This window comes from Streptomyces sp. NBC_00572 (assembly GCF_026341815.1).
Lineage (GTDB): Bacteria > Actinomycetota > Actinomycetes > Streptomycetales > Streptomycetaceae > Streptomyces.
On record NZ_JAPENX010000001.1, the window covers coordinates 511,140 to 566,821 of the forward strand.

Genomic DNA, 55,682 nt, shown 5'->3' on the forward strand with positions numbered 1-55,682 from the left:
TATGACCACCGAAACCCTATCGGTTTCGAGCGAACAAGCACACTCTGTAGTTATGTTCTAGCTCTAGAAACCAGCAACCGTTCGTTGCTTCAGAACTAACACAGTGGACGCGAGCAACTGAGGACAAGCCCTCGGCCTATTAGTACCGGTCAGCTCCACCCATTACTGGGCTTCCACATCCGGCCTATCAACCCAGTCGTCTACTGGGAGCCTTACCCTCTCAAGGAGGTGGGAATACTCATCTCGAAGCAGGCTTCCCGCTTAGATGCTTTCAGCGGTTATCCCTCCCGAACGTAGCCAACCAGCCATGCCCTTGGCAGGACAACTGGCACACCAGAGGTTCGTCCGTCCCGGTCCTCTCGTACTAGGGACAGCCCTTCTCAATATTCCTACGCGCGCAGCGGATAGGGACCGAACTGTCTCACGACGTTCTAAACCCAGCTCGCGTACCGCTTTAATGGGCGAACAGCCCAACCCTTGGGACCGACTCCAGCCCCAGGATGCGACGAGCCGACATCGAGGTGCCAAACCATCCCGTCGATATGGACTCTTGGGGAAGATCAGCCTGTTATCCCCGGGGTACCTTTTATCCGTTGAGCGACGGCGCTTCCACAAGCCACCGCCGGATCACTAGTCCCGACTTTCGTCCCTGCTCGACCCGTCGGTCTCACAGTCAAGCTCCCTTGTGCACTTACACTCAACACCTGATTGCCAACCAGGCTGAGGGAACCTTTGGGCGCCTCCGTTACCCTTTGGGAGGCAACCGCCCCAGTTAAACTACCCATCAGACACTGTCCCTGATCCGGATCACGGACCGAGGTTAGACATCCAGCACGACCAGAGTGGTATTTCAACGGCGACTCCACCATGACTGGCGTCACGGCTTCAAAGTCTCCCACCTATCCTACACAAGCCGAACCGAACACCAATATCAAACTGTAGTAAAGGTCCCGGGGTCTTTCCGTCCTGCTGCGCGAAACGAGCATCTTTACTCGTAGTGCAATTTCACCGGGCCTATGGTTGAGACAGTCGAGAAGTCGTTACGCCATTCGTGCAGGTCGGAACTTACCCGACAAGGAATTTCGCTACCTTAGGATGGTTATAGTTACCACCGCCGTTTACTGGCGCTTAAGTTCTCAGCTTCGCCCTGTCGAAACAGAGCTAACCGGTCCCCTTAACGTTCCAGCACCGGGCAGGCGTCAGTCCGTATACATCGCCTTACGGCTTCGCACGGACCTGTGTTTTTAGTAAACAGTCGCTTCTCGCTGGTCTCTGCGGCCACCCCCAGCTCACGGAGTAAATCCGATCACCAGACGTGGCCCCCCTTCTCCCGAAGTTACGGGGGCATTTTGCCGAGTTCCTTAACCATAGTTCACCCGAACGCCTCGGTATTCTCTACCTGACCACCTGAGTCGGTTTAGGGTACGGGCCGCCATGAAACTCGCTAGAGGCTTTTCTCGACAGCATAGGATCATCCACTTCACCACAATCGGCTCGGCATCAGGTCTCAGGCTATGTGCTGTCCGGATTTACCTGGACAACGCCCTACACCCTTACCCCGGGACTACCACCGCCCGGGTTGGACTACCTTCCTGCGTCACCCCATCGCTTACCTACTACCACCTTGGGTCAGCGGCTCCACCACTTTCCTTTCCCCGAAGGGTCCGGAACGGCTTCACGGCCTTAGCATTAATGGGCTCGATATTGGGCGTTTCAAAGCGGGTACCGGAATATCAACCGGTTGTCCATCGACTACGCCTGTCGGCCTCGCCTTAGGTCCCGACTTACCCTGGGCAGATCAGCTTGACCCAGGAACCCTTAGTCAATCGGCGCACACGTTTCTCACGTGTGTATCGCTACTCATGCCTGCATTCTCACTCGTGAACCGTCCACAACTCGCTTCCGCGGCTGCTTCACCCGGCACACGACGCTCCCCTACCCATCACAGCGGGCGTTGGCCCTATTGCTGCAATGACACGACTTCGGCGGTACGCTTGAGCCCCGCTACATTGTCGGCGCGGAATCACTTGACCAGTGAGCTATTACGCACTCTTTCAAGGGTGGCTGCTTCTAAGCCAACCTCCTGGTTGTCTCTGCGACTCCACATCCTTTCCCACTTAGCGTACGCTTAGGGGCCTTAGTCGATGCTCTGGGCTGTTTCCCTCTCGACCATGGAGCTTATCCCCCACAGTCTCACTGCCGTGCTCTCACTTACCGGCATTCGGAGTTTGGCTAAGGTCAGTAACCCGGTAGGGCCCATCGCCTATCCAGTGCTCTACCTCCGGCAAGAAACACACGACGCTGCACCTAAATGCATTTCGGGGAGAACCAGCTATCACGGAGTTTGATTGGCCTTTCACCCCTAACCACAGGTCATCCCCCAGGTTTTCAACCCTGGTGGGTTCGGTCCTCCACGAAGTCTTACCTCCGCTTCAACCTGCCCATGGCTAGATCACTCCGCTTCGGGTCTTGAGCGCGCTACTGAATCGCCCTATTCGGACTCGCTTTCGCTACGGCTTCCCCACACGGGTTAACCTCGCAACGCACCGCAAACTCGCAGGCTCATTCTTCAAAAGGCACGCAGTCACGACCCATTGAGTAAACTCAATGAGCGACGCTCCCACGGCTTGTAGGCACACGGTTTCAGGTACTATTTCACTCCGCTCCCGCGGTACTTTTCACCATTCCCTCACGGTACTATCCGCTATCGGTCACCAGGGAATATTTAGGCTTAGCGGGTGGTCCCGCCAGATTCACACGGGATTTCTCGGGCCCCGTGCTACTTGGGTGTCTCTCAAACGAGCCGTTAATGTTTCAGCTACGGGGGTCTTACCCTCTACGCCGGACCTTTCGCATGTCCTTCGCCTACATCAACGGTTTCTGACTCGTCTCACAGCCGGCAGACTGTGAAAGAGAGATCCCACAACCCCGCATGCGCAACCCCTGCCGGGTATCACACGCATACGGTTTGGCCTCATCCGGTTTCGCTCGCCACTACTCCCGGAATCACGGTTGTTTTCTCTTCCTGAGGGTACTGAGATGTTTCACTTCCCCTCGTTCCCTCCACATGCCCTATGTGTTCAGGCATGGGTGACAGCCCATGACGACTGCCGGGTTTCCCCATTCGGAAACCCCCGGATCAAAGCCTGGTTGACGGCTCCCCGGGGACTATCGTGGCCTCCCACGTCCTTCATCGGTTCCTGGTGCCAAGGCATCCACCGTGCGCCCTTAAAAACTTGGCCACAGATGCTCGCGTCCACTGTGTAGTTCTCAAGCAACGACCAGCCACCCATCACCCCACCCGACAAGCAGGTGAGTTCACTGGGGCCGGCATCGCGAAGATACAAACCTTACGGCCGTACCCTCAGATACCCAACAACGTGCCAAGCACAGTCCGTTCCTCGAAGCCCGTTTTCCACGCCGAAGCAGTACTAACGATTTCTCGGAGAGAGACTGTGCCAACTAATCAACGTTCCACCCATGAGCTGACCGTGCAGAACATTTGCCTGCAATCGGTACTGTGCTCCTTAGAAAGGAGGTGATCCAGCCGCACCTTCCGGTACGGCTACCTTGTTACGACTTCGTCCCAATCGCCAGTCCCACCTTCGACAGCTCCCTCCCACAAGGGGTTGGGCCACCGGCTTCGGGTGTTACCGACTTTCGTGACGTGACGGGCGGTGTGTACAAGGCCCGGGAACGTATTCACCGCAGCAATGCTGATCTGCGATTACTAGCAACTCCGACTTCATGGGGTCGAGTTGCAGACCCCAATCCGAACTGAGACCGGCTTTTTGAGATTCGCTCCGCCTCGCGGCATCGCAGCTCTTTGTACCGGCCATTGTAGCACGTGTGCAGCCCAAGACATAAGGGGCATGATGACTTGACGTCGTCCCCACCTTCCTCCGAGTTGACCCCGGCGGTCTCCTGTGAGTCCCCATCACCCCGAAGGGCATGCTGGCAACACAGGACAAGGGTTGCGCTCGTTGCGGGACTTAACCCAACATCTCACGACACGAGCTGACGACAGCCATGCACCACCTGTATACCGACCACAAGGGGGGCACTATCTCTAATGCTTTCCGGTATATGTCAAGCCTTGGTAAGGTTCTTCGCGTTGCGTCGAATTAAGCCACATGCTCCGCTGCTTGTGCGGGCCCCCGTCAATTCCTTTGAGTTTTAGCCTTGCGGCCGTACTCCCCAGGCGGGGAACTTAATGCGTTAGCTGCGGCACCGACGACGTGGAATGTCGCCAACACCTAGTTCCCAACGTTTACGGCGTGGACTACCAGGGTATCTAATCCTGTTCGCTCCCCACGCTTTCGCTCCTCAGCGTCAGTAATGGCCCAGAGATCCGCCTTCGCCACCGGTGTTCCTCCTGATATCTGCGCATTTCACCGCTACACCAGGAATTCCGATCTCCCCTACCACACTCTAGCCTGCCCGTATCGGATGCAGACCCGGGGTTAAGCCCCGGGCTTTCACACCCGACGTGACAAGCCGCCTACGAGCTCTTTACGCCCAATAATTCCGGACAACGCTTGCGCCCTACGTATTACCGCGGCTGCTGGCACGTAGTTAGCCGGCGCTTCTTCTGCAGGTACCGTCACTTTCGCTTCTTCCCTGCTGAAAGAGGTTTACAACCCGAAGGCCGTCATCCCTCACGCGGCGTCGCTGCATCAGGCTTTCGCCCATTGTGCAATATTCCCCACTGCTGCCTCCCGTAGGAGTCTGGGCCGTGTCTCAGTCCCAGTGTGGCCGGTCGCCCTCTCAGGCCGGCTACCCGTCGTCGCCTTGGTAGGCCATTACCCCACCAACAAGCTGATAGGCCGCGGGCTCATCCTTCACCGCCGGAGCTTTCAACCAGCTCCCATGCGGAAGCCGGTGTTATCCGGTATTAGACCCCGTTTCCAGGGCTTGTCCCAGAGTGAAGGGCAGATTGCCCACGTGTTACTCACCCGTTCGCCACTAATCCACCCCGAAGGGCTTCATCGTTCGACTTGCATGTGTTAAGCACGCCGCCAGCGTTCGTCCTGAGCCAGGATCAAACTCTCCGTGAATGTTTACCCGTAATCGGGTGACACTCGCGTTGAGCGGGACAGTCAGGCCGGAATAAGGCCGACTGTCCACAGCGTCCTCGCTGTGTATGTTGCCTACCCGCCACAAGGGCCGGCAGGACTTTCAAAGGAACCTCGCCATCCGAAGATGGACGGGGTATCAACTAATCTGGCGTTGATTTTTGGCACGCTGTTGAGTTCTCAAGGAACGGACGCTTCCTTTGTACTCACCCTCTCGGGCTTTCCTCCGGGCTTCCCTTCGTGTTTCCAACCTTACCAGATCGTTTTCCGTTCCGTTTCCGGTTCGGAGTTTGTATCCAGTGGCCTGTTGGCTGCCTTTCGCCTTTCGGCGTGTTCACTACGTTAGCTGATTTCTTCGGCGACTCATAATCGAGCAATCGAATTCGAATTCCGGCATGCCGAAATAAGCCCCTGCTGGGGAGTCATCTTGAGTAGTGGATGGCAGCTGCGGGGTGCTTGAACAAGCAGGCCCGTAACCAGCTGCTCGGGCTACGTTAGGCGGTCGGACGTCTTGAGTCAAGTGTGCTCCTCCGGGGCGTATGAGCACGATACGGACTCACCGTCGGATCCTTGTCGATCCAGAAGCGCCAGGGGTGCGGGGCGCCGTCGCCGCCGACTCCCGTGCGGGGGCCGGTGCGGATGCGGTCGGGGGCGGGTGGGGTGCCGGTGAGGAGGGTGAGGGGGGCGTCCGGGCCGGCGCAGGTGTCGGTGCCGTTCAAGGGGAGGCCGATGTCCAGGGCCGTGGCCAGGCGGGCGGGGCCCTGGGCCAGCTCGCGGTCGTACCGGGCCGAGCGGCGGCGGGGACGGGCCTGCTCGGCGCCCCGCAGGATTTCGCCCGCGCGGAGCAGTACCCCGCTCGCCTCGCCCTCGGGGCCGCACACCAGGTTGAGGCAGTGCCACATGCCGTAGGTGAAGTAGACGTACGCGTGCCCGGGCGGCCCGAACATGACGGCGTTGCGTGCCGTACGGCCCCGGAAGGCGTGCGAGCCGGGGTCGATCGCGCCGGCGTACGCCTCCACCTCCGTCAGGCGTAGTTCCATCACTCCCCCGGACGAACGGCGGACAAGTGTGCGACCGAGGAGATCGGGCGCCACGTCGAGGACCGGGCGGTCGAAGAAGGTCCGTGGGAGCGGCGTACGGTCGGGGCTCTCGCTCATGGCGCCCGAGCGTAGTGGGGGTCCGGTGGGGAACCGACTACGGTCGTCGCGCGTATGTAGGGGTCAGGACTGAGAAGGAGTGAAGGTCATGGGATTCAAGAAGCTGCTCGCGAGCCTGGGTGCCGGTGGGGCCACCGTGGAGACGGTGCTCACCGAGGAGAACGTGGTTCCGGGCGGTGTCGTCCAGGGTGAGGTCCGGATCCAGGGCGGCAGTGTCGACCAGCAGATCGAGGGGCTCTCCGTCGGCCTGCAGGCGCGGGTCGAGGTCGAGGGCGGCGACCAGGAGCACAAGCAGGACATCGAGTTCGTCAAGGTCCGTCTGGGCGGTGCCTTCGAGGTGAAGGCCGGCGCTGTGCACGTGGTGCCGTTCGGTCTGGAGATCCCGTGGGAGACGCCGGTGACCTCGGTCTCCGGGCAGCAGCTGCGTGGCATGAACATCGGTGTGACCACCGAGCTGGAGATCGCCCGCGCGGTGGACTCCGGTGACCTGGACCCGGTCAACGTGCACCCGCTGCCGGCGCAGCAGGCGATCCTGGACGCCTTCCTCCAGCTGGGCTTCCGTTTCAAGAGCGCGGACATGGAGCGCGGGCACATCCGGGGGACGCGGCAGAAGCTGCCCTTCTACCAGGAGATCGAGTTCTTCGCGCCGCAGCAGTACCGGGGCCTGAACCAGGTCGAGGTCAGCTTCGTCGCGGACGACCGTGAGATGGACGTCGTCCTGGAGATGGACAAGAAGCCGGGTCTGTTCGGTGAGGGCAGCGACTCGTTCCGCGCCTTCAAGGTGGGTCTGCACGACTTCCACACCACCGACTGGGCGGCTTACCTGAACCAGTGGCTCGCCGAGGTCGGCGGCCGTCGCAACTGGCTCTAGGCTCGGGCCCGTAAAGGCTGCTGAGGCAGTACGGGCGATACGGAGGTTTCGACGTGTCCGAGGGCAAGAGGGCGCCGCTCCCCCATGACTTCCATCCGCCGGTGGCGGCGTTCACGGTGGTGAGCGGCGACATCGCGCCGGGCGGGGTCCTGAAGGACGCGCAGGTGTACGCGGCGGGGAACACCTCGCCGCAGCTGCGCTGGGAGGGGTTCCCGGCGGAGACGAAGAGCTTCGCCGTCACCTGCTTCGACCCGGACGCCCCGACGGGCAGCGGGTTCTGGCACTGGGTGCTGTTCGACATCCCTGTGTCGGTGACCGAGCTGCCCGCCGGTGCCGGGTCGGGGTCGTTCGAGGGGCTGCCGGCCGGGGCCGTGCACGTCCGGAACGACTACGGATCGAAGGACTTCGGTGGTGCCGCTCCTCCGGCGGGTGAGCAGCACCGCTACGTGTTCACGGTGTACGCGGTGGACAGCGAGAAGCTCGGTCCCGACGGCGATGTGTCGCCCGCGGTGGTCGGCTTCAACCTGCGGTTCCACACGCTGGGGCGTGCCCAGTTGATCGGTGAGTACGCAGCTCCCGCGGCGGTCTGATAGTTCGTTTGTTGTTTGCCCGCTTCTGGTCTTGGAGAGATCAGAAGCGGGCATCTTTTGTTGCGCGGGGAAATATTGCGTTGTCCGACCCCGGCCGGCCCGGCCATCGTTGATCCAGGCCCCACCGCCCCGCTCCGGGGCCGGGCCTGCACACGGGAGGTGGGCACAATGCGGGACACGCTGGTACTCAACGCGAGCTTCGAGCCGCTGTCGACGGTCTCTCTCAACCGTGCGGTGGTGCTCGTCCTGACCGACAAGGCCGTCGTCGAGCACGCCCATCCCGATCTGCGGGTGCGAGGTGCGGCCGTCGATCTTCCGGTGCCGCGGGTGATCAGGCTCTGCCGGTACGTCCGGGTGCCGTTCCGAAGACAGGCACCGTGGTCGAGGAGGGGGGTCCTCGTGCGGGACCAGCACCGGTGCGCGTACTGCGGGCGGCGGGCCACGACCGTCGACCACGTGGTGCCGCGTGCCCAGGGCGGTGGGGACAGCTGGCTGAACACGGTCGCCTCGTGCGCCGAGGACAACCACCGCAAGGCCGCCCGGACGCCGGAGCAGGCGGGGATGCCGCTGCTGTTCCAGCCGTTCGAGCCGACGCCGGCGGACGCGATGCTGCTGGCGATGAGGGCGAGCGAGCGGTCGGAGCTGCCTGAGTGGCTGGCGAAGGCGGCCGCGTAACGCTGGCTCGCCCGGCTCGTACGGAAGGGCCTGCCTCCCCCGGTGTGGGGAAGCGGGCCGTTCCGTCGTTCCGGCCGACGGGGCCTAGCGGAGCGTCAGTTGGAGGATGGCGATGACGCCCACGGCGATGATCACTCCGCGCAGGACGGTGGGCGGCAGCTTGCGGCCGACCTTGGCGCCGATCTGGCCGCCGATGGTGGAGCCGACGGCGATGAGCAGCACGGCCGTCCAGTCGAACTCGGCGACGAAGAGGAAGAAGACGGCGGCGACGCCGTTGACGAGGGCGCCGAGGATGTTCTTGACGGCGTTGATCCGCTGCAGGGTGTCGTGGAGCAACAGGCCCATCAGGGAGAGGTAGAGCACGCCCTGGGCGGCGCCGAAGTATCCGCCGTACATGCTGGCGAGGAAGAGGCCGACGAGGAGGACGGGGCCGCCGTCGGGGTGGGCCTCGGTACCGGTCTGTTCGCGGCGGCGCTTGACCGCGGCGGAGATCCGGGGCTGGAAGAGGACCAGGACGAGCGCGAGGCCGATGAGGACGGGGACGATCGCGTCGAAGGCCGCGGACGGCAGCGCCAGGAGCAGGATCGCTCCGATGAGGCCGCCGAGGAGGGCGACGGCGCCGAGGCGGAGGATGCGGCGCTTCTGGCCCTTGAGTTCGCGTCGATAGCCGATGGCTCCGCTGATGGAACCGGGGACGAGTCCCAGGGCGTTGGAGACGTTCGCGGTGATCGGGGGGAGTCCGGTCGCGAGAAGGACCGGGAACGTGATGAGCGTTCCCGATCCGACGATGGTGTTGATGGTGCCGGCGCCGATGCCGGCGGCGAAGACTGCCAGGGCTTCCCAGATGGACAACGCCATCTCCTTACATGATCAGTGAGTCGCCTCCCCGCCCTGAGGTCGTCGGGGTCGAGGGGCTCGCACTGATCATGCACGAAGATTACGTGTACGTGTCAGTCAACCGGCGGTTCGTCTCGCCTCTGGGCCCCGACGGACTTGGTGTTGAAGCCGGGGACGCTGCCGTCCTTGTTGCCGAAGGCACCCGAGAGGCCCTTGAGGGCGTCGCCGATCTCGCTGGGCACGATCCAGAGCTTGTTGGCGTCGCCCTCGGCGATCTTCGGGAGCATCTGGAGGTACTGGTACGAGAGCAGCTTCTGGTCCGGGTCGCCGGCGTGGATGGCCTCGAAGACCGTACGGACGGCTTGGGCCTCGCCCTCGGCGCGCAGGGCGGCCGCCTTGGACTCGCCCTCGGCGCGCAGGATCGCGGACTGCTTCTCGCCCTCCGCGGTGAGGATGGCGGACTGGCGGGTGCCCTCGGCGGTGAGGATCGCCGCGCGCTTGTCGCGCTCGGCGCGCATCTGCTTCTCCATCGAGTCCTGGATGGAGGTCGGCGGCTCGATCGCCTTGAGCTCGACGCGGTTGACGCGGATGCCCCACTTGCCGGTGGCCTCGTCGAGGACGCCCCGGAGCGCGGCGTTGATCTCCTCGCGGGAGGTCAGGGTCCGCTCCAGGTCCATGCCACCGATGATGTTGCGCAGGGTGGTGACGGTGAGCTGCTCGATCGCCTGGATGTAGCTGGCGACCTCGTAGGTCGCGGCCCTCGCGTCGGTCACCTGGTAGTAGATGACCGTGTCGATGTTCACGACGAGGTTGTCCTGGGTGATCACCGGCTGCGGCGGGAACGGGACGACCTGCTCGCGCAGATCGATCCGGTTGCGGATCGAGTCGATGAACGGGACGACGATGTTCAGTCCGGCGTTGAGGGTGCGGGTGTAGCGGCCGAAGCGCTCCACGATCGCCGCGCTCGCCTGCGGAATGACCTGGATCGTCTTGATCAGGGCGATGAAGACGAGCACCACCAGAATGATCAGGACGATGATGACTGATGACATCGTGTTCCCCGTGCCCTTCGCTGCCGGTTGTCTGCCGGGTGGCTTTCGATGATCGAGTTTCCCAGATGGCGGAGCGTCATGGGCGAGGTTCGGTCACATGACGACGGCGGTCGCCCCGTCGATGTCCACCACGTCGACCTGTTCGCCCGGTTCGAAGCTCTGTCCGATGTCGAGCGTGCGGGCGGACCATATCTCTCCGGCGAGCTTGATGCGGCCTCCGTTGCTGTCGACCCTTTCCAGGACGACGGCCTGACGGCCTTTCAGGGCGTCGATTCCGGTGGCGAGTTGAGGTCTGCCGTCACGGTGGCGGGCGGCGATCGGGCGCACCACCGCGACGAGCGCCACCGAGACGACGACGAAGACGAGCACCTGGGGGACGACGTCGAAGCCGAGGGCCGCGGTCACCGCACCCGCGATCGCTCCGACGGAGAACATGCCGAACTCGGGCATCGCCGTCAGGACCAGCGGAATGCCGAGCCCCACCGCGCCGATCAGCCACCACACCCATGCGTCGATGTCCACATGGTCATGGTAGGGCGGGTGGGGTGCTCCGGGACAGGGCGCGGGCGGCTGTGCGGGACGCCGGCGCTTCGTCCGCTACTTCAGGGGCAGGCCGTGGGCGGTCCAGCGGTCGCCGACGCGCTCGACGACGAGCGGCAGGCCGAAGCAGTGCGAGAGGTTGCGGGAGGTCAGTTCCATCTCCACCGGGCCGGCCGCGAGCACCTTGCCCTGACGGATCATCAGGACGTGGGTGAAGCCGGGCGCGATCTCCTCGACGTGGTGGGTGACCATGATCATGGAGGGGGCGTACGGGTCACGGGCGAGGCGGCCGAGACGGCGGACGAGGTCCTCGCGGCCGCCGAGGTCGAGGCCGGCGGCGGGCTCGTCGAGGAGGAGGAGCTCGGGGTCGGTCATCATCGCGCGGGCGATCAGGGTGCGCTTGCGCTCGCCCTCGGAGAGGGTGCCGAACTTCCGGTCCAGGTACTCGCTCATGCCGAGGCGGTCGAGGAAGGCCTTGGCGCGCTGCTCGTCGACCGGGTCGTAGTCCTCGTGCCAGGTGGCGGTCATGCCGTACGCGGCGGTGAGGACGGTCTCCAGGACGGTCTGGCGCTTGGGGAGCTTCTCCGCCATGGCGATGCCGGCCACGCCGATGCGGGGACGGAGCTCGAAGACGTCGGTGCCGACGCCGCCGAGCTGCTCGCCCAGGATGTGGGCGGTGCCCTTGGTGGGGAAGAGGTAGCTGGAGGCGATGTTCAGAAGGGTGGTCTTGCCGGCGCCGTTGGGTCCGAGGATCACCCAGCGCTCGCCCTCCTTGACCGACCAGGAGACCTCGTCCACCAGAGCCCGTCCGTCGCGGACCACGGATACGTCCACCAGCTCCAGTACATCGCTCATGAGCGCGTTGTCTCCCCTTGCGGTCGAGTCGTGTCGTCGCCTTGCGCCGATGGGCGCGGCGTCCAGGGGAAAACCTACGTTATCGACGGAGCGGGCCGGTCCCTAGGGCTTCCTTTGAGTCTCCGGTGCGCCCCCTAGTCTTGGGGGATGCTTTCGGAACCACGCTCAGGACGCCTGGCCGCTTGGGGCAACGCCCTGCTGGCCGGGGCGGTGTCGCCGGACGAGGCGGCGCTGGCCATTGTCGGGGAGGACGCGGTGCACCGCGTGGAGGGGCTGCCGGGTGAGGCGCGGCCGGTGGGGCTGACGCTCGCGCTGGGCCGGCTGCGGCGGCTCGGGGTGACCGGGTGGCGGGTGGCGCTGCCCGCGCCGGGGCATCCGCTGGGGCTGAGCGGACCACCGGACTTCAACGCTCGCGCGTTGGAGGCGGAGGAGGCGGCGGTGGGCTACGGCGCGCCGTACGGCCTCGTGCCGGAGGTCTCGGAGGCGGGGCCGGTGGGTGACGTCCATGTGGAGGTGGTCTGGCGCTGCCTCGCGGTACGACAGGCGCCGCCCGCGGACGTGCCGTCGCTCGGGGAGGCCGAGCGGGAACTGGCGGAGGCGCTGCGGGACGCGACGTCGGTACTGACCCGGCTCGACGTGGCGGGCTCGGGCCCGACGGCGGACGCGGCCCGGGAGGCCTACCGGGCGCGGGCGGAGGTGGGGCGTGAGGTCCTCGCCCCGGGATACCCGCCGCGTGCGGTGCGGGTCCTGGAGCTGGCGCAGCGGGTGGGCCTGCTGGTGGACCTGGCGTACGACCACGGGCACGGAGGCGCGGTGAGCGCGTCGGAGATGGCGGCGCGGGGCGCCGCGCTGCGCCCGGTGGAGCGGGTGGCACGGCGGGCGCAGGTCGCCGCGTACAACGCGTATGTGGAGGAGAGGGAGCGGGAGCGGGGCTTCTGAACCCCAGGCAACACCCGTCACCACCCGGCCGGCGGACGGAGTCCGGCGCAGCGGACCGAAGCCCGGGAGGCGCCCCGCGCCGAACGGTGCGAGGAACGCGTCGAGAGGGGTGCCAACGCTTATGTGGAGGAGAGGGAGCGGGAGCGGGGCTTCTGAACCCCAGGCAACACCCGTCACCACCCGGCCGGCGGACGGAGTCCGGCGCAGCGGACCGAAGCCCGGGAGGCGCCCCCGCGCCGAACGGTGCGAGGAACGCGGCCGGAAAAGGGGACCGGCCCCCGGGGGATCGTCCGGGGGCCGGTTGGTTTTCGCGGCGGTCAGCCGTTGAGGGCGTGGTTGCCGAAGGCCGGGTTGAGCAGGCCGATCACGTTGACCGTGTTGCCGGAGACGTTCACGGGGACGTGGACCGGGACCTGCACCAGGTTGCCGGACGCGACGCCCGGGGACTCGACGGCCTTGCCCGTGGCCTCGGCGCCGTGGGCGGAGGCGACACCCGCGCCGGCGGCGACGATGCCACCGGCGACCATGGTGAGGGCAGCGGCCTTCTTGAGGTTCTTCACTTGGTACATCCTCCTGGTCATCGCTGCGGCCGGTCAGCCGCAGCACGCCATGGAGAACGCCGCACCCCCCGGCAGGTTGCGCCGAACGGGGGACATACACACGACGGTATGAAGGACTGAACGGTCGTGCGCCCGGCGCGCGGGGGGGCGCGTGTCAGTTGGTGAGGCCGTGCCGGACCGCCCAGAGGGCCGCCTGGGTGCGGTCCGCCAGGTCGAGCTTCATGAGGATGTTCGAGACGTGCGTCTTGACCGTCTTCTCGGAGAGGACGAGCGCGCGGGCGATCTCCCGGTTGGACCGGCCGTCCGCGATCAGGCCGAGCACCTCGCGCTCCCGCTCCGTGAGGGTCGAGCCGCGTCCCGTACCGCCGTGGGAGTCGTCTTGGGCGAGGAGCGCGCCCGCGACCTCGGGCTGGAGCAGGACGTGCCCCGCGTGGACGGAGCGGATCGCGCCCGCGAGCGCGTCGGGGTCGATGTCCTTGTAGACGTATCCGGAGGCGCCGGCGCGGAGCGCGGGGACCACCGTCCGCTGCTCGGTGAAGCTGGTGACGACGAGGACCTTCGCGGGGTTGTCGAGCTCGCGGAGCCGCTTCAGCGCCTCGATGCCGTCCGTACCGGGCATCTTCACGTCCATGAGGACCACGTCGGGGCGGAGCTCCTCGGCCCTTGCGACGCCCTCGGCGCCGTCGGAGGCCTCCCCCACCACCTCTATGTCGTCCTGCACCTCCAGAAAGGTGCGCAGGCCTCTGCGGACGACCTGGTGGTCGTCGACCAGCAGGACACGGATCTGCTTGTCAGCCACCGGGAACCTCCATCTCGATCGTGGTGCCCTCGCCACGGGTCGAGGTCACGGTGAGCGATCCGCCGACGCCGCTCGCCCGGTCCCGCATGGAGACCAGGCCGAGGTGGCGCCCCGCCTTGCGGACCGTACGCGGGTCGAATCCCTTTCCGTCGTCGGTGACGGTGAGCCGCGCGCCCTGGCCCGCGCGGGTGAGGGAGACGCTGACGAGCTCCGCGTCCGCGTGCCGCAGGGCGTTGTGCAGGGCCTCCTGGGCGACCCGGAGCACGGCTTCCTCCTGTGCGGCGGGCAGCGCGCGCGTCCCGGGGCTCTCGAAGGTGACCCGGGCGGTGTGGGCGCGGTCCAGGACCTGGATGTGGGTACGGAGGGTGTGGACGAGGCCGTCCTCGTCGAGGGCGGCGGGCCGGAGCTCGACGACGGCGGCGCGCAGCTCGTCGGCGGCCTCGGCGGCGAGCGCGGCGACCTGCTGGAGTTCGCCCTTGGCGCGGGCGGGGTCGCGGTCGACGAGCGCGGCGGCGGCCTGGGCGGTCAGCCGGAGCGAGAAGAGCTTCTGGCTGACGGCGTCGTGCAGCTCGTGGGCGAGGCGGGAGCGCTCCTCGGCGATGGTCAGCTCGCGGCTGCGCTCGTACAGACGGGCGTTGGTGAGGGCGATGGCCGCGTGCTGGGCCAGGATCGAGAGGAGTTCCTCGTCCTCGGCGGTGAAGCCGCAGCTTCCCGTCTCCTTGGGGCAGCGCTTGTTGGCGAGGAAGAGGGCGCCCAGGATCTCGTCGCCGTCCCTGACGGGCAGGCCGAGGAAGTCGGACATCTCGGGGTGGGCGTCCGGCCAGCCGCCGAAGCGGGGGTCCTCGCGGACGTCGGCCAGCCGCTCGGGTTCGGCCTTGTGGAGCATCGCGGCGAGGATGCCGTGCTGCCGGGGCAGCGGGCCGATCGCCTTCCACTGCTCGTCGCTGACGCCGTCGACCACGAACTGGGAGAAGCCGCCGTGGTCGTCGGGGACGCCCAGGGCGGCGTACTCGGCGTCGAGCAGCTCGCGGGCGGAGGCGACGATCGTCTTGAGGACGTCGCGGACCTCCAGGCGGCGGCTCATCGCCAGGAGGGCGGTGCTCACGGCGGCGAGGCCGGAGCTCGGTCGATGGCTCATGTGTTCACCGTACCGGCGGGTCGTGACGGTCCGTATCCGTCCGAAGACCGCGAAGGAGGGGGACCGGGGACCTAGGTCGTAGTGCCCGCAGGCCCCTGTCCTCCTTCAGGAGGAAGGGACTTACCGTGCGCATTGCTCACGCAACCCATGGTCAGTTCGTTACGTGCCCGATGTGAGCCCGCGCATAGGACCCACGTCACTTACGAAGTCCCCTAGTGGACGCAGAAAGGGGGGTCAGCGTGGGGTGAGCCGGACATTAGGGCGCTTCTGTGGTCGGTGCACGGGCCCCTGATCCACTACCCGGGATCGTACGTCACACCTTTGCCACAGGATTTTGCTGCCGCTAAGAATTGCCCCCGTCGCCGCCGAAGCAGGCGCAACGCCATCCCGGCGAGCGACCCCCAGCGATTCGAAGAGGTAGTCCGTTATGTCTGCGAACACCCCTGGCCACAGTCGTGGTCTCAAGAAGACCCACAAGGCCATGATCGCCGGCGTCGCCGCTCTGGGCGCCGCTGCGCTCACCCTCTCCCTCGTCCCCGACAACGGGTCCACCGAGACGGAGCCGCAGGCTCTCTCCGGTACGCAGCAGGTGGCCTGGTCGTACAACGCCGCCAGCCCGCAGACGAAGGCCCTCGCGGCCGGCATCAGCGAGCAGCAGGCCACCATCGGCCTGAAGGCCAAGCAGGAGGCCGACGCGAAGGCGAAGGCCGCTGCCGCCGCCAAGGCGAAGGCCACGGCGAAGGCGAAGGCCACGGCGAAGGCGAAGGCCGACGCGAAGGCCAAGGCGGACGCCCAGGCCAAGGCCGCCGCCAAGGCGAAGGCCGCGGCGAAGGCGAAGGCCGACGCGAAGAAGCGCGCCGCGGCGAAGGCGGCCGCGAGCCGTTCCGTCGCCCGTACCCCGGTCTTCGCGAACAACCTCGACGGTTGGATCCGCGAGGCGCTGTTCATCATGGACAAGCACAACATTCCGGGCAGCTACAACGGCCTGCACAAGAACATCATGCGCGAGTCCAGCGGTAACCCGCGGGCCATCAACAACTGGGACATCAACGCCATCAACGGCGTCCCGTCCAAGGGTCTGCTCCAGGTCATCTACCCGACCTTCAAGACTTACCACGTGCCCGGCACCGCGTTCGACCAGTACGACCCGGTCGCCAACATCGTCGCCGCCGCCAACTACGCGGCCGACCGCTACGGCTCGATCGACAACGTCAACAGCGCGTACTGATCGCACTCGGTCCGCTGTGCCACGCCGAAGGGCGGCACCCCCCGCGCAGGGGGTGCCGCCCTTCGGCGTACCGGTGCTCCAGCTGATTACTTGCGCATGACCTCGGGCTCGTGGCGGCGCAGCAGCCGCGCCACGGCGACGCAGCAGACGGCGGCCATGAACAGCTGGATGCCGAGGTCGAGGCTCCACTGGCCGACCGTGTGCTCCCACAGCGGATCGGTGTCGGTGGGGTTCTTCGGGTCCCACGGCGGCATGAGGCGGCCGAGGTCGAGGGTGGTGCCGGCGCCGGCGATGCCCCAGCGGGAGGGCATGAGCCAGGCGAACTGCTCCAGGCCGGGCGAGCCGTACACCTGGAAGAGGATGCCGGTGAACACGACCTGGATGATCGCGAACATGACCAGGAGGGGCATGGTCTTCTCGGCGGTCTTCACGAGCGCGGAGATGACCAGGCCGAACATCATCGAGGTGAGGCCGAGGGCGATCACCTGGATGCACAGCTCGACGGCCGGCGGCATGAACAGGCCCTCGGCGGGCAGCTCGCGGGTCGAGAAGCCGATGCCGCAGATGATGACGCCCTGGAAGGCCGTGATCACGCCGAGCACGATGACCTTGGACATCAGGTACGCCGAGCGGGACAGGCCGGTGGCCCGCTCCCGTTCGTAGATGACCCGCTCCTTGATCAGCTCACGGACCGAGTTGGCCGCGCCACTGAAGCACATGCCGACCGCGAGGATCAGCATGATCGTGCCGGCGTCGCCGTTGAAGCGGGACGGCGGCTTCGGCGAGCCCAGGCCGAAGTCGGCCGGGATGACCACCGAGACCGCGCCGAGGACGGCGGGCAGGATGACCATCAGGCCGAGGAAGCCCTTGTCGGAGGCGATGACGGAGACGTAGCGGCGGATCAGGGTCCACAGCTGGGAACCCCAGCCCTGCGGCTTCGGCGGCCGGGACATCGCCTGCTGCGGCACCTGGACGGGCTGCGCGGCGACGGCGTCGATGTCCGCGGCGTACATCTGGTAGTGCTGCGAGCCCTTCCAGCGGCCCGCCCAGTCGTAGTCGCGGTAGTTCTCGAAGGCGGAGAAGACATCGGCCCAGGTGGAGTAGCCGAAGAAGTTCAGCGCCTCCTCCGGCGGGCCGAAGTACGCCACCGAGCCGCCGGGGGCCATCACGAGCAGCTTGTCGCAGAGGCCGAGCTCGGCCACCGAGTGGGTGACGACGAGGACCGTGCGGCCGTCGTCGGCGAGGCCGCGGAGCAGCTGCATGACATCGCGGTCCATGCCCGGGTCGAGGCCGGAGGTCGGCTCGTCCAGGAAGATCAGCGAGGGCTTGGTGAGGAGTTCGAGCGCGACGGAGACGCGCTTGCGCTGGCCACCGGAGAGGGAGGTGACCTTCTTCTCCTTGTGGATGTCCAGCTTGAGCTCGCGCAGCACCTCGTCGATGCGGGCCTCGCGCTCGGCCGTGGCGGTGTCGCCCGGGAAGCGGAGCTTGGCCGCGTAGCGGAGCGCCTTCTGGACGGTCAGCTCCTTGTGCAGGATGTCGTCCTGCGGGACCAGACCGATGCGCTGGCGCAGCTCGGCGAACTGCTTGTAGAGGCTTCGGTTGTCGTAGAGGACATCGCCCTCATTGGCCGGGCGGTAGCCGGTCAGCGCCTTGAGCAGCGTGGACTTTCCGGAACCGGACGGGCCGATGACACCGATCAGCGACTTCTCCGGGACGCCGAAGGAGACGTCCTTGAGGATCTGCTTGCCGCCGTCGACCGTGACCGTGAGGTGGCGGGCCGAGAAGGAGACCGAGCCGGTGTCGACGAACTCCTCGAGCTGGCCGCCGACGAGGCGGAAGGTCGAGTGACCGACACCGACGATGTCCTGCGGGCCGAGGAGGGCGGTGCCGCCCTTGGTGATCGGCTGACCGTTGACGTACGTGCCGTTGTGCGAGCCGAGGTCGCGGATCTCGAAGCGTCCGTCGGGCGTCGCGTGGAACTCGGCGTGGTGCCGCGAGACCTGGAGGTCGGAGACGACCAGCTCGTTCTCGAGGGCACGGCCGATGCGCATGACGTGGCCGAGGGCCAGCTGGTGGAACGTGGTGGGGCTGCGGTCGGCGTAGGCCGACGACGCCCCCGCGGCGGAGCCGGGCCCGTGGGGTGCCTGCTGGTGCGGGACCTGCTGGTGCGGGACCTGCTGCACGGGCGGCGGCGCCTGCTGCCAGTTCTGCTGCGGCGGCGGGGCCTGGTGGGTGACCCACTCGGCCTGGGCGGCCTGCTCCGCGGCCTGATGGACCGGCGCCTGATGGACCGGCGCCTGGTGGGCCGCCTGAGCGTGCTGCTGGGCCGGGGCGGCGGCGAGATTCAGCCGCGGGCCGTCGGTGGCGTTGCCGAGGTGGACCGCCGAGCCGGGGCCGATCTCCACCTGGTGGATCCGCTGCCCCTGCAGGAACGTGCCATTGGTGGAGCCGTGGTCCTCGATGACCCAACTCCGGCCGCCCCAGCTGATGGTGGCGTGGCGCCACGAGACCCTGGCGTCGTCGATCACCAGGTCACCCTGCGGATCACGGCCCAGGGTGTACGACCTGGACGGATCGAGCGTCCAGGTCCTGCCGTTCAATTCCAGTACGAGTTCTGGCACTCCATGCCCCACTACTTGTCCCCCGATGTACCCCCGTCGCTGGGAGTCCAGGGATGGCGAATCATCCTGGGGAACTATTTCAGGCCCGGTCCCGTATCGGAAAGTCGGGCCGTGTGAAGACCCGGCGTGCAAGCGCGCGGTCCCGCTCCGGAGGGCCGCCGGGGCCGCTCCGGGGTCAGTCGGGGGACGAGGCGCGACCACTCGGGTGTCCGCTGGGCGGGACGGGGGGTCGGGTGGCACGCGGTGCCCGATACGGTGGAAGCACCATGAGCGCATCGCAGACCTCAGACGTTCCCACCCTTCTCGTCAAGATCTTCGGGAAGGACCGTCCCGGGATCACCGCGGGACTCTTCGACACCCTCGCCGCCTACTCCGTCGACGTCGTGGACATCGAGCAGGTCGTGTCCCGCGGCCGGCTCGTCCTGTGCGCGCTCGTCACCGAGCCGACCGTCGCCTCGCAGGGCGAGCTCCGTGCGACCGTGCACAGCTGGGCCGAGTCGCTGAAGCTCCAGGCCGAGATCATCTCCGGCATCGGCGACAACCGTCCGCGAGGGGAGGGGCGCTCGCACGTCACCGTGCTGGGCAACCCGCTCACCGCGGAGCAGACGGCGGCCATAGCGGCCAGGATCGCGGAGTCCGGTGGCAACATCGACCGCGTCTTCCGGCTGGCGAAGTATCCGGTGACGGCCGTCGAGTTCGCCGTCTCCGGCTGCGAGACGGAGCCGTTGCGGACCGCCCTGGCCACCGAGGCGCACACCATCGGCGTCGATGTGGCCGTGGTCTCCGCCGGGCTGCACCGGCGGGCCCAGCGGCTCGTCGTCATGGACGTCGACTCGACGCTGATCCAGGACGAGGTGATCGAGCTCTTCGCGGCCCACGCCGGCTGCGAGGACAAGGTCGCCGAGGTGACGGCCGCGGCGATGCGCGGTGAGCTGGACTTCGAGCAGTCCCTGCACGCACGCGTGGAGCTGCTGGCCGGCCTGGACGCCTCGGTGGTCGACAAGGTCCGTTCCGAAGTGCGGATGACGCCCGGGGCCCGGACCCTGATCCGGACGCTCAAGCGGCTCGGCTACCAGGTGGGCGTCGTGTCCGGCGGGTTCACGCAGGTCACGGACGATCTGAAGGACCGGCTCGGGCTGGACTTCGCCTCCGCCAACACTCTGGAGATCGTCGACGGCAAGCTCACCGGACGGGTGACCGGCGAGATCGTGGACCGGGCGGGCAAGGCGCGGCTGCTGCGCCGGTTCGCCGCGGAGGCGGGCGTGCCGCTGGCGCAGACGGTGGCGATCGGCGACGGGGCGAACGACCTGGACATGTTGAACGCGGCCGGTCTCGGCGTGGCGTTCAACGCGAAGCCGGTGGTGCGCGAGGCCGCGCACACGGCGGTGAACGTGCCCTTCCTGGACACCGTGCTGTATCTGCTGGGGATCACCCGCGAAGAGGTCGAGGCCGCGGACGGCGGCGAGGACGACCTGCAGCACTGAGCCACCTGGGAAAGGGCCCGGCCGTCAGTCGACGGCCGGGCCCTTTCCCGTACGGATCAGTCGTGCGGGGTCCAGAAGTCGACGAGCCGTCCGGCGCCGTGCTCAAGGGACTTCCAGGAGCCGTTGAACGTGAGGACGGCGAAGGCGGAGGTCGGGAAGCCGCTTCGGGTCATCCGGGGCAGCACGTCGCCTTCGGACTCGCCCGCGAGGGCGTCGGCGAGGGCGTGCATCCCGGGGTTGTGGCCGATGACCAGGAGGTCGGACACGTCCTCCGAGGTCTCGTTGAGCAGGGCGATCAGCTCGCCGAGCGAGGCCTCGTACAGCCGGTCCTCGTACACGGTCCTGGGGCGCTCGGGCAGTGCCTGCACGGCCAGCTTCCAGGTCTCGCGGGTCCTGGTGGCGGTGGAGCAGAGGGCCAGGTCGAAGCCGATGCCGGTCTCGGCGAGCCTGCGGCCCGCGACCGGGGCGTCCGCGCGGCCTCGCTCGGCGAGGGGGCGCTCGTGGTCGGACTCCTCGTTCCAGTCCGCCTTGGCGTGTCGGAGCAGCACGATCCTGCGGGGTGTGTCGACGCTCATGGTCATCAGCTTCGCACGAAACGGCTCACGTCGACTCAGAGAGAGAGCGTTTGCTGGATCCGCTCCAGGACCCCTCCGACCCCCGGGTCACCCGCCGCCGCGTGGGCCCCACCGGGCCCGGTCATCAGCAGCAGGAGGGCGACGAAAGCGGCCGCCGGAAGGACGAGGGCCCACCACGGCAGCCGGGTGTCGACGCCGGTCGTGTCCGGTCGGACGCTGGTGTACGTACGGGCCGTCATGACCGCCTCCGTGGGTGGGTGCTCCGCTTTCCCTGTTGTCTCCAACGTAGAGATCGCGGGCTCCTCGGCCCATCCGGTGATCCACCCACTTCACCCTGACACCCGCCCCCTAGGGGATGCGGGGGTTAGCCCTACCGCGGGCCGTGGTGAGCGGACCTCACGGGGAGGCGACCGAGGCGATGACGGAGATGACGACCGTGATGCCGAGCATCGCGCCGAGCACGATGAGCAGCTTCTTCTGGCCGTTCGGGGGGTTGGGTTCGAGAACTGGCATGCCGACAGTCTCGCACCTCAGGATTCGTCCTCGACCGTCCGGTCCCTGCCCGCCAGGGTTCCGACGATCATCTGCGGCACCATGAGCCCGCCCATGAGGATGATCGGCAGTCCCCAGCCGCCGCTGTGCTGGTAGAGGACACCGACGAGGAGGGGGCCGGGGATGGAGATGAGGTAGCCGACGCTCTGCGCGAAGGCGGAGAGCCGGACGACTCCGGCGCCGGTGCGCGAGCGCATGCCGATCATCGTGAGGGCGAGCGGGAAGGAGCAGTTGGAGATGCCGAGGAGCACGGCCCAGACCCAGGCTCCGGCGGCGGGGGCGAGGAAGAGGCCGGTGTAGCCGGCGAGGCCGCACAGGCCGAGCGCGACGACGATCGGGCCCTGGTTCCTCATCCGGGTGGCGAGCCGGGGGATCACGAAGGCGAGCGGGACGCCCATGACCATGGTGACGGCGAGGAGCACGCCCGCGGTGGAGGCGGGGACGCCCGCGTCGCGGAAGATCTGCGGCATCCAGCCCATGGTGATGTAGGCGCCGGTGGCCTGGAGGCCGAAGTAGCAGCCGAGGGCCCAGGCGGTGCGGCTGCGGGTGATGCGCGGGGCGGCGGTCTCCGTGGCGGCGGTCGTGGCGCCGCGCCCGTTGCCGCCGCGGTCCTCGGAGGCGCGGTCCCGGTCGCGTATCAGCGGGATCCAGGGCAGCACGGCGAGTGCGGCGATGGCCGCCCAGACTCCGAGACCGATGCGCCAGTCGCCGCCGAGGGCCGCGGTCATCGGGACGGTCGCGGCCGCGGCGACGGAGGTGCCGAGGGCGAGCGCCATGGAGTAGAGGCCGGTCATGCTGCCGATGCGGTCCGGGAAGTACCGCTTGACGATGACCGGCATCAGGACGTTGCTGACGGCGATGCCCATGAGGGCGAGGGCGCTGGCGGCGAGGAAGCCGACGGTTCCGCCGGCGAAGGGCCGGAGGATCAGGCCGGCGAAGATCGCGGCCATGCCCGCGCAGACGACGGCGGCGGGGCCGAAGCGGCGGGCGAGGCGCGGGGCCATGATGCCGAAGATCGCGAAGCAGAGCGGGGGTACGGAGGTGAGGACGCCGGCGACGGTGCCGCTCATGTGCAGGTCCGCGCTGACCTCTTCGAGGAGGGCGCCGAGGCTGGTGATGGCGGGGCGCAGGTTCAGCGCGGCGAGGACGAGTCCGACGGTGACGAGGCCGAGGGTCCAGCGGTGCGCCCGGTTCGGCGCGGGAGAATCAGCGGCGGCGGCTCCACGCGGGCCCGTGGTGGCCGCCGGAGCGGTGGTCATCGCCGGTCGTGCGGCGGGGTCGAGGGTCTTCGGCTCGTCAGGCATGGAGCCATCATAGAATCATGGGATGATTGGTTGTCCAATCTCGAACGACGTGAGCGACTCGACGTGAGCGACGTGAACGACGTGAGCGACTCGAACGAATGGGAAGGTGCTCCATGGCCCTCGGCCACCCCCGGCGCGCAGGTCTCTCCGATCAGGTGATCGCCGAGCTGCGGAACCAGATCACCTCCGGCGAGTGGCCGGTGGGTTCGCGCATCCCCACCGAACCCGAGCTGGTCGAGCAGCTGGGAGTGGCCCGCAACACCGTGCGCGAGGCGGTGCGGGCGCTCGCGCACAACGGACTGCTCGACATCCGCCAGGGCTCCGGGACGTACGTCATCGCCACCAGCGAGCTCGCGGGCGTCATGCACCGGCGCTTCGCCGGCTCCGACCCCCGGCACGTCGCCGAGCTGCGCTCGACCCTGGAGTCCTCCGCGGCGCGGCTCGCGGCGGAGCGGCGCACCGAGCGGGACCTGAAGCAGCTGGACACCCTGCTCGTACGACGTGAGGAGGCGTGGGAGTCCGGTGACGCGGAGCGGTTCGTGAGCGCCGACGCGACCTTCCACCACGCGGTCGTCGCCGCCTCGGGCAACGAGGTCCTCACCGAGCTCTACGCGGACCTGGGCGATCTGCTGCGGGACTGGCTCCGCGGCGACGTGGGGCAGGAGCTGCGACCGGAGAACCACATGGACCACGCGCGGCTCGTGGACGCGATCCGGGACGGCGACGCCGAGCGGGCCGGTGCGGAAGCGGCCGGCTATCCCTACATGTGCCTCAGGAGCCCCGGACCGGAGTCGGGGCGGGAGCCTGGTCCGCCGGCTGGTGAGTGATCCAGGCGGACCTGACCTCCTTCCAGCAGCGGCCGGTGACCTTGCCGTAGTCGGCGGGGCCGACGTCCACGGGGGCGCTGTCGGAGTCGATGTCCCACCAGCGCTCGCACTCGACGTGGAGGCGGACCCGGTCGGTGCGGGGGTAGGGGTTCTGGCAGTGGGCGGTGACGCTGGAGCCCTCGACGACGGTGCGGCAGGAGGCACCGAAGTTCTCCGGCTCCTCGGCCGCCGGGGCGGTGACGGGGAGTTCCTCGGCCGGCGCGGGCGCGGCCCGCACCTCGGCCGCGACGGCTATCCCGGTGAGCAGTACGGCGACGGAGGCGAACGCGCCGAACCCGTTGCGTATCGCGCGCATGCCCGTACCTCCTCCCCATCAGCAGCAGAAGCATCACGCTCTGCCCCAGTTTGGGGTGGTTCGCTCGACTTTTCGAGTCGGGCAGGAGTTGCGGAACGGCGAGGGCCGTGTGCCGCCCCCTCAGGGGCGGGCACACGGCCCTGATGCTCCCGGCGGGAAGCGGTTACGCGCCGATGGCGTGCAGGCCGCCGTCCACGTGGATGATCTCGCCCGTGGTCTTCGGGAACCAGTCCGAGAGCAGCGCGACGATGCCGCGGCCGGCCGGCTCCGGGTCCGAGAGCTCCCACTCCAGCGGGGAGCGGCTGTCCCACACGGACGCCAGCTCGCCGAAGCCCGGGATGGACTTGGCGGCCATCGAGCCGAGCGGGCCCGCCGAGATCAGGTTGCAGCGGATGTTCTGCTTGCCCAGGTCACGCGCCATGTAGCGGCTGGTGGCCTCCAGGGCGGCCTTGGCCGGGCCCATCCAGTCGTACTGCGGCCAGGCGAACTTCGCGTCGAAGGTGAGGCCGACGACCGAGCCGCCCTCGCTCATCAGCGGCAGCAGCGCCATCGTCAGCGACTTCAGGGAGAAGGCGGAGACGTGCATGGCGGTGGCCACGGACTCGAACGGCGTGTTGAGGAAGTTGCCGCCGAGCGCGTCCTGCGGGGCGAAGCCGATGGAGTGCACGATGCCGTCGAGACGGTCGCCCAGGTGCTCACGGACCTGGCCCTCCAGGCGGGCGAGGTGCTCGTCGTTTGAGACGTCGAGCTCCAGGACCTTGACCTTTTCGGGGTGGGGCAGCTTCTTGGCGATGCGCTCGGTCAGCGTCGGCCGCGGCCACGCGGTGAGGATGATCTCCGCACCCTGCTCCTGGGCCAGCTTCGCGGCGTGGAAGGCGATGGAGGACTCCATCAGCACACCGGTGATGAGGATGCGCTTGCCCTCGAGAATTCCGCTCATGGTGATCAGTGACCCATGCCCAATCCGCCGTCAACCGGGATGACGGCTCCAGTGATGTACGCGGCGTCGTCCGAGGCGAGGAACTTCACCGCGGCGGCGATCTCCTCCGGCTGGGCGTACCGGCCCAGCGGAACCTGGGACACGATGCCCGCGCGCTGCTCGTCGGTGAGCACCGCGGTCATGTCGGTGTCGACGAAACCGGGGGCGACGACGTTGAAGGTGATGTTGCGGGAGCCCAGCTCGCGCGCGAGGGAGCGGGCGAAGCCCACCAGACCGGCCTTGGAGGCGGCGTAGTTGGCCTGGCCGGCGGAACCCAGCAGACCGACGACCGAGGAGATCAGGACGACGCGGCCCTTCTTGGCGCGCAGCATCCCGCGGTTGGCACGCTTGACGACCCGGAAGGTGCCGGTGAGGTTGGTGTCGACGACGGAGGTGAAGTCCTCCTCGGACATGCGCATGAGGAGCTGGTCCTTCGTCACGCCGGCGTTGGCCACGAGGACCTCCACCGGACCGTGCTTCTCCTCGATCTCCTTGTACGCCTGCTCCACCTGCTCGGCGTCGGTGATGTCGCACCGGACGGGCAGGCAGCCCAATTCGGTGAGGGCGGCCGGCGGCTCGCCGGAGCGGTACGTGATCGCGACCTTGTCGCCGGCCTCGGCGAACGCGCGGGCGATGGCGAGGCCGATGCCCCGGTTTCCTCCGGTGACGAGAACCGAGCGGCTCAACGGATCACCCTTTCGATAGCGGTCTGGTAGCCGAAAACCTATCGGTATCGCCCCCGACATGAGGAATCGACCTCCGACAGTGGCGCCCGGGTGTCACTGTCGGGTCCCTACAGCTCAGGGGGGCGACGTGGGGAATGCGCCGACCACGGTGCCCGTCCCGTGATTGACTTCCGGGGCAGATCAACCGCCGCCTTCCGATCACCGAGAGCGAGGCCGCTCGTGGTCCATCAGATCGACCCTTCGTTCGTCGCGCTGCCCCTGCGGGCGCTCGCCGACGCCGCACTCGCCCGAGCGCGCGCGCTCGGTGCCGAGCACGCGGACTTCCGCCTGGAGCGGGTGCGCAGCGCCTCCTGGCGGCTGCGCGACGCCAAACCGTCCGGCTCTTCCGACACCACCGACCTCGGCTATGCGGTGCGGGTGGTGCACGGCGGGTCCTGGGGCTTCGCCTCCGGGGTCGACCTGACCATGGACGGGGCCGCGCGGGTCGCCGGGCAGGCCGTGGCCATGGCCAAGCTGTCGGCGAAGGTGATCGCGGCGGCCGGGTCCGACGAACGCGTGGAGCTCGCGGCGGAGCCGGTGCACGAGGAGCGCACCTGGGTCTCCTCGTACGAGATCGACCCCTTCTCGATTCCCGGCGAGGAGAAGAGCGCGCTGCTCGCCGACTGGAGTTCCCGGCTGCTGCGGGCGGAGGGCGTGGCGCATGTGGACGCCTCGCTGCTCACCGTCCACGAGAACAAGTTCTACGCGGACACGGCCGGCACCGTGACCACCCAGCAGCGGGTCCGGCTGCACCCGCAGCTCACCGCGGTCGCCGTCGACGAAACGACCGGTGAGTTCGACTCGATGCGGACGATCGCGCCGCCGGTCGGGCGGGGCTGGGAGTACCTGACGGGCACCGGCTGGGACTGGGACAAGGAGCTGGACGAGATCCCGGCGCTGCTCGCCGAGAAGATGCGGGCGCCGAGCGTCGAGGCGGGCCGGTACGACCTGGTCGTCGACCCGTCGAACCTCTGGCTGACGATCCACGAGTCGATCGGGCACGCGACCGAGCTGGACCGGGCGCTCGGCTACGAGGCGGCGTACGCGGGCACCTCCTTCGCGACCTTCGACCAGCTGGGCAAGCTGGCGTACGGCTCCTCGATCATGAACGTGACGGGTGACCGGACCGCCGAGCACGGGCTCGCGACGGTCGGGTTCGACGACGAGGGCGTCGAGGCGCAGAGCTGGGACCTGGTGAAGGACGGCACGCTCGTCGGCTACCAGCTGGACCGGCGGATCGCGAAGCTCACCGGCCTCGGCCGGTCGAACGGCTGCGCCTTCGCCGACTCCCCCGCGCACGTGCCGGTGCAGCGGATGGCGAACGTCTCGCTGCAGCCGGACCCGGGCGGTCTGTCGACCGAGGACCTGATCGGGGGTGTGGAGCGCGGCATCTACGTGGTCGGTGACCGGTCCTGGTCGATCGACATGCAGCGCTACAACTTCCAGTTCACCGGCCAACGCTTCTTCCGCATCGAGAACGGGCGGCTCGCCGGGCAGCTGCGGGACGTGGCCTACCAGGCGACGACCACCGACTTCTGGGGCTCGATGGAGCAGGTCGGCGGCCCGCAGACGTACGTCCTCGGCGGCGCCTTCAACTGCGGCAAGGCCCAGCCGGGCCAGGTCGCCGCGGTCTCCCACGGCTGCCCCTCCGCCCTCTTCCGGGGCGTCAACATTCTGAACACGACGCAGGAGGCCGGGCGATGAGCCGCGTCAGCAAGCCGTACGAGATCGTCGAGCGGGCTCTTGAACTGTCCCGGGCCGACGGGTGTGTCGTCATCGCCGACGAGGAGTCCTCGGCGAACCTGCGCTGGGCGGGCAACGCGCTCACCACCAACGGCGTCACCCGCGGCCGTACGCTCACGGTCATCGCGACCGTCGACGGCGCGCAGGGCACCGCCTCCGGTGTCGTCTCCCGGTCCGCCGTGACCGTCGACGAGCTGGAGCCGCTGGTGCGGGCCGCCGAGGCCGCCGCGCGCGCCGCCGGGCCGGCCGAGGACGCCCAGCCGCTGGTCACGGACGTGCCCTCGTCGCCCGACTTCACGGACGCGCCCGCGGAGACCTCCTCCGCCGTGTTCGCCGACTTCGCGCCGGCGCTCGGCGAGGCCTTCGCCCGCGCGCGGGCCGGCGGGCGTGAGCTCTACGGTTTCGCCAACCACGAGCTGACCTCCGCCTACCTGGGGACGTCGACGGGTCTGCGGCTCCGCCACGACCAGCCCAACGGCACCCTGGAGCTGAACGCCAAGTCCCCCGACCGCTCGCGCTCCGCCTGGGCCGGTCGCTCGACGCGGGACTTCAAGGACGTCGACCCGGCCGCGCTCGACGCCGAGCTCGCGACCCGGCTCGGCTGGGCGGAGCGCCGGATCGAACTGCCCGCCGGGCGGTACGAGACGCTGCTGCCGCCGACGGCCGTGGCCGACCTGCTGATCTACCAGCTGTGGTCCTCCACGGCCCGGGACGCGGTCGAGGGCCGTACGGTCTTCTCCAAGCCCGGCGGCGGCACCCGGCTCGGCGAGACCCTCTCCCCGCTGCCGCTGACCCTGCGCAGCGACCCGAACGAACCCGGCCTGGAGTCCGCGCCGTTCGTGATCGCGCACTCCTCGGGCGACGACTCCTCCGTCTTCGACAACGGTCTGCCGATCGCCCCGACGGACTGGGTGCGCGACGGGAAGCTGGAGCGTCTGATCACCACCCGGCACACGGCGGAACTCACACGCTTGCCGGTGGCTCCCGGAGCGGGGAACCTGATCCTGGACGGCGGTGGCGAGCGCTCCCTGGAGGAGATGGTCGCCTCGACGGAGCGCGGTCTGCTCCTCACCTGCCTCTGGTACATCCGCGAGGTCGACCCGGCGACGCTGCTGCTCACCGGTCTGACCCGGGACGGCGTCTACCTCGTCGAGAACGGCGAGGTGGTCGGCGAGGTGAACAACTTCCGGTTCAACGAGTCGCCGGTGGACCTGCTGTCGCGGGCCTCCGAGGCGGGGCGGACCGAGAAGACGCTGCCGCGCGAGTGGAGCGACTGGTTCACCCGGGCCGCGATGCCCGCCCTGCGGATCCCCGACTTCAACATGAGCTCGGTCAGCAAGGGGGTCTGACCCACCTAGACTGAGACAACTATTTCCCACCCGCATCACAAGGAGACGGACGACGTGACCGACATCGTCGATGAGCTGAAGTGGCGTGGGCTCTTCGCCCAGTCCACCGATGAGGACGCACTGCGCAAGGCTCTCGCGGACGGTCCCGTCACCTTCTATTGCGGTTTCGACCCGACCGCGGCCAGTCTCCACGTGGGCCACCTGGTCCAGGTCCTCACCGTCCGCCGGCTCCAGCAGGCCGGGCACCGGCCGCTGGCGCTGGTCGGCGGGGCCACCGGGCAGATCGGTGACCCGCGACCGACGGCCGAGCGCACCCTGAACGACCCCGAGACGGTCGCGAACTGGGTGAACCGGCTGCGGACGCAGATCGAGCCGTTCCTCTCCTTCGAGGGGGAGAACGCGGCGGTCATGGTGAACAACCTGGACTGGACCGCCGGCATGTCGGCGATCGAGTTCCTGCGGGACATCGGCAAGCACTTCCGGGTCAACAAGATGCTGACCAAGGACTCCGTCGCCCGGCGCCTGGAGTCCGAGCAGGGCATCAGCTACACCGAGTTCAGCTACCAGCTGCTGCAGGCCATGGACTTCCTGGAGCTGTACCGCCGCTACGGCTGCACGCTCCAGCAGGGCGGCTCGGACCAGTGGGGCAACCTGGTGGCCGGCCTCGACCTGATCCACCGCCTGGAGCCGGGTGTCGAGGCGCATGCGCTCGCGACCCCGCTGATGGTCAAGGCGGACGGCACCAAGTTCGGCAAGACCGAGGGCGGGGCCGTCTGGCTCGACCCGGAGATGACCACGCCGTACGCGTTCTACCAGTTCTGGCTGAACGTGGACGACCGGGACATCTCGACGTACATGCGGATCCTGTCCTTCAAGTCCCGCGAGGAGCTGGAGGAGCTGGAGCAGCAGACCGCCGAGCGTCCCCAGGCCCGTGCCGCCCAGCGTGCGCTGGCCGAGGAGCTCACCGCGCTGGTGCACGGCGCGGACCAGTGCGCGGCCGTCATCAACGCCTCCAAGGCGCTGTTCGGTCAGGGCGACCTGGCGGAGCTGGACGAGGCGACGCTGGCCGCCGCCCTGTCCGAGCTGCCGCACGCGCGCGTGACGGAGCTGGGCCAGGTCGTCGACCTGTTCACCGAGGTCGGTCTCGCCCCGAGCAAGTCGGGGGCGCGTCGCACGGTGAAGGAGGGCGGGGCGTACGTGAACAACGTGAAGGTCACCGCCGAGGACGCCGAGGTGTCGGCGGACGAGCTGCTGCACGGCCGCTGGCTGGTGCTGCGGCGCGGCAAGAAGAACCTGGCGGCGATCGAGTTCGCCGGCGCGTGACACAGACGCGGAACCGGGAGGCCCGGTACGGCACTTGATGTGCCGTACCGGGCCTCCCGGCTTTTCGGGCTTCCGGACTTCCGGGGCTTCCGGGCTTCCGGTGAGCCGCTAGGCCCGCTGTTTGTTGCCCTTGATCGAGGCCCACAGCATGTCGCCCACGCCCACGACGACGACGGCGCCGATCAGCTGGAGCAGGTGGCGGGTCCAGTCGATGCCCTTGGTGTCGTTGACTCCCATCCAGGTCGCGACGGCGTTGCCGAGCACGCTGCCGAGAATGCCGAACACGGTCGTCAGCCAGAGCGGGATCTGTTGCTTCCCGGGAAGGATCGCCTTCGCGATCAGACCCAGGACGAATCCCACGATGATCGCCCACAACCAACTCATCGCCGCCTCCTTGCTACGCAACTGCGCCCAGTCTCGGCCCATCCGCCATACGGCGCATGTCGGACAGCTCCATCCGCGCCCCGGTCTCGTCGGCCCGGGAGGGCGGGCGTACGGTGGAGCGAGGTCCGGACCGGGGAGGGTCCGGCGCGACCGGTGGGTGGTGGACGGCGATGGCGAAGCGTGACGGATCCGAGGTCTTCCGGATCACGGGGGCCCGGCAGGGGCTCGCGGACGACGTCCGGGGGCGGCAGCGGCGCTACATCATCTCGATGACGGTCAGGACGCTGTCCGTGATCGCGGCCGCGGTGCTGTGGAACGTCGAGCGGCATGTGGCGATCGTGGCGCTGGCCCTGGGCATCCTGCTCCCCTACATCGCCGTGGTCATCGCGAACGCGGGCCGCGAGTCCGCTCCGTCGCTTCCCTCCACCTTCGTACCGGCTCCGGTGCGGCCCGCACTCGGTGTCGCCGAGGCCTCGGCGGACGCGGACACGGAGCGACCGTACGGCCGGAACTGATCACGGACAGTGGCCGGAAAGCTCAAGAAAAGCTCAGATCAATCGTGAAGTTCCAGTGCACCCGACCCCATGTGCCGTGACATACTGCCTACGCGCTCCGCATCCCCCGTCGGAGCGACGGACCGATGCCGGGCAGCTCCCCCCGTGGCTGCCCGGCATCGCCCTTGCTGGACAATGATCAGGTGAGCGAAGAGAAGCCGATCTGTTCCGCCAAGGGCTGCCGCGCCGACGCCGTCTGGGTGCTCGCGTGGAACAACCCCAAGCTGCATACGCCCGAGCGTCGCAAGACCTGGCTCGCGTGCGACGAGCACCGGGAGCATCTGTCCCAGTTCCTGGGTGTACGGGGCTTCCTCAAGGACGTCGTGCCACTGGCCGACTGGAAGTCCGAGGAGACCTGAGGACTCCCCCTCTCAGCCGGGAGTCCGACAAGGCCTGAGGACTCCCCCTCTCAGCCGCCGATCGCCGACATCGGGCGGTCGGGCTGCAGGAAACTCGGGTCGTCGAGGCCGGAACCGGCCTTCTTGCCCCACATCGCCTGCTTCCAGATCCGGGCGACCTCGTCGTCCGGCGCGTCCGAGCGGAGCGTGGCCCGCAGGTCCGTCTCCTCGGTGGCGAACAGGCAGGTCCGCACCTGGCCGTCGGCGGTGAGCCGGGTGCGGTCGCAGGCCCGGCAGAACGGGCGGGTGACGGAGGCGATGACACCGACCGTGTGCGGTCCGCCGTCCACGACCCAACGCTCGGCGGGGGCCGAGCCGCGCTCGTCGGCGCCTTCGGGCGTCAGGGTGAAGCGGGTGCGCAGGGACTCCAGGATGTCCCCTGCGGTGATCATGCCGTCGCGCTTCCAGCCGTGCTGGGCGTCGAGGGGCATCTGCTCGATGAAGCGGAGCTCGTAACCCTCCGTGACCGCCCAGGCGAGCAGGTCGGGGGCCTCGTCGGCGTTGAGCCCGGGCATCAGGACGGCGTTGACCTTGACCGGGGTGAGGCCCGCCTCGCGGGCCGCGGCCATGCCGTCGAGGACGTCCTGGTGGCGGTCGCGCCGGGTGAGGGTCTTGAAGACCTCGGGGCGCAGCGTGTCCAGGGAGACGTTGACCCGGTCGAGGCCGGCGGCCTTGAGCGCGGCGGCCGTGCGCTTGAGCCCGATGCCGTTGGTCGTGAGGGACATCCGGGGGCGGGGCTCCAGGGCCGCGCAGCGCTCGACGATGCCGACGAGTCCGGGGCGGAGCAGCGGCTCGCCGCCGGTGAAGCGGACCTCGGTGACGCCGAGGTCGGTGACCGCGATGCGGATCAGCCGGACGATCTCGTCGTCGGTGAGGAGATCCGGCTTCGCGAGCCACTGGAGGCCCTCTTCCGGCATGCAGTACGTGCACCGCAGATTGCAGCGGTCGGTGAGCGAGACGCGCAGGTCGGTGGCCACTCGGCCATAGGTGTCCAAGAGCACTGTGGGCCCCCTCCCCGTCTTGTGGTTGCGTGTGGTCCGAGCCTACGTGAGCGCACGGACAACGAGCAGGGCAGATTGTCACGAGGACCGACGCGGCCGCGTCGTAGAACCCTACGACGCGGCCGGTGGATCGCTGCGGAACGTATACGACCGACTGCGTTCCGGTCAGTGTTTGATCGCGGCGGCGACCCCGACGCCGGTGAGGGACTTGACCTCCAGCTCCGCGTACTTGCCGGCGTCGGGCTCCTCCTTGGAGAAGAGCGAGCCGAGCCAGCCGAGGAGGAAGCCGAGCGGGATCGAGATGAGGCCGGGGTTCTCCAGCGGGAACCAGTGGAAGTCCACGCCCTTGAACATCGAGGTCGGCGCGCCGGAGACGACCGGCGAGAAGAGGACGAGGACGACGGAGGAGACCAGTCCGCCGTAGATCGACCAGAGCGCGCCCTGGGTGGTGAACCGCTTCCAGAAGAGCGAGTAGAGGATCGTCGGCAGGTTGGCCGAGGCGGCGACCGCGAAGGCGAGGGCGACCAGGCCGGCGACGTTGAGGTCGCGGGCGAGGGCGCCGAGCGCGATCGACACGACGCCGATGAGGACGGTGGACCAGCGGGCGGCCCGCATCTCCTCCTTCTCCGTGGCCTTCCCGCGCTTGATCACGTTCGCGTAGATGTCGTGCGCGAAGGACGAGGACGAGGCCAGGGTCAGACCGGCGACGACGGCGAGGATGGTGGCGAAGGCGACGGCGGAGATGACGGCGAGGAGGATCGCGCCGCCGGTGGAGCCGGCGCCACCGCCGACCTCCAGGGCGGTGAGCGGGGCCGCCGTGTTGCCCGCCTTGTTGGACGCCTTGATGGTGTCGCCGCTGAGCAGGGCGGCTGCGCCGAAGCCGAGGACGATCGTCATCAGGTAGAAGCCGCCGATGATGCCGATGGCCCAGTTGACCGACTTACGGGCGGCCTTGGCGGTCGGCACCGTATAGAAGCGGATCAGGATGTGGGGCAGGCCGGCGGTGCCGAGGACGAGGGCGATGCCGAGGGAGAGGAAGTCGAGCTTCGACATGGCGCTGGCGCCGTACTTGAGGCCGGGCTCCAGGAAGGCGTCGCCCTTGCCGCTGTTGGTGGCGGCGGCGCCGAGCAGCTGCGAGAGGTTGAAGTCGAACTTCAGCAGGATGAGGAAGGTGATGAGGAGCGTGCCCGCGATGAGCAGGACGGCCTTCACCATCTGCACCCAGGTGGTGCCCTTCATGCCGCCGATCGTCACGTAGACGATCATCAGGACGCCGACGAGGGCGACGATCCCGATCTTGCCGCCGTCGCTGGTGATGCCGAGCAGCAGCGAGACGAGCACGCCCGCGCCCGCCATCTGGGCCAGCAGGTAGAAGATCGAGACGACGATGGTGGAGGTGCCGGCGGCGGTACGGACGGGCCGCTGGCGCATCCGGTAGGCGAGGACGTCTCCCATCGTGAACCGGCCGGAGTTCCGCAGCGGTTCGGCGACCAGGAGCAGGGCGACGAGCCAGGCGACCAGGAAGCCGATCGAGTAGAGGAAGCCGTCGTAGCCGTAGAGGGCGATGGCGCCGCTGATGCCGAGGAAGGACGCGGCGGACATGTAGTCGCCGGAGATCGCGAGGCCGTTCTGGAAGCCGGTGAACTGACCCCCGCCTGCGTAGAAGTCGGCGGCGCTGCGGGTCTGCCGGCCGGCCCAGATGGTGATGACCAGGGTGGCGATGACGAAGGCGCCGAAGAGGGCGATGATCAGCGGTCGGTGCTCGCTGGTGGCGTTGCCCGCCGCGAGCAGGACGGGGGTGCTCATGCGTCGCCCTCCATGCGCTTTCTGATGGCGTCGGACTTGGGGTCGAGTCGGTTCGCCGCGTGCCGCGAGTAGAGCCAGGCGATGAGGAAGGTGGTGGCGAACTGGCCGAGGCCGAGGACGAGGGCCACGTTGATGTTGCCGAAGACCTTGGTCCCCATGAAGCCGCCCGCGTAGTTGGAGAGCAGCACGTACAGCAGGTACCAGGCGATGAAGGCCAGGGTGAGCGGGAAGGCGAAGGAGCGGTACGTACGGCGCAGTTCGCCGAACTCCGCGCCTTCCTGCACCTCGACGAATTGTTCCGTCGTGGGCGCTACGGGAACTGACGCGGTCTCCGTCCCGTTTCTGGGCGGCGGCGGTGCTTCGGTAGCCACGGAATCTCCTCGTGACGCGGGGACGGACGGCATGGTCAAGGGGGCCTCACCAGGGGTGCGGTAGCGGGGACTCCGGCTGGAGCCCCTCCCCTGCACAACGGCACGGAGCGAGAAGCGAAGCGGTTCACGCGAGGGATTTATTCGCACAGATCTTCATGAAGTCTTCTCAACTCATTGAAGCGCCGGGAAGATCAGCGATAGCTTCACTCGTCATGCACCTGTCCGCGCGTAAACCCGCGCGCGGACAGACATACGGATGATGTGGAGAACCCATGGCTCATCTGGGATCGAGGCGCGGCCGAGCTCTTGCTCTGCCGGTTGGTCTCGCACTCACGGCCTCGCTCGGCTTCCTTCCCTCCGGCGCCGCCTCCGCCGCGGAACTGAGCGACGCACCGGCGGCCGCCGTGGCGACGAACGGCCCGAAGCTGTCGTACGTCGTCAACATCGCGGGTGGCCGCTGGACCGCCGCCTCGGTGAAGAAGGCGATCGCCGCCGCGGGTGGCGAAGTGGTCATCTCGTACGACCAGATAGGCGTCATAGTCGTCCACTCGCAGAACCCCGAGTTCGCGAAGACGATCCGCACGGCCCGTGGTGTGGTGTCGGCCGGTTCGACCCGTACCGCCCCGCTCTCCGTGCAGACCGACAACTCGGTCGGCGGCGGCACCCAGGAGCTGTCCGAGGCCGAGGCCAAGGCCGCCGCGGCCCGGGCGACGGACGAGCAGGACGCTCTTGAGCCCCTGCAGTGGGACCTCCCGGCGATCAAGGCCGACAAGGCCCACCAGCGGACGCTGGGCAGCAAGCGCGTCACCGTCGGTGTCATCGACACCGGTGTCGACGACACCCACCCGGACCTGGCGCCGAACTTCGACGCCAAGGCCTCGGCCAACTGCGTGTCCGGCAAGCCGGACACCACCGCCGGCTCGTGGCGTCCGAACCCGGGCGAGAGCGACCACGGCACCCACGTCGCCGGTACGATCGCGGCCGCCAAGAACGGCATCGGCATCACCGGTGTCGCCCCGGGCGTCAAGGTCTCCGGCATCAAGGTGTCCACCCCGGACGGCTTCTTCTACACGGAGGCCGTGGTCTGCGGCTTCGTGTGGGCGGCCGAGCACGGCGTCGACGTCACGAACAACAGCTACTACACCGACCCGTGGATGTTCGCCTGCAAGAACGACGAGGACCAGAAGGCCCTCATCGAGGCGGTCACCCGTGCGACCCGCTACGCGGAGCGCAAGGGCACGGTCAACGTCGCGGCGGCCGGCAACTCCAAGTTCGACCTGGCGGCCGACTCGATCGTCGACAACAGCAGCCCGAACGACACGACGCCCGGCGACCGGGTCATCGACCCGAAGGAGTGCTTCGACTACCCGGCCATGCTGCCGGGTGTCGTCACGGTCTCCGCGACCGGCGCCAAGGGCCTGAAGTCGTCCTACTCGAACTACGGTCTGGGTGTCATCGACATCGCGGCGCCCGGCGGCGACAGCACCAGGTTCCAGACCCCGGACGCCCCGGCGGTCAACGGCCTCATCCTGTCGACCACGGTCAACGGCGGCTACAACTACAAGGCCGGCACCTCGATGGCCTCGCCGCACGCGGCGGGCGTCCTCGCGCTCATCAAGTCGACGCACCCCCACGCGAGCCCGGCGGCCCTCAAGGCGATGCTGTACGCGCAGGCCGACAAGCGCTCGTGCACCAACCCGTACGACATCGACGCCGACGGCAAGATCGACGCCGTCTGCGAGGGTGGCAAGAACAAGAACGGCTTCTACGGAGCCGGTCTGATCGACGCGCTGGACGCTGTCCGCCGCTAGTCGACGCATGAGTGAACGAGGGCCCTGGTGTGGTGTGCCACACCAGGGCTCTTCGCATGGCACCGGGTGCCATAGTGCGGTCCATGGACAACACAGTGCGTACCGGTACGGAGTTGTTGTGGTCGGCCCTCGGCGGTGATCCCGCCCTGGTGGACCGGGTGGAGTACGGCGGGCCCGCCGGGCTGCTGTCCGCGCGGCTCCCGGTGATGGAGCTGGCCCGGGCGGCCGTCGCGGTCTGCTCACTCGCCGCGGTGGAGCACGCGGGCCTGCCGGGTCCGGTACGGGTGGACGACGGGGCGGTCGCCACGGCCTTCGTCGGCGAGCGTCATCTACGGGTCGACGGGCGGGCGCCGGTGAGCTTCGCGCCGCTCTCCCGGTTCTGGCGGGCGGCCGACGGCTGGGTCCGCACCCACGCCAACTACCCGCACCACAAGGTGAGGTTGCTCGCCGCGCTGGGTGTCTCCGACTCCGTCGAGGCCGTCGGGGCGGCGATCGCCGAGCGGAAGGCCGTGGAGGTCGAGACGGCGGTGTACGCGGCCGGGGGCCTGGCCGTCGCCCTGCGCACGCCCTCGGAGTGGGCGGCGCACGAGCAGGGCCGGGCGGTGGCGGCGCGGCCGCTGCTGACCCGGGAGCGGCTCGACGAGGCCCCGCCCCGGCGCCGTGGCGGCCCGCTGCGGGTCCTGGACCTGACCCGGGTGATCGCCGGGCCGGTCGCGACCCGGACGCTCGCGCTGCTCGGCGCGGACGTGCTGCGGATCGACCCGCCGGGCAATCCCGAACTGCCGGACCAGCACGCGGACACGGACGTCGGCAAGCGGACCGCCGCCCTCGATCTGGACCGCCCGTCGGACCGGCGTACCTTCGAAGAGCTCCTGGACTCCGCCGATGTGCTGGTCACCGGCTACCGGCCGGGTGCCCTCGACCGCTTCGACCTCCACCGCCCGGGGCTGGTCACCGCCCGGCTCTCCGCGTGGGGCGACTACGGGCCGTGGGCCGGACGGCGCGGCTTCGACAGCCTGGTCCAGGTGGCGACCGGGATCGCCACCGTGGAGGGATCGGCGGAGCAGCCGGGTGCGCTGCCCGCACAGGCCCTGGACCACGGGACGGGCTATCTGCTCGCGGCGGCGGTGCTGCGGTCGCTGACCGAGCAGGACCGGGACGGGGGCACGCGGCTCGTCCGGCTCGCCCTCGCCCGGACGGGCCACTGGCTGACGCACGCACTGCCCCGGTACGAGCCCGAGCGGTACCTCACCGAGTCGGAGGGACCCCTCGGGCGGCTGCGGCACGCGCTGTCGCCCGTCGCGTACGAGGGCGGCCCGACGGGCTGGTCACGCCCGCCGGGCATCGCGGGGGCCGACGCCCCCGTCTGGACTACGGCTTGACGAGGACCTTGAGCGCGGTGCGCTCGTCCATGGCCCTGTAGCCGCCCGGGACGCCGTCGAGGTCGACGGTCAGGTCGAAGACCGGCGACGGGTCGATGGTGCCGTCCAGGACGTCCGCGAGCAGCTCCGGGATGTACGCGCGCACGGGGGCGACGCCGCCGCGCAGCGCGATGTTCCGGTCGAACATCACGGAGAGGTCGAGTCCGGTGCCGCTGCCGTGCGGGACGCCGACGTAGCCGATGGAGCCGCCGTCGCGGGCGATGGCGACGGCGGTGCGCATGGACTGCTCGGTGCCGACGGCCTCGATGACTCCGTGGGCGCCCTGGCCGCCGGTGAGCTCGCGGACGGCGGCCTCGGCGGCCTCGCCGCGCTCGGCGACGACGTCGGTGGCGCCGAAGAGGCGGGCGATGTCGGTACGGGTGGTGTGCCGGCCCAGCGCGATGATCCGCTCGGCGCCGAGGCGCTTGGCGGCGAGGACACCGCAGAGGCCGACGGCGCCGTCGCCGACCACGGCGACCGTGGAGCCCTTGCGGACTCCGGCGCCGAGGGCGGCGTGATGGCCGGTGCCCATGACGTCGGAGAGCGCGAGGAGCGCGGTCAGCAGGTGGTCGTCGGAGGCGGCGTCGGCGGGGAGCTTGACGAGGGTGCCGTCGGCGAAGGGGACGCGGACGGCCTCGCCCTGGCCGCCGTCGGAGCCGACCGAGCCCCAGAAGCCGCCGCTCGGGCAGGAGGTCTGGAGCCCCTCGGCGCAGTAGTCGCAGGTGCCGTCGGACCAGACGAAGGGGGCGACGACGAGGTCTCCGGCGGCGAAGCCGGTGACCTCGGAGCCCGCCGCCTCCACGATGCCGAGGAACTCGTGGCCGATGCGCTGGCCGGGCTGCCGGGCGGACTCGCCACGGTAGGCCCACAGGTCGCTGCCGCAGACGCAGGCGCGCAGGACGCGGACGACGACGTCGGTGGGGTGCTGCACCACCGGGTCGGGCACGTCCTCCACGCGCATGTCGAAGGGGGCGTGGATGGTGGTGGCGCGCATGGCGGACGGTCCTTGCTGTCAGACGGTTGTACGACGTTCACCGTACATCGCGTGGAGCGCTCCCGCCGTCAGCAGGTACTGCGCCGCGATGTAGGTCAGCATGACCCAGAAGTCGGGCAGCGGCAGCTGCGGCCACTCGGCGACCCCGGTGGCGATGAGGGTGTCGGACAGCAGGAAGAGGGCGCCGCCGAGTCCGGCCAGGAGCCCGAGGGCGCTCGCGCGGTACGCCATGGCCGTCAGGAGCAGCGAGTACCCGGCGACCGGGATCCGCAGATCGGCGGGGAGGTCGGGCCAGAGGAGCAGGACGGTGCCGACGAGGGCGACCGCGTACAGGGCGCCGAGCAGCGGTGACGTACGCCGTCGGCCGAAGAGGACGAGGTAGCAGACGTGGCCGGCGGCGAAGGAGCCCATGCCGACGAGGAAGGCCCAGTCGGCGTCGGAGAGCAGGAGGACGTCGCCGCCCCAACCGAAGAGCAGCGCGGCGGTCAGCACCTTCGGGGCGCCCCGGGTGACGGCGTACGCGGCGAGCAGGGGCATCAGGAACGGCTTGGCGATCTGGTGGCCGAGCTCGGCGCCGGCGAGCAGGGAGATCAGGTCGACGGCGGTCGCGAGCCCGAAGGCGGCGAGCAGCGCGCGGGAGAGTCCACGCGGGGAGGCCTTCACGCGGCGGCCTCCGGGGCGGCGGGGCCGGGACCCCGGGTGTCCGCGGGCGCGGGCTGCCAGCCGGGGCCGCCGAAGACCCGTCCGGCCCGCTCGCGCCAGTCCTGCGCGGCCTTGAGGTCGCGGGCGATGGCGGCGTACTCGTGGGTGGCGACGCGCAGCGGGTTGTACGTCTCGATGTTCTTGGTGAGGCCGTAGACGGGCCGGTCGGTCTCGCCGACCCAGGAGCCGAACATCCGGTCCCAGACGATGAGGATGCCGCCGAAGTTCCGGTCCAGGTAGCCGCCCTGGGAGGCGTGGTGGACGCGGTGGTGCGAGGGCGTGTTGAGGACGTACTCGAAGGGCCGGGGGAGCTTGTCGACCCGCTCGGTGTGGATCCAGAACTGGTAGACGAGATTGACCGAGTAGCAGAAGGCGAGGGCCGCCGGGTGCACGCCGAGGGCGATCATCGGCAGGTAGAACGGCCAGGAGGTGGCGCCGGTCCACGGCTGGCGCAGGGCGGTGCTGAGGTTGAACTTGCGGCTGCTGTGGTGGACGACGTGGCAGGCCCAGAGGACGCGGACGACGTGGTGCCCGCGGTGCTGCCAGTAGTAGAAGAAGTCCTGCGCGAGCAGCATGAGCGGGATCGTCCACCAGAGGACGGGGACGCGGAGCGGCGTCAGCTCGTGGACGGCGGTGTAGACCGCGACCACGGGGATCTTCCACAGCGCGTCGAAGCCCAGGCTCCCGAGCCCCATGCCGAGGCTGGTGGCGGTGTCCTTGGTCTCGTACCCGGCGGCTTCCTCGTCGGGATGGATCCGGTGGCTCACCATCTCGATCACGGTGAGCAGGACGAACGCCGGTATGGACCAGAGCACGACATCGGGCAGGTTCGGCATGCCGTTGACGGTAGGTGCGCAGGTCGGGGTGCGGCTAGACGTGGTTACCAACAAGTATGCGAGACGACTTGTCAGCAAGCCTTGGCACCTTCTGACAAGGCACCCCCTAGGGGGTGTCTTGCCGATCAGGCCGGATCAGGGAGCGGCGGCTGGTGCATGGGGTCTCCCCAGGCCCGCAGGGGCCGAGGGGACGCATCGCAAGGCGGAGGAGGGAGGCATGGCGGAGCCATGCCGACCGACGACAACGCGGCGAGGCGCGGTGCCAGCCGCCGCGAGCCCGGCCTGATCGACAAGGCACCCCCTAGACGCCCGTCGCTCCCAGCAGCGTGCCCGCACCGTAGGTGACCGCCATCGCCAGGGCGCCGCCCGCCACGTTGCGGAGGATCGCGCGGCCCGCGGGGGCCTCGCCCAGGCGGGCGCTCCACCAGCCGGTGAAGGCCAGGGCCGCCAGGACGGAGACGACCGTGACCCAGAGACGGGCGGAGGCCGGGGGAAGAACGATCGCGAGGAGCGGGAGCAGGGCACCGACGGTGAAGGCGAGGAAGCTCGCGGCGGCCGCGTGCCAGGGGATCGTGAGCTGGTCCGGGTCGATGCCCAGCTCCACGCGCGCGTGGGCGCGCAGGGCGTCGCGGGCGGTGAGCTGCTCGGCGGCCTCGCGGGCCACGTCGGCGGAGAGGCCGCGGGCCGCCAGGAGGCCGGTCAGTTCGGCGAGTTCCGCCTCCGGGTCCTCGCGCAGTTCGCGTTTCTCCTGGGCGAGGGCGGCCTGCTCGGAGTCGCGCTGGGTGGAGACCGAGACGTACTCCCCCGCCGCCATCGACATCGATCCGGCGAGCAGCCCCGCGAGACCGGCGGTGAGCAGCGCCGCCTGGGACTCGGTGGCGCCGGCGACGCCGACGACGAGGCCCGCGGTGGAGACGACTCCGTCGTTGGCTCCGAGCACGGCCGCCCGGAGCCAGTTGAGACGGGAGCCGAGGCCTCCGCCGTGGGCCTCGTGTTCGGGTGCGTCGGTCACCTCGGGTGCGTCGGTCACCTCAGGAGCGTCGCACCCGGCCGGTCACCAGACGCGGACCGACCCGCCCGGGGCGAAGGCCGGGCTGGTGGCGCCCGCGGGGACCTCCTTCAGGGGTTCGGCGATCTCCTCGACGCGCGGGCCGTGGACGGCGGCGAGGGGGTCGAGCAGACGGAGGTCGAAGCCGTAGACACGGGCCGCGTTGCCGCCGACCATCGCCGCGACCTCCTCCTTCGGGAGTCCCGCGTAGGCGATCCGGAGGCCTTCGCGGGAGTACGGGGTGGTGCCCTCGTCGTGCGGGTAGTCGCTGCCCCACATGATCTTGTCGAGGCCGATCCGGTCGCGCAGCGGCACCTCGTGGGGGCGCATGAAGCTCGCGCCGACGAAGCAGTTGTCGCGCCAGACCGCGCTGGGGCCCTTGCCCATGGCCTCGGCGAGGCCCGCGCCGAACTTCGACTCCGCCGTGGAGGCCTTCGTCGCGGCCGACACCAGGCGGCCGTGGTAGTAGTCCAGCATGTCGAGCACGCCCGGGATCCAGCCCGAGCCCTGCTCGGTCAGGACCAGTTCGAGCCCCGGGTGGCGCCGGAAGGCACCGCCGAAGACCAGGTGCCACAGCGCCCGGTGGGAGAACCAGGTGGTCTCCACCATGAAGACCGCGCGGGCGGCCGGTTCGTCGCCCAGCGGCGGCGACGCCGAGCCGCCGTGGTGGTTGACGGGGACGTCGAGCTCGGCGCAGACCGCCCAGATCGGGTCGTACGCCTCCGAGTACAGCTCGGGCACGGGCGAGCCGGGCGGCACCCCCGGCAGCAGGATGCCCCCGGTGAGTCCCGCCTCGCGGACGCGGCGGATCTCGGCGACCGCCGCGTCGACGTCGTTGAGGAGGATCTGCGCCACGCCGGCCCTGCGCCCCGGCGCGGCCGCGCAGAAGTCGGCCAGCCAGCGGTTGTGCGCCTGGAGTCCGGCCCAGCGCTGCTCGTACTCGGCCGCGCTGGGCGGCTGGGCCATCAGGGAGGCCTTGGGGAAGAACGGCGGGACGGTGTTGGGGAAGACGACCTCGGCGACGATGCCGTCCGCCTCCAGCTCGCGCAGTCGGCGCTCGGAGTTCCAGTTGCGGTCGGCGGTGTCGGCGAGCAGGTCCTCGTACGGGTTGACGTAGGAGGCCGCCCAGGCGTCGAAGGCCTCGTGGTGCTTCTTCTCCAGGTAGGGGCGGTAGTCGAGGAGGTCGGCGCCCGCGTGGCAGTCGGCCGAGATGACCGTGTAGCGCTCCTCGCTCATGGCGTGACCCCCAGGGTGGGGAAGTCGTGGTCCGTCAGCCAGTGGCGGCCGACGTCGCGCGAGCGGGCCCAGGAGGCCTCCACGGCGGCCTGGTCGGCGGGCTGGCCGAGGTCGGCGGGGGTGGGGCCGATGCGACGGGCGATCGGATCCAATATTCGCGTATCGAATCCGAAGACCTCGGCCGCCGCCAGACCCAGCATCCGACGCGTCTCCGCCACCGGGATGTCGTGGAAGGTCTTCCGGAGCCACGCGCGCGTGTCGGGCCAGGTCCCCTCCGGGTGCGGGAAGTCCGAGCCCCACAGGATGTTGTCGACGCCGATCTCGTACCGCTGGGCGAGTTCGCGCCGCTTGGTGTTGGTGGCGCAGATGAAGACCTGCCGGTCCAGATACTCGCTGGGCGGCCGCTTCAGCTCAGCGAACGGGGACAGCTTCTTGCCGCCGTGCGCGCCGAGGTAGAGCCGGTCCATGAACCAGAGCAGGTTCGGCAGCCACCAGCAGCCGGACTCGGCGACCCCGAACCGCAGTCCGGGGTGGCGCTCGAAGACGCCCGACCAGAGCAGGAACCACAGCGGCCTGGACGGCCACCAGGTGACCTCGGAGACGTAGATGCCGAGGTGGTCGCCGTACTCCTCGCGCGGGGCCGCGCCCGAGTGGGTGACCAGCGGCATGCCGGCCTCGGCGGCGGCCGCCCAGACGGGGTCGTAGCGCCGGTCGTGGTACGGCTCCTTGTCCACCCACATGGAGGGGATCATCAGCGCCCCGAGCCCCGACTCCTTGGCCCGGTGGATCTCGGCGACGACCTTCGCCGGCTCGGCGGTGATCGGCAGCAGCGCCACCCCGCAGTGCCGCTCGGGGTTCTGTCCGACGAACTCGGCGAGCCAGCGGTTGTGCGCCTGCGCGCCCGCCATGCCGAGCTCCGGGTCCTGGTCGCCGGAGAGGCCGAGGCCGACGCCGAAGGGGGCGGCGGTGCGACTGTCGACGGCGTCCGCGTCGGGGAAGACGACCTCGGCGGCGACCCCGTCGCCGTCGAGCTCCTTGAGCCGCTGCCCGGCGTCCCAGCCGCCGCGCAGGCCCTCCTCGTTGTCGTGGAACCACTTGTCCGCGAAGGCCTCGTTGCGGACCCCGAGCCGGGTCATGGCCTCCCGGCGCGCCTCGCGTCCGGCGAGGAACTCGTCGAACGCGCGGTGGAAGCGGGAGTCGAGATAGGGCCGGTACTCCTCGGTGGGCAGACCGGCATGACAGTCGGAGGAGATGATCAGATACGGGTCGTTCGGATCGGCCATCACGGCCCCCTCAATCGAGAATGAAGCTCTCCAGGTACGACGGGTTGGCGCGGTCGAGCATCGACCGCGAGCGCGCCCTGATCTGCCGGTCGCTGTGCTCGCTCTCCGGCAGCATCCAGAAGCGGTCGGCGCGGATGCCGTCGACGACGTGTTCGGCGACCTCCTCCACCGGGGTGAAGGCGACCTCGTGGCCGGCCTCCTTCATGGCGGCCTCCCACTGGTCGAGGCTGCGGTACGGGGTCCTGCGCGGCCGCTCCTTGGCGTACCGCTCGGGCCGGTTGCGGTGCGACTCCCAGAGGCCGGTGCGGAGCATGTGCGGTCCGGGGAAGAGCACGGAGGCGCCCACGCGCGCGTGCTCGGCCCTGAGATGGGCGTAGAGCGACTCGGTCATGGTGACGACGGCCGCCTTGGTGACCGCGTACACGGAGGCGGTGGGCAGCGGGGCGATGCCGCCGTCGCCGGAGGAGGTGTTGACGACGTGGCCGGGCTCGCCGGACGCGATCATGCGGGGGACGAAGGCCTGGATGCCGTGGAAGACACCCCAGACGTTGACGGAGAAGGCCCACTTCCAGTCGTTGGGCTCGTGCTCCCACATACGGCCCTCGGCGCCGGAGCCGACGCCCGCGTTGTTGCAGAGGACGTGGACGGCTCCGAAGGTGTCGTACGCGGCGTCCGCGAACGCCCGCACCTCGTCGGGGTCCGAGACGTCGACCGTCCGGGCGAGGACCTGCGCCCCGTCCTCCATCAGCTCGTCGGCGGCCGCCGCGAGCGCGCCCTCCTCGACGTCCCCGAGGACGACGGCCAGGCCCTCGGCGGCGAAGCGACGGGCCATGGCGCGCCCGATGCCGCTCGCCGCGCCGGTGACGACGGCGACCTGTCCCTCGCGCAGCTCCATCAGACGCTCCCTTCCGGCGGGCCGTCGAGGATCTGCTGCGGGTCGTCGTACCGCTGGTGGATGTACGGCAGGAGGGCCTGCGCGGAGACCCGTTCGGCGACCGTGCCCCTCTGGTCGGTGGTCTTCTCGCCGATGGTGATCTCGACGAGCCGGCGTACGGGGAGGTCGGCGACGGGGTCGTACATCGACTCGCGCAGGACCACGTCGCCGGTGATCCGCTCCAGCTTGCGCACCTTCTCGTTGCGGACGCAGTGGACGAGGACGGGCTCGGCGTCGAAGCCGGAGCCGTCGACGCCGGGCAGGAACTTGAAGTAGAAGTCGGTCTTCTCGACGGGCTCCGGGAGCGGCAGCGGTCCGGAGACCGCGCCGCGCACCTCGACGAAGTCGATGCCGTGCCGCCCGAGCGAGGCGCGGACGACGAGCCCGTCGCGCTCGACGACGACCTCGCCGAGCTTCTTCGGCTCGCCGAAGACCTCACGGCCGCCGACCAGGGCGCGCTCGTGGGTCATCGGCATGACCAGCGGGTACCAGCCCTCCCGGTCGCCGTGGGCGGCGGCGACGGCCACCGAGCCGGCGCCGAGGGGATAGCCGGGCAGGTCGACCTTGCTGATGTTGGCGCGGACGAGGGGCCGCGCGGTGGGTTTCAGCGGGGGCGGCAGGACGGCCGCGACGACGTCCGGGTCGGTCTCCCAGACGGCGACCACTCCGGTGGACCAGATGTCGGGGAGTTTCGCGCTCTTCGTCCGGGCCGCCGTGATCTCGGCGTCGGTGCGCGCCCCGTACCGTACTCGTGCCATGACGTACCACCCTTCATGGAGTCGGGTCTGTAACAGAGTTACACCGGCGGCGATGAAGGGTAAATAGGCGTGCACGGAACAGAGTTGGGGGCACGGATGGCGCGCACCGCACTCACCCGCGAAGAGATCCTGGAGACCGCCGCCGCTCTGGTGAAGCAGCACGGCCCCACCGCCCTCACCATGCGCAGGCTCGCCGCCGAGCTCGGCACCGCGGTCACCTCGATCTACTGGCACGTCGGCAACCGGGAGTCCCTGCTCGACGCGCTGGTCGAGCGGACGGTCGCCGACCTCGCCGCGATCACCCCGCACGGCCGCACCCCCGCCGCCCGGATCGTCTCGGTCGCCCGCACCCTCCGCCACGAGCTCCGGGCGCGCCCCCACCTGGTGGCGATGGTCCACGAACGGGGCCTGACCGAGCGGATGTTCCTGCCCGCCCAGCGGGCCCTGGCCCAGGAGGTCCACGCGGCAGGCCTGCGCGGCACCAGGGCGGCGGACGTCGTGCGGGCCGTGCAGGTCCAGGTCGTCGGTCACGTGCTGGTCGAGCGCAACCGGGAACGCTCCCCCGCCCAGTCGCCCGCGGAGACGGAGCTCTGGCAGACGGCGACGACGGACCCGCCCGACCCCGCCCTCACCCGCGCCCTGGCCGCCCCGGTCGACCCGGACCGGCTCTTCGCCACCTCCGTACAGGCCTTGGTGGACGGCCTGTTGGGACCCGACGGCGTGCGCCCGGATTAATGCCGCACACGCTCTCCGCGGAGGTCTGAGCTCCTGGACGCCTTCGCCGGGTTCATGGCCCTGCCGTCCCGGGAGGGCAGGGACGCCGCGTACGACCCGCGGACGGTGCGCCAGCGGTACGACCTCGTGGGCGACTCCCGGGTCCACGTGCCGATGCTCGTCGATCTGGAGCACCGCACGTTCCTCTGGACGGATCTGCACCTGCCGCCGTCCGACGGCTTCCAGAGCGTGGGCACGCACCGCGCGGAGCTCGGCCGGGTCGGCAAGGACCTCCACCAGTACTTCACCGCGGGGCGCACCACGCTGTGGGACCTGGCGGTCCGGCACGCCGCGGCCCGGACGGACGAGGTGCACGCGCTGCGGCGCGGATACGGGGGTCCGGACGAGGTGTGGGGGTACGAACGGCGCCCGGCCGAGCCGGTGGAGGCCTTCGCGGACCGGATCCGCAGGTCCGGAGCGCCCGGCGCGCGGACGGGCCGAGGGCGGCGGGGGCGGTCGCGGACGGCCGGAAGGCCTTCCCGGCGCTCCTCGACGGGGACGTCGTGCCGGACGGGGCCTCGGGCACCGTCTACCGGCTGCTGCCGGGTCCGGTGGACGGCTGCGGTCTCGAACAGGCCGCGGCCGGGGATCTGGTGGCCCTGCTGGGCTGAGTCGCGTGGCCGATTCCGGGGCCCCCGGGGACACCGGGGACGGAGTTGTCCGTCGCGGGCCGTATTCTCAGTGACCGTGCTTGACGACCGTACGACAGCAGCGACGTGGCCGGCCGCCTACCCGCAGGGGTACGCGGTCGTCGACGTGGAGACCACCGGACTCGCCCGCGACGACCGGATAGTGTCGGCTGCCGTCTATCGGCTGGACGCCCAGGGGAACGTCGAGGACCACTGGTACACGCTGGTCAACCCCGAGCGTGATCCGGGACCCGTCTGGATCCACGGGCTCACCACCGACGTCCTGGAGGGCGCGCCGCTCTTCCCGGAGATCGCGGCGGAGTTCGCGGCCCGGCTCGACGGGCGGGTGCTCGTCGCGCACAACGCGATGTTCGACTGGCAGATGATCGCCCGGGAGTACGCGCGCGCGGAGTCCGCCGCACCCGTGCGGCAGCGGCTGTGCACGATCGCGCTCGCCAAGGAGCTGTCGCTGCCGCTGCCCAACCACAAGCTGGAGTCGCTCGCCGCGCACTTCGGCGTGGTGCAGCAGCGCGCGCACAACGCGCTCGACGACGCGCGCGTGCTGGCCGAGGCGTTCCGGCCGAGCCTGCACGCGGCGGCCTCGCGCAACGTCCGGCTGCCGCTGCTCGAATGCCGGCCGCTGACCGAGTGGGCCTCGTCGCCCGCGCAGCCCCGGATCGGCCAGCAGGCCTCGTACGCCTCCTCGTACCGGGCGGGCAGCTGGCGTCCCTCGCGGAAGCGTCCGCCGTGCCCGTACCCCAACCCCGGCCGGTACGAGAAGGACAAACCGCTCAAGCAGGGCATGCGGGTGGCCTTCTCCGGGGACACCTCCGTCGACCGCGAGCTGCTTGAGGACCGTACGGTCGACGCCGGTCTCCATGTGGCCGGGAGCGTCTCCCGGCTGACGAGCCTGCTCGTCACCAACGACCCGGACTCCGCCACCTCCAAGACCGTGAAGGCCAAGTCCTTCGGCACGCCGGTCGTCGACGAGGCCGCGTACACCCAGCTGCTCCGCGACGTGGCCCCGGCAGACGGGTGACACCCCCGGCCCTGCGGGCGTGCCGAGCTGCGCGCGCCCGCCGGGAGCCCCACCCTGTGGCGCATGGCACGTTGTGAGGTCTGCGGAAACGATTACGGCATGTCCTTCGAGATTCATGCCCAGGGCGCGATCCATGTCTTCGATTGCTTCGCCTGCGCCATCCATCGCATGGCGCCCATCTGCGAGCACTGCCGGGTCCAGATCATCGGACAGGGCGTCGAGGTCGACGGAAGCTGGTACTGCGGCGGTCACTGCGCCCGCGCGGAAGGAAAGGTGGGCATCGTCGACAGGGTCTGAGGAAACGATCCTCGGCTCGCCCGGGGCGAGCCGAACCCCACTGCGTGCACCCCATGGACCGAGTTGTACGGTCATGGGGTGTACCGCTTCCTGTTGTCCCGGCAGTGGGTGATCCTCACCCTCATCGCCCTCGCCCTCGTCCCGACGATGATCGAGCTGGGCTTCTGGCAATTCCACCGGCACGAGCGCCGGGTCGCCCAGAACGCCCTGATCGCGGACAGCATCGCGGCGAAGCAGGTCCCGGTCGAGGAGCTCACCTCCCCCGGCCACACGGTTCCGCGCTCCGACTACTGGCGGCCCGTCACCGCCACCGGCACCTTCGACACCGCCCACGAGGTGGTCGTCCGCCGCCGTACCTCCGCCGACGAGCGGGTGGGCGTCCACATCCTGACCCCGCTGGTCCTCCGGGACGGCCTGGTCGTCCTGGTCAACCGCGGCTGGGTACCGGCCGCCGCCGACCAGCACTCCTTCCCGCCGGTACCGCCCGCCCCCAAGGGCGAGGTCACCATCACCGGCCGGCTCAAGGCCGACGAGACGACCGGCGCCAGCGGCATCAAGGACCTGAAGGGCCTGCCGGACCGCCAGGTCATGCTCATCAACAGCCGGCAGCAGGCGGAGCTCATCGGCCGCGAGGTGCTCGGCGGCTACCTGGAACAGATCACGCCGGAACCCGCCGGGGACACCCCCGAGCTGATCCCCGAGCCCGACCACGAATCGATCGGCGCCCACATGGCGTACGCGGTGCAGTGGTGGCTCTTCGCGGGCGGGGTACCCGTCGGCTGGGTCATCCTGGTCCGCCGGGAGAAGCTGGACCGGAAGGCCGCTGCCTCGTCCGACACGCCTGGAAACGACGCCCCCGGGACCCCGGGGAGGGACCCCGAAGCGATCCAGGCCACTCCGTCCCTCTGATTGACCGCCGCCGCTTCCGGGAACAGCCCAAAGCGTGACGCAACGTATCGACGAATACGCCCTCATCGGCGATCTCCAGACCGCCGCGCTCGTCGGCCGCGACGGATCGGTCGACTGGCTGTGTCTGCCCCGCTTCGACTCGGCCGCCTGCTTCGCCTCGATCCTCGGCGACGAGAACAACGGCCACTGGCGGATCGCCCCCAAGGGCGCCACGACCTGCGCCCGCCGCCGGTACGCCGAGGACTCCCTCGTCCTGGAGACCTACTGGGAGACCCGTACGGGCACGGTCAAGGTCGTCGACTTCATGCCGCAGCGCGACAAGGCCCCCGATCTGATGCGGATCGTGGAGGGCGTCAGCGGCAGCGTCGAGATGAGCGCCGTGCTGCGGCTCCGCTTCGACTACGGCTCCGTCGTGCCCTGGATGCGCCGCGTCGACGGCCACCGGGTCGCGATCGCCGGTCCCGACTCGGTCTGGCTGCGCAGCGAACCGCCCGTGAAGACCTGGGGCCAGCAGTTCTCCACCTGCTCCTCGTTCAGCGTCACCGCCGGCGAGAAGGTGGCCTTCGTGCTGACCTGGCACCCCTCCCACGAGCCGCGCCCCGACCTCGTCGACCCCCACGAGGCCCTGGAGCAGTCCCTCGCGGACTGGCGGGAGTGGTCGGCCCGCTGCACCTACCGAGGACCGTACCGGGAGGCGGTGCTGCGCTCCCTGATCACCCTCAAGGCCCTCACGTACGCCCCGACCGGCGGGATCATGGCCGCCCCCACCACCTCCCTGCCGGAGGAGATCGGCGGCGTACGGAACTGGGACTACCGCGCCTGCTGGCTGCGCGACTCCTCCCTCACCCTCGGCGCGCTGCTCGCCGCCGGATACGTCGACGAGGCCTGCGCCTGGCGGGACTGGCTGCTCCGCTCGGTCGCCGGCGACCCGGCCGACCTGCAGATCATGTACGGGCCCGCCGGGGAGCGCCGGCTCCCCGAGACCACCCTGCACTGGTTGCGGGGCTACGCCGACTCGGCGCCGGTACGCACCGGGAACGCGGCGGTGGACCAGTTCCAGCTCGATGTGTACGGCGAGGTCATGGACTCGCTCCACCGCGCGCGTGAGGCCGGGATCCCGGCGGAGCGGCACGCCTGGAACCTCCAGCTGAGCCTGCTCGGCTTCCTGGAGTCGACCTGGCGCGAGCCCGACGAGGGGCTGTGGGAGGTGCGCGGCGCGCGCCGCCACTTCACCCACTCGAAGGTGATGGCCTGGGTGGCGGCCGACCGGGCGGTCCGCACCCTGGAGGCGGACCCCTCGCTGCCGGGGGACGCGGCACGGTGGCGGACGATGCGGGACGAGATCCACGCGCAGGTGTGCGCCAGGGCCTACGACCCCGTCCGGAACACCTTCACCCAGTCGTACGGCTCGGCGGAACTGGACGCGGCGACCCTGCTGATCCCGCAGGTCGGCTTCCTGCCGCCGGACGACCCCCGGGTGGTGGGCACGGTGGACGCCGTACGGGCGGAGCTGATGCACGGCGGGTACGTCCGCCGCTACAGCGCCGACTCGGGCGCGGTGGACGGCCTGCCGGGCCAGGAGGGCACCTTCCTGGTCTGCTCCTTCTGGCTCGCGGACGCGCTCCGGCTGACCGGCAGGCCCGACGAGGCCCGGGAGCTGTTCGAGAGCCTCGTGGCCCTGAGCAACGACGTGGGCCTCCTCGCGGAGGAGTACGACCCGGTGACCGGCCGCCAGCTGGGCAACTTCCCGCAGGCCTTCAGCCACATCGGCCTGGTGGGCACGGCGCTCGCGCTGGCAGGCGAGGATCAGGACCCGGCAGGATAGGGCCATGGATCTTGGGCTGAAGGACCGTGTGTACGTGGTGACCGGGGCGACGCGGGGGCTCGGGCGGGCCTCCGCCGAGGCGCTGCTCGCCGAGGGGGCCAAGGTGCTCGTCACCGGGCGCGAGGAGAAGACCGTCGCCGAGGCCGTGGCCGAGCTGGGGCCGGGCGCGTCCGGAATCGCCGCCGACAACACCGACCCGGGGACCCCGGCACGGCTCATCGCCGAGGCGCGGGCGCGGTTCGGCGGCTTCGACGGCGTCCTGATCAGCGTGGGCGGTCCCGCCCCCGGTTTCGCGGCGGACAACACCGACGAGCAGTGGGCGGCCGCCTTCGACACCGTCTTCCTCGGCGCCGTTCGGCTGGCCCGCGCGGCCGCCGAGACGCTCGGCGAGGGCGGCGTCATCGGCTTCGTCCTGTCCGGTTCGGTCCACGAACCGATCCCCGGTCTGACCATCTCCAACGGGCTGCGCCCGGGTCTCGCCGGCTTCGCGAAGTCCCTCGCCAACGACCTGGGACCGCGCGGTGTGCGGGTCGTCGGGCTGCTGCCGAGCCGGATCGACACCGACCGGGTGCGGTCCCTGGACGCCCTCTCCGGCGACGCGGACGCCTCCCGGGCGGCCAACGAGGCCACGATCCCGCTGCGCCGCTACGGCACCCCGGCGGAGTTCGGGCGGACGGCGGCCTTCCTGCTGTCGCCGGCCGCCTCCTACCTGACGGGCCTGATGCTCCCGGTGGACGGTGGGGCGCGCAGCGGCTTCTGACTCTCAGGTGACCCTGCGGGCCCGGTGCTTCACGGCCCGCAGGCGCGCCTCGGTGGGCAGGGCGGACAGGCCCGTGGAGGCGCGCGCGTGGGCGAGCGCCTGGGTGCTGAGCGTGTTCAGGGCATCCCCCGGGGAGGCGTACGGCTCCAGGAGGAGCGCGACGCGAGTACGGGGGGCGCCGCGGCGGCCCGTGAGGGAGACCCGGGCCCGGGCCACGCCCTCCTGGGCCGCGGCATCCGCCTCCAGGACGCCTTCCAGGGCCCGGCCGCGCAGGATCGCCTCCTCGCCGTCGCCGGTGTCGACGACGACCTCGGCGAGCCGGGCCCGCCGGAACTGGGCGAGCAGCCACCACAGGGCGAGCAGGACGACGAGCCCGAGCGCGGCGATGACCACCGGCCACCACCAGCCGTCCTCGCGCCATCGCTGCCGGTCGGCGGTGGAGAGCAGCACGTCCGAGGGGCCCGACCAGGGCCACCAGGACGGTACGGAGAGGTCGAGGGCGGCGGCGAGGACCGCCCCGCCGCCGACGACGAGGAGCAGCCCGGCAAGCCCGAGCAGGGCGCGGTTGACGCGCCGGAGGACCACCCTCACCGGATCACCGTTTCCTGGCTCATGGCTCACTTCTTCCTGGGCGGCCGGGCCACCCGTACCGTCAGCGCGGGCGGGTGGGCGAGGCCCAGCTCGTCGACGCCCGTGGCGAGGGCGGTCTCCACGTCGGTGCGGACCTCGTCGAGCGCCCGGAAGTGCGAAGCGGCCTTCACCGACACCTTGGCGCGGCCCATCCGCACCCGGACGGCCTGCACCCCGGAGACCTCCATGACGCGGTCCCGCAGGGCGAGGGCCGCGGCCTCCCGGTCGAGTCCGGCCCGTACGTCGGCGTGTTCGCGGCGCATCGGGAGGACGGCGCGCAGGCCGGGGGTCGCGGCCAGGATCAGGAGCCAGATGCCGAGGACGACCGCGACGGCCGCGCCGACCACGACCCAGGTGTCGTCGAGCGGCCGGGTCGCGAGGCCGTCGGCCAGCTCGCGCCGCCAGGCCATGGCGGTGCGGTCGGCCCGGACCGCCGCCACGTCGTAGAGGAGGAGCCCGGCGCCGCCGAGGACCAGGGCCGCGAGTACGCCGGCCGGGATGCGGCGGACGGCCCAGAAGCGGCGGACCGCGGGTGTGGGGGCGGCGTCGGCCAGGACGGGGACGCCGTCGGGGGCGGCGCCCGTCGGCTCGGGGCGCGCGCCGGGCGCGGGTTCCGGTGTGGTCGTCATGACAGGCGGTCCCTCGGGGTGGCCTGGCGGGTGAGCGGGGAGTGGAGGCGTTCCACATGGACGGTGACCTCGTGGACCTCCATTCCCACCAGCTCCTCCACCTGGGTGCGGACCCGGCTTCGAACGGCCCCGCACCGGCGTCCGACGTCGGTGGGGTAGTCGAGTTCGAGGCTCACCGCGACCCGGGCGACGTCCCTGTGGACGACGACCGAGGCGTGCGGCTTCGAACCGCCCCGGGGGACGGTGCCCACGGCCTCCCTCGCCGCCTGGGCGGCGATCTTCGCGACGACCCGGTCGGCGATCGATGTCGCCCCCCGGTCCCGCACGGGGTCCCGGGAGGCGAGGTCAGCGGCCACCCCGGGTCACCGCGGCCGGTCGCCGCGGTCGCGGCCCCGGAACAGGTCGCCGGGTTCGAGGTCGCCGTCGAGGAAGCGGCCGGCCACGAAGCCGATCCCTCCCAAGGCCGCGACCAGTACAAACGCTCCGAAGCCGCCGAAGTATCCGGCGAAGCCGAGAGCCATGCCGGCCACCAGGCCGACCACCGCCATGCTCATTCCTGACCCCTTTCCGAGTCCTCCTGAGCCCCCTGTGTGCAGCTGTCAGCAGCTACTGGAGCCGTGACTCCGGCTCCTCGTCCTCTTCGTCGGGCAGTTTCACGTCGCTGACCGCGATGTTGACCTCGACGACCTCGAGTCCGGTCATCCGCTCGACGGCCGCGATGACGTTCTCCCGGACGTCGCCGGTGACGTCGGCGATGGAGACGCCGTAGTCGACGACGATCTCCAGGTCGAGCGCGGTCTGCACCTCGCCGACCTCGGCCTTCACGCCACGGGTGACGCTGGACTTGCCGCCGCCCCCGCCGGGCACCCGGTCGCGTACGGCACCGAAGGTGCGGGAGATGCCGCTGCCCATCGCGTGGACGCCGACCACGTCGCGGGCGGCCAGACCGGCGATCTTCTCGACGACGCCGTCGGCGATCGTGGTCCGGCCCCGGGTGGCCGGATCGCCGCCGCCCCGTTTGGTGACCGAGGTGCGGCGCGGTTCGTCGGTCGGGGAGTCGCCGGAGTGAGTGGTGTCCGCCATCAGATTTCGCCCCTTCTGGGTTAATTCGGGGTTCTTCGCCCACACTAAGGGCGGTTACCCCGTTCCGCCCCGGGAATACGGCAGGCTGGGGCAATGACGACGGCTGAGGGTTGGACGGCGGCGGTACGGGATCGCCTCGCCCCGGGCAGGCTGCTGCCGCTCGGAGCGGCGGCGGAGGGGGCGTGGATCACCGAGCGGGCGGTGCGCGGGGTACTGGGCCGGGTGGCCGCGGACGTACGGGGCGTGGTGCCCGGCAAGCTGCGGATCGGTCCGGCGGACCCGGCCGGAGAGCCGGAAGCGGGTGCCCTGCTCGTCACGGCCTCGTTCGGCGCGATCGCCGGGCGGCCTCTGCCGGAGCTCGCCGAGGAGCTGCGGGCGGTGCTGCTCACCGCCGCCGAGGACGGGATCGGGCTCGTGGTCGGGGCCGTGGACCTGCGGGTGACGGACCTGCTCGACGCGACGCCGCCGGAACCGGACGTGGGCGCGGCTCCCTCGCCGGGCCTCACCTCACCGGCGACGGACGATCCCGCGGCGCTCACGGCGCTCGGGGTGCCGGGTGTCGCGGGGGTGACGGACGCACTGGGCCCGCCGGTGCGCCGGGGACCCGACGGGGTGCGGGTGGAACTGGCGGTGACCGCCGGGGCCCGCCCCCTGGACGTGGCCCGCGCCGTGCGCGCGGCCGTGACCGCAGCCACCCCGGAGGCGGCCGCGGTCACGGTCGTGGTGTCGGAACTGCGCTAGGGGGTGTCTGACGCTTGGCATCGGATCAGGACCTGGGGGCCGTCCGGCTCCGATCCGCCGGACAGCTCCTGGCGGGTGGGGGCGGGCGTCAGTCGCCGAGGCCCGCGAGGTCGCGCAGGCGGCGGGCCTGGGCGGCGCGCTCGGCGGTGCGCTGCTCCTCGTACGAGCGGCCGGAGGCAGCCTGGAGGAGCGCCTTGGTCTCGGTGACCGCGTCGCGCGGCGCCGCGAGCAGGGCGGCGCCGAGGTCCCGTACCGCCGCGTCGAGCTCGTCGACGGGCACGGACAGGTTGGCGAGACCGATGCGCTCGGCCTCCTCCGCGTGGACGAAGCGCCCGGTGGCGCAGATCTCCAGCGCGCGGGCGTAGCCGACGAGCGAGACGAGCGGGTGCGTCCCGGTCAGGTCCGGGACGAGGCCCAGGCTGGTCTCGCGCATGGCGAACTGCACGTCCTCGGCGACGACCCGCAGGTCGCAGGCGAGGGCGAGCTGGAAGCCCGCGCCGATGGCGTGGCCCTGGACGGCCGCGATCGACACGAGGTCGCTACGGCGCCACCAGGTGAACGCCTCCTGGTACTCGGCGATGACCGCGTCGAGGTTCTCGTCGGAACCGCGCGCGAGATCGATGAAGGACGGCTCTCCGTCGAAGCCCTCGGGCGTGAACGCCTGCCGGTCGAGTCC

56 protein-coding genes and 3 rRNA genes (2 of these 59 cut by a window edge) are annotated in these 55,682 nt (G+C 69.9%); 22 read left to right on the plus strand and 37 right to left on the minus strand.

The features are described 5' to 3' along the window. From rrf to OG514_RS02395, 4 genes are all read right to left on the minus strand, one after another. Positions 1-13, minus strand: a 5S ribosomal RNA gene (rrf, locus tag OG514_RS02380) (it extends 104 nt beyond the left edge of the window). Between the two features lie 106 nt (positions 14-119). Then, positions 120-3,242 (minus strand): 23S ribosomal RNA (locus OG514_RS02385). A 289-nt stretch (positions 3,243-3,531) separates the two neighbouring features. After that, positions 3,532-5,057 (minus strand): 16S ribosomal RNA (locus OG514_RS02390). The 16S, 23S and 5S rRNA genes sit together here, the layout of an rRNA operon. 512 nt (positions 5,058-5,569) lie before the next feature. Next, positions 5,570-6,232 (minus strand): DNA-3-methyladenine glycosylase, encoded by a 663-nt coding sequence (locus tag OG514_RS02395; RefSeq protein ID WP_266890309.1) that lies wholly within the window; start codon positions 6,230-6,232, stop codon positions 5,570-5,572. A gap of 88 nt (positions 6,233-6,320) precedes the next feature. Here OG514_RS02395 and OG514_RS02400 point away from each other — a divergent pair, with 88 nt between their 5' ends. The 3 genes from OG514_RS02400 to OG514_RS02410 all read left to right on the plus strand — a co-directional run bounded on the left by OG514_RS02400 (position 6,321) and on the right by OG514_RS02410 (position 8,368). Continuing rightward, the gene (locus OG514_RS02400) at positions 6,321-7,103 is read left to right on the plus strand and encodes a sporulation protein (protein ID WP_266890311.1); all 783 of its coding nucleotides are present in this window, start codon (positions 6,321-6,323) and stop codon (positions 7,101-7,103) included. Positions 7,104-7,156: 53 nt separating this feature from the next. Beyond that, complete coding sequence (locus OG514_RS02405; RefSeq protein ID WP_266890313.1) at positions 7,157-7,693, plus strand: YbhB/YbcL family Raf kinase inhibitor-like protein; 537 nt, start codon at positions 7,157-7,159, stop codon at positions 7,691-7,693. Positions 7,694-7,861: 168 nt separating this feature from the next. Continuing rightward, positions 7,862-8,368: an HNH endonuclease gene (locus tag OG514_RS02410; protein ID WP_030322763.1), complete on the plus strand. Its 507-nt coding sequence runs from the start codon at positions 7,862-7,864 to the stop codon at positions 8,366-8,368. Between the two features lie 84 nt (positions 8,369-8,452). Here the strand turns inward: OG514_RS02410 and OG514_RS02415 are convergent, their stop codons facing one another. The 4 genes from OG514_RS02415 to OG514_RS02430 all read right to left on the minus strand — a co-directional run bounded on the left by OG514_RS02415 (position 8,453) and on the right by OG514_RS02430 (position 11,652). Further along, the gene (locus OG514_RS02415; RefSeq protein WP_266890317.1) at positions 8,453-9,226 is read right to left on the minus strand and encodes a sulfite exporter TauE/SafE family protein; all 774 of its coding nucleotides are present in this window, start codon (positions 9,224-9,226) and stop codon (positions 8,453-8,455) included. A 92-nt stretch (positions 9,227-9,318) separates the two neighbouring features. Next, entirely contained in the window at positions 9,319-10,257 is a 939-nt protein-coding gene (locus OG514_RS02420; protein WP_266890319.1) for an SPFH domain-containing protein, read from the minus strand. A gap of 93 nt (positions 10,258-10,350) precedes the next feature. Beyond that, entirely contained in the window at positions 10,351-10,779 is a 429-nt protein-coding gene (locus OG514_RS02425; RefSeq protein WP_266890321.1) for an NfeD family protein, read from the minus strand. A gap of 75 nt (positions 10,780-10,854) precedes the next feature. Then, entirely contained in the window at positions 10,855-11,652 is a 798-nt protein-coding gene (locus OG514_RS02430) for an ABC transporter ATP-binding protein (protein ID WP_266890323.1), read from the minus strand. Between the two features lie 147 nt (positions 11,653-11,799). Between OG514_RS02430 and OG514_RS02435 the strand changes: the two genes are divergently transcribed. Continuing rightward, positions 11,800-12,591 carry a hypothetical protein gene (locus OG514_RS02435; protein WP_266890325.1) on the plus strand — a complete coding sequence of 264 codons (792 nt, stop codon included), beginning with the start codon at positions 11,800-11,802 and terminating at the stop codon, positions 12,589-12,591. Between the two features lie 317 nt (positions 12,592-12,908). Here OG514_RS02435 and OG514_RS02440 read toward each other — a convergent pair whose 3' ends face one another. The 3 genes from OG514_RS02440 to OG514_RS02450 form a co-directional block, all read right to left on the minus strand. Beyond that, positions 12,909-13,151, minus strand: coding sequence for a chaplin (locus OG514_RS02440; protein WP_187624121.1), 243 nt, complete (start codon positions 13,149-13,151; stop codon positions 12,909-12,911). Between the two features lie 154 nt (positions 13,152-13,305). After that, complete coding sequence (locus OG514_RS02445; protein WP_266890330.1) at positions 13,306-13,950, minus strand: response regulator transcription factor; 645 nt, start codon at positions 13,948-13,950, stop codon at positions 13,306-13,308. Further along, the gene (locus OG514_RS02450; RefSeq protein ID WP_266890332.1) at positions 13,943-15,088 is read right to left on the minus strand and encodes a GAF domain-containing sensor histidine kinase; all 1,146 of its coding nucleotides are present in this window, start codon (positions 15,086-15,088) and stop codon (positions 13,943-13,945) included. Before OG514_RS02450 ends, OG514_RS02445 begins: the two co-directional genes overlap by 8 nt. Before the next feature lie 427 nt (positions 15,089-15,515). On the opposite strand from OG514_RS02450, the gene OG514_RS02455 reads away from it, so the two are divergent. Then, the gene (locus OG514_RS02455; RefSeq protein WP_266890334.1) at positions 15,516-16,316 is read left to right on the plus strand and encodes a transglycosylase SLT domain-containing protein; all 801 of its coding nucleotides are present in this window, start codon (positions 15,516-15,518) and stop codon (positions 16,314-16,316) included. Between the two features lie 86 nt (positions 16,317-16,402). On the opposite strand, the gene OG514_RS02460 is transcribed toward OG514_RS02455, so the two are convergent. Beyond that, positions 16,403-18,949 (minus strand): FHA domain-containing protein, encoded by a 2,547-nt coding sequence (locus OG514_RS02460; RefSeq protein ID WP_266890336.1) that lies wholly within the window; start codon positions 18,947-18,949, stop codon positions 16,403-16,405. Between the two features lie 254 nt (positions 18,950-19,203). Here OG514_RS02460 and serB point away from each other — a divergent pair, with 254 nt between their 5' ends. Continuing rightward, on the plus strand, positions 19,204-20,421 hold the full coding sequence (serB, locus tag OG514_RS02465; RefSeq protein WP_266890338.1) for a phosphoserine phosphatase SerB: 1,218 nt from the start codon (positions 19,204-19,206) through the stop codon (positions 20,419-20,421). Between the two features lie 56 nt (positions 20,422-20,477). Here serB and OG514_RS02470 read toward each other — a convergent pair whose 3' ends face one another. The 4 genes from OG514_RS02470 to OG514_RS02485 all read right to left on the minus strand — a co-directional run bounded on the left by OG514_RS02470 (position 20,478) and on the right by OG514_RS02485 (position 22,852). Beyond that, the gene (locus tag OG514_RS02470) at positions 20,478-20,996 is read right to left on the minus strand and encodes a histidine phosphatase family protein (protein WP_266890340.1); all 519 of its coding nucleotides are present in this window, start codon (positions 20,994-20,996) and stop codon (positions 20,478-20,480) included. A gap of 35 nt (positions 20,997-21,031) precedes the next feature. Continuing rightward, positions 21,032-21,235, minus strand: coding sequence for a hypothetical protein (locus OG514_RS02475; RefSeq protein WP_266890342.1), 204 nt, complete (start codon positions 21,233-21,235; stop codon positions 21,032-21,034). 157 nt (positions 21,236-21,392) lie between these two features. Further along, a complete protein-coding gene (locus OG514_RS02480; protein WP_266890344.1) occupies positions 21,393-21,509 on the minus strand; it encodes an SGM_5486 family transporter-associated protein in 117 nt (38 codons plus the stop codon). Positions 21,510-21,526: 17 nt separating this feature from the next. Further along, positions 21,527-22,852: an MFS transporter gene (locus OG514_RS02485; protein ID WP_266890346.1), complete on the minus strand. Its 1,326-nt coding sequence runs from the start codon at positions 22,850-22,852 to the stop codon at positions 21,527-21,529. Positions 22,853-22,965: 113 nt separating this feature from the next. Between OG514_RS02485 and OG514_RS02490 the strand changes: the two genes are divergently transcribed. After that, positions 22,966-23,679 (plus strand): FadR/GntR family transcriptional regulator, encoded by a 714-nt coding sequence (locus OG514_RS02490; protein ID WP_266890348.1) that lies wholly within the window; start codon positions 22,966-22,968, stop codon positions 23,677-23,679. Here OG514_RS02490 and OG514_RS02495 read toward each other — a convergent pair. From OG514_RS02495 to fabG, 3 genes are all read right to left on the minus strand, one after another. Continuing rightward, on the minus strand, positions 23,624-24,034 hold the full coding sequence (locus OG514_RS02495; RefSeq protein WP_266890350.1) for a hypothetical protein: 411 nt from the start codon (positions 24,032-24,034) through the stop codon (positions 23,624-23,626). The two genes, OG514_RS02490 and OG514_RS02495, sit on opposite strands and share 56 nt — an antisense overlap. 163 nt (positions 24,035-24,197) lie before the next feature. Beyond that, positions 24,198-24,974, minus strand: coding sequence for an enoyl-ACP reductase FabI (gene fabI, locus OG514_RS02500; RefSeq protein ID WP_266890352.1), 777 nt, complete (start codon positions 24,972-24,974; stop codon positions 24,198-24,200). Positions 24,975-24,979: 5 nt separating this feature from the next. Beyond that, on the minus strand, positions 24,980-25,699 hold the full coding sequence (fabG, locus tag OG514_RS02505; RefSeq protein ID WP_266890354.1) for a 3-oxoacyl-[acyl-carrier-protein] reductase: 720 nt from the start codon (positions 25,697-25,699) through the stop codon (positions 24,980-24,982). Between the two features lie 219 nt (positions 25,700-25,918). Here fabG and OG514_RS02510 point away from each other — a divergent pair, with 219 nt between their 5' ends. The 3 genes from OG514_RS02510 to tyrS are packed head-to-tail and all read left to right on the plus strand — an operon-like array spanning position 25,919 to position 30,153. Then, a complete protein-coding gene (locus OG514_RS02510; protein ID WP_266890356.1) occupies positions 25,919-27,442 on the plus strand; it encodes a TldD/PmbA family protein in 1,524 nt (507 codons plus the stop codon). Further along, the gene (locus tag OG514_RS02515) at positions 27,439-28,830 is read left to right on the plus strand and encodes a metallopeptidase TldD-related protein (RefSeq protein WP_266890358.1); all 1,392 of its coding nucleotides are present in this window, start codon (positions 27,439-27,441) and stop codon (positions 28,828-28,830) included. Before OG514_RS02510 ends, OG514_RS02515 begins: the two co-directional genes overlap by 4 nt. A gap of 54 nt (positions 28,831-28,884) precedes the next feature. Next, entirely contained in the window at positions 28,885-30,153 is a 1,269-nt protein-coding gene (gene tyrS, locus OG514_RS02520; RefSeq protein ID WP_266890360.1) for a tyrosine--tRNA ligase, read from the plus strand. 108 nt (positions 30,154-30,261) lie between these two features. On the opposite strand, the gene OG514_RS02525 is transcribed toward tyrS, so the two are convergent. Further along, a complete protein-coding gene (locus tag OG514_RS02525; RefSeq protein WP_266890362.1) occupies positions 30,262-30,537 on the minus strand; it encodes a GlsB/YeaQ/YmgE family stress response membrane protein in 276 nt (91 codons plus the stop codon). A 170-nt stretch (positions 30,538-30,707) separates the two neighbouring features. Between OG514_RS02525 and OG514_RS02530 the strand changes: the two genes are divergently transcribed. Both OG514_RS02530 and OG514_RS02535 read left to right on the plus strand, forming a co-directional pair. Then, positions 30,708-31,052 carry a DUF3099 domain-containing protein gene (locus OG514_RS02530; protein WP_266890364.1) on the plus strand — a complete coding sequence of 115 codons (345 nt, stop codon included), beginning with the start codon at positions 30,708-30,710 and terminating at the stop codon, positions 31,050-31,052. A gap of 182 nt (positions 31,053-31,234) precedes the next feature. Next, a complete protein-coding gene (locus OG514_RS02535; protein WP_266890366.1) occupies positions 31,235-31,450 on the plus strand; it encodes a hypothetical protein in 216 nt (71 codons plus the stop codon). Positions 31,451-31,500: 50 nt separating this feature from the next. Here OG514_RS02535 and moaA read toward each other — a convergent pair whose 3' ends face one another. The 3 genes from moaA to OG514_RS02550 form a co-directional block, all read right to left on the minus strand. Next, a complete protein-coding gene (moaA, locus tag OG514_RS02540) occupies positions 31,501-32,490 on the minus strand; it encodes a GTP 3',8-cyclase MoaA (RefSeq protein WP_266890368.1) in 990 nt (329 codons plus the stop codon). A gap of 165 nt (positions 32,491-32,655) precedes the next feature. Then, complete coding sequence (locus tag OG514_RS02545; protein ID WP_266890370.1) at positions 32,656-34,296, minus strand: cation acetate symporter; 1,641 nt, start codon at positions 34,294-34,296, stop codon at positions 32,656-32,658. After that, a complete protein-coding gene (locus OG514_RS02550; protein ID WP_266890372.1) occupies positions 34,293-34,667 on the minus strand; it encodes a DUF485 domain-containing protein in 375 nt (124 codons plus the stop codon). Before OG514_RS02550 ends, OG514_RS02545 begins: the two co-directional genes overlap by 4 nt. Before the next feature lie 272 nt (positions 34,668-34,939). Here OG514_RS02550 and OG514_RS02555 point away from each other — a divergent pair, with 272 nt between their 5' ends. Both OG514_RS02555 and OG514_RS02560 read left to right on the plus strand, forming a co-directional pair. After that, complete coding sequence (locus OG514_RS02555) at positions 34,940-36,478, plus strand: S8 family serine peptidase (RefSeq protein ID WP_266890374.1); 1,539 nt, start codon at positions 34,940-34,942, stop codon at positions 36,476-36,478. A gap of 83 nt (positions 36,479-36,561) precedes the next feature. Beyond that, on the plus strand, positions 36,562-37,860 hold the full coding sequence (locus OG514_RS02560) for a CoA transferase (protein WP_266890376.1): 1,299 nt from the start codon (positions 36,562-36,564) through the stop codon (positions 37,858-37,860). Here the strand turns inward: OG514_RS02560 and OG514_RS02565 are convergent. From OG514_RS02565 to OG514_RS02600, 8 genes are all read right to left on the minus strand, one after another. Then, positions 37,850-38,893, minus strand: a complete 1,044-nt coding sequence (locus OG514_RS02565) for a zinc-dependent alcohol dehydrogenase family protein (RefSeq protein ID WP_266890378.1) — start codon at positions 38,891-38,893, stop codon at positions 37,850-37,852. The genes OG514_RS02560 and OG514_RS02565 overlap by 11 nt on opposite strands. 18 nt (positions 38,894-38,911) lie before the next feature. Continuing rightward, positions 38,912-39,556 carry a lysoplasmalogenase gene (locus OG514_RS02570; protein ID WP_266890380.1) on the minus strand — a complete coding sequence of 215 codons (645 nt, stop codon included), beginning with the start codon at positions 39,554-39,556 and terminating at the stop codon, positions 38,912-38,914. Then, positions 39,553-40,431, minus strand: a complete 879-nt coding sequence (locus OG514_RS02575; RefSeq protein ID WP_266890382.1) for a sterol desaturase family protein — start codon at positions 40,429-40,431, stop codon at positions 39,553-39,555. The genes OG514_RS02570 and OG514_RS02575 overlap by 4 nt, the downstream gene beginning before the upstream one ends. A 301-nt stretch (positions 40,432-40,732) precedes the next feature. Next, positions 40,733-41,443, minus strand: coding sequence for a VIT family protein (locus OG514_RS02580; protein WP_266900726.1), 711 nt, complete (start codon positions 41,441-41,443; stop codon positions 40,733-40,735). A gap of 42 nt (positions 41,444-41,485) precedes the next feature. Further along, the gene (locus OG514_RS02585) at positions 41,486-42,715 is read right to left on the minus strand and encodes an amidohydrolase family protein (RefSeq protein ID WP_266890383.1); all 1,230 of its coding nucleotides are present in this window, start codon (positions 42,713-42,715) and stop codon (positions 41,486-41,488) included. Continuing rightward, positions 42,712-43,998 carry an amidohydrolase family protein gene (locus tag OG514_RS02590; protein WP_266890385.1) on the minus strand — a complete coding sequence of 429 codons (1,287 nt, stop codon included), beginning with the start codon at positions 43,996-43,998 and terminating at the stop codon, positions 42,712-42,714. The genes OG514_RS02585 and OG514_RS02590 overlap by 4 nt, the downstream gene beginning before the upstream one ends. A gap of 10 nt (positions 43,999-44,008) precedes the next feature. Next, the gene (locus OG514_RS02595) at positions 44,009-44,893 is read right to left on the minus strand and encodes an SDR family NAD(P)-dependent oxidoreductase (protein WP_266890387.1); all 885 of its coding nucleotides are present in this window, start codon (positions 44,891-44,893) and stop codon (positions 44,009-44,011) included. Then, entirely contained in the window at positions 44,893-45,690 is a 798-nt protein-coding gene (locus OG514_RS02600; RefSeq protein ID WP_266890389.1) for an acetoacetate decarboxylase family protein, read from the minus strand. The genes OG514_RS02595 and OG514_RS02600 overlap by 1 nt, the downstream gene beginning before the upstream one ends. A gap of 96 nt (positions 45,691-45,786) precedes the next feature. Between OG514_RS02600 and OG514_RS02605 the strand changes: the two genes are divergently transcribed. From OG514_RS02605 to OG514_RS02635, 7 genes are all read left to right on the plus strand, one after another. Further along, positions 45,787-46,425, plus strand: coding sequence for a TetR/AcrR family transcriptional regulator (locus OG514_RS02605; RefSeq protein WP_266890391.1), 639 nt, complete (start codon positions 45,787-45,789; stop codon positions 46,423-46,425). A 389-nt stretch (positions 46,426-46,814) separates the two neighbouring features. Then, the gene (locus OG514_RS02610; RefSeq protein ID WP_266890393.1) at positions 46,815-47,075 is read left to right on the plus strand and encodes a hypothetical protein; all 261 of its coding nucleotides are present in this window, start codon (positions 46,815-46,817) and stop codon (positions 47,073-47,075) included. Positions 47,076-47,145: 70 nt separating this feature from the next. Continuing rightward, on the plus strand, positions 47,146-48,132 hold the full coding sequence (locus OG514_RS02615) for a DEDDh family exonuclease (RefSeq protein WP_266890395.1): 987 nt from the start codon (positions 47,146-47,148) through the stop codon (positions 48,130-48,132). 63 nt (positions 48,133-48,195) lie between these two features. Continuing rightward, positions 48,196-48,429 (plus strand): hypothetical protein, encoded by a 234-nt coding sequence (locus OG514_RS02620; protein ID WP_189830397.1) that lies wholly within the window; start codon positions 48,196-48,198, stop codon positions 48,427-48,429. 78 nt (positions 48,430-48,507) lie between these two features. Continuing rightward, positions 48,508-49,338 (plus strand): SURF1 family protein, encoded by an 831-nt coding sequence (locus tag OG514_RS02625; protein WP_266890398.1) that lies wholly within the window; start codon positions 48,508-48,510, stop codon positions 49,336-49,338. 34 nt (positions 49,339-49,372) lie between these two features. Next, positions 49,373-51,163, plus strand: a complete 1,791-nt coding sequence (locus OG514_RS02630) for a glycoside hydrolase family 15 protein (RefSeq protein WP_266890400.1) — start codon at positions 49,373-49,375, stop codon at positions 51,161-51,163. 4 nt (positions 51,164-51,167) lie between these two features. After that, a complete protein-coding gene (locus OG514_RS02635) occupies positions 51,168-51,923 on the plus strand; it encodes an SDR family oxidoreductase (protein ID WP_266890402.1) in 756 nt (251 codons plus the stop codon). A 3-nt stretch (positions 51,924-51,926) separates the two neighbouring features. Here the strand turns inward: OG514_RS02635 and amaP are convergent, their stop codons facing one another. Genes amaP through OG514_RS02660 form a run of 5 tightly spaced genes read right to left on the minus strand, consistent with a single transcriptional unit; the run spans position 51,927 to position 54,265 of the window. Continuing rightward, positions 51,927-52,514, minus strand: coding sequence for an alkaline shock response membrane anchor protein AmaP (gene amaP / locus OG514_RS02640; RefSeq protein ID WP_266890404.1), 588 nt, complete (start codon positions 52,512-52,514; stop codon positions 51,927-51,929). Positions 52,515-52,540: 26 nt separating this feature from the next. Further along, positions 52,541-53,182 (minus strand): DUF6286 domain-containing protein, encoded by a 642-nt coding sequence (locus OG514_RS02645; protein WP_266890406.1) that lies wholly within the window; start codon positions 53,180-53,182, stop codon positions 52,541-52,543. Further along, on the minus strand, positions 53,179-53,538 hold the full coding sequence (locus OG514_RS02650) for an Asp23/Gls24 family envelope stress response protein (protein ID WP_266890408.1): 360 nt from the start codon (positions 53,536-53,538) through the stop codon (positions 53,179-53,181). The genes OG514_RS02645 and OG514_RS02650 overlap by 4 nt, the downstream gene beginning before the upstream one ends. A 6-nt stretch (positions 53,539-53,544) precedes the next feature. Beyond that, entirely contained in the window at positions 53,545-53,736 is a 192-nt protein-coding gene (locus OG514_RS02655) for a hypothetical protein (protein WP_266890410.1), read from the minus strand. A 52-nt stretch (positions 53,737-53,788) separates the two neighbouring features. Continuing rightward, the gene (locus OG514_RS02660; RefSeq protein WP_266890412.1) at positions 53,789-54,265 is read right to left on the minus strand and encodes an Asp23/Gls24 family envelope stress response protein; all 477 of its coding nucleotides are present in this window, start codon (positions 54,263-54,265) and stop codon (positions 53,789-53,791) included. Positions 54,266-54,358: 93 nt separating this feature from the next. Here OG514_RS02660 and OG514_RS02665 point away from each other — a divergent pair, with 93 nt between their 5' ends. Beyond that, positions 54,359-55,006, plus strand: coding sequence for a hypothetical protein (locus OG514_RS02665; protein WP_266890414.1), 648 nt, complete (start codon positions 54,359-54,361; stop codon positions 55,004-55,006). 88 nt (positions 55,007-55,094) lie between these two features. Here the strand turns inward: OG514_RS02665 and OG514_RS02670 are convergent, their stop codons facing one another. Beyond that, on the minus strand, positions 55,095-55,682 hold the 3' portion of the coding sequence (locus OG514_RS02670; protein ID WP_266890416.1) for an enoyl-CoA hydratase/isomerase family protein. It continues 213 nt past the right edge of the window; 588 of the gene's 801 nt are visible here — the last part of the coding sequence; its start codon lies off the right edge, out of view; the stop codon is at positions 55,095-55,097.

What these genes read in the sequence shown, in the direction of transcription:
- OG514_RS02395 (WP_266890309.1), bottom strand. Translation starts at nt 6,232, where the DNA reads ATGAGCGAGAGCCCCGACCGTACGCCGCTCCCACGGACCTTCTTCGAC.
- OG514_RS02400 (WP_266890311.1), top strand. Translation starts at nt 6,321, where the DNA reads ATGGGATTCAAGAAGCTGCTCGCGAGCCTGGGTGCCGGTGGGGCCACC.
- OG514_RS02410 (WP_030322763.1), top strand. Translation starts at nt 7,862, where the DNA reads ATGCGGGACACGCTGGTACTCAACGCGAGCTTCGAGCCGCTGTCGACG.
- OG514_RS02415 (WP_266890317.1), bottom strand. Translation starts at nt 9,226, where the DNA reads ATGGCGTTGTCCATCTGGGAAGCCCTGGCAGTCTTCGCCGCCGGCATC.
- OG514_RS02420 (WP_266890319.1), bottom strand. Translation starts at nt 10,257, where the DNA reads ATGTCATCAGTCATCATCGTCCTGATCATTCTGGTGGTGCTCGTCTTC.
- OG514_RS02430 (WP_266890323.1), bottom strand. Translation starts at nt 11,652, where the DNA reads ATGAGCGATGTACTGGAGCTGGTGGACGTATCCGTGGTCCGCGACGGA.
- OG514_RS02435 (WP_266890325.1), top strand. Translation starts at nt 11,800, where the DNA reads ATGCTTTCGGAACCACGCTCAGGACGCCTGGCCGCTTGGGGCAACGCC.
- OG514_RS02450 (WP_266890332.1), bottom strand. Translation starts at nt 15,088, where the DNA reads ATGAGCCATCGACCGAGCTCCGGCCTCGCCGCCGTGAGCACCGCCCTC.
- OG514_RS02455 (WP_266890334.1), top strand. Translation starts at nt 15,516, where the DNA reads ATGTCTGCGAACACCCCTGGCCACAGTCGTGGTCTCAAGAAGACCCAC.
- serB (WP_266890338.1), top strand. Translation starts at nt 19,204, where the DNA reads ATGAGCGCATCGCAGACCTCAGACGTTCCCACCCTTCTCGTCAAGATC.
- OG514_RS02470 (WP_266890340.1), bottom strand. Translation starts at nt 20,996, where the DNA reads ATGAGCGTCGACACACCCCGCAGGATCGTGCTGCTCCGACACGCCAAG.
- OG514_RS02475 (WP_266890342.1), bottom strand. Translation starts at nt 21,235, where the DNA reads ATGACGGCCCGTACGTACACCAGCGTCCGACCGGACACGACCGGCGTC.
- OG514_RS02480 (WP_266890344.1), bottom strand. Translation starts at nt 21,509, where the DNA reads ATGCCAGTTCTCGAACCCAACCCCCCGAACGGCCAGAAGAAGCTGCTC.
- OG514_RS02485 (WP_266890346.1), bottom strand. Translation starts at nt 22,852, where the DNA reads ATGCCTGACGAGCCGAAGACCCTCGACCCCGCCGCACGACCGGCGATG.
- OG514_RS02490 (WP_266890348.1), top strand. Translation starts at nt 22,966, where the DNA reads ATGGCCCTCGGCCACCCCCGGCGCGCAGGTCTCTCCGATCAGGTGATC.
- OG514_RS02495 (WP_266890350.1), bottom strand. Translation starts at nt 24,034, where the DNA reads ATGCGCGCGATACGCAACGGGTTCGGCGCGTTCGCCTCCGTCGCCGTA.
- fabI (WP_266890352.1), bottom strand. Translation starts at nt 24,974, where the DNA reads ATGAGCGGAATTCTCGAGGGCAAGCGCATCCTCATCACCGGTGTGCTG.
- OG514_RS02515 (WP_266890358.1), top strand. Translation starts at nt 27,439, where the DNA reads ATGAGCCGCGTCAGCAAGCCGTACGAGATCGTCGAGCGGGCTCTTGAA.
- OG514_RS02525 (WP_266890362.1), bottom strand. Translation starts at nt 30,537, where the DNA reads ATGAGTTGGTTGTGGGCGATCATCGTGGGATTCGTCCTGGGTCTGATC.
- OG514_RS02530 (WP_266890364.1), top strand. Translation starts at nt 30,708, where the DNA reads ATGGCGAAGCGTGACGGATCCGAGGTCTTCCGGATCACGGGGGCCCGG.
- OG514_RS02545 (WP_266890370.1), bottom strand. Translation starts at nt 34,296, where the DNA reads ATGAGCACCCCCGTCCTGCTCGCGGCGGGCAACGCCACCAGCGAGCAC.
- OG514_RS02555 (WP_266890374.1), top strand. Translation starts at nt 34,940, where the DNA reads ATGGCTCATCTGGGATCGAGGCGCGGCCGAGCTCTTGCTCTGCCGGTT.
- OG514_RS02560 (WP_266890376.1), top strand. Translation starts at nt 36,562, where the DNA reads ATGGACAACACAGTGCGTACCGGTACGGAGTTGTTGTGGTCGGCCCTC.
- OG514_RS02565 (WP_266890378.1), bottom strand. Translation starts at nt 38,893, where the DNA reads ATGCGCGCCACCACCATCCACGCCCCCTTCGACATGCGCGTGGAGGAC.
- OG514_RS02575 (WP_266890382.1), bottom strand. Translation starts at nt 40,431, where the DNA reads ATGCCGAACCTGCCCGATGTCGTGCTCTGGTCCATACCGGCGTTCGTC.
- OG514_RS02585 (WP_266890383.1), bottom strand. Translation starts at nt 42,715, where the DNA reads ATGAGCGAGGAGCGCTACACGGTCATCTCGGCCGACTGCCACGCGGGC.
- OG514_RS02590 (WP_266890385.1), bottom strand. Translation starts at nt 43,998, where the DNA reads ATGGCCGATCCGAACGACCCGTATCTGATCATCTCCTCCGACTGTCAT.
- OG514_RS02595 (WP_266890387.1), bottom strand. Translation starts at nt 44,893, where the DNA reads ATGGAGCTGCGCGAGGGACAGGTCGCCGTCGTCACCGGCGCGGCGAGC.
- OG514_RS02600 (WP_266890389.1), bottom strand. Translation starts at nt 45,690, where the DNA reads ATGGCACGAGTACGGTACGGGGCGCGCACCGACGCCGAGATCACGGCG.
- OG514_RS02605 (WP_266890391.1), top strand. Translation starts at nt 45,787, where the DNA reads ATGGCGCGCACCGCACTCACCCGCGAAGAGATCCTGGAGACCGCCGCC.
- OG514_RS02620 (WP_189830397.1), top strand. Translation starts at nt 48,196, where the DNA reads ATGGCACGTTGTGAGGTCTGCGGAAACGATTACGGCATGTCCTTCGAG.
- OG514_RS02635 (WP_266890402.1), top strand. Translation starts at nt 51,168, where the DNA reads ATGGATCTTGGGCTGAAGGACCGTGTGTACGTGGTGACCGGGGCGACG.
- OG514_RS02645 (WP_266890406.1), bottom strand. Translation starts at nt 53,182, where the DNA reads ATGACGACCACACCGGAACCCGCGCCCGGCGCGCGCCCCGAGCCGACG.
- OG514_RS02655 (WP_266890410.1), bottom strand. Translation starts at nt 53,736, where the DNA reads ATGAGCATGGCGGTGGTCGGCCTGGTGGCCGGCATGGCTCTCGGCTTC.
- OG514_RS02660 (WP_266890412.1), bottom strand. Translation starts at nt 54,265, where the DNA reads ATGGCGGACACCACTCACTCCGGCGACTCCCCGACCGACGAACCGCGC.
- OG514_RS02665 (WP_266890414.1), top strand. Translation starts at nt 54,359, where the DNA reads ATGACGACGGCTGAGGGTTGGACGGCGGCGGTACGGGATCGCCTCGCC.